Source organism: Achromobacter sp. ACM04, assembly GCF_014851465.1.
Lineage (GTDB): Bacteria > Pseudomonadota > Gammaproteobacteria > Burkholderiales > Burkholderiaceae_B > Achromobacter > Achromobacter aegrifaciens.
Window position 1 is genome coordinate 672,635 of record NZ_JACUZS010000003.1, and the last position, 56,086, is coordinate 728,720.

At 66.4% G+C, this 56,086-nt stretch carries 53 protein-coding genes (2 of these 53 cut by a window edge); 35 read left to right on the plus strand and 18 right to left on the minus strand.

Annotated elements, in window-relative coordinates:
- The 13 genes from fabG to IB259_RS19515 all read left to right on the plus strand — a co-directional run.
- Positions 1 to 381 carry the 3' portion of a 3-oxoacyl-ACP reductase FabG gene (fabG, locus tag IB259_RS19455; protein WP_059374778.1) on the plus strand. Its footprint begins 372 nt before the window's first position, so the window shows 381 of its 753 coding nt (coding positions 373-753); its start codon lies beyond the left edge, outside the window; it ends in the stop codon at positions 379 to 381.
- Positions 382 to 596: 215 nt separating this feature from the next.
- Positions 597 to 836, plus strand: coding sequence for an acyl carrier protein (gene acpP, locus IB259_RS19460; protein ID WP_003813816.1), 240 nt, complete (start codon positions 597 to 599; stop codon positions 834 to 836).
- Between the two features lie 192 nt (positions 837 to 1,028).
- Entirely contained in the window at positions 1,029 to 2,258 is a 1,230-nt protein-coding gene (gene fabF, locus IB259_RS19465; protein ID WP_054450616.1) for a beta-ketoacyl-ACP synthase II, read from the plus strand.
- Between the two features lie 492 nt (positions 2,259 to 2,750).
- The gene (gene rpoE, locus IB259_RS19470) at positions 2,751 to 3,350 is read left to right on the plus strand and encodes an RNA polymerase sigma factor RpoE (protein ID WP_006389292.1); all 600 of its coding nucleotides are present in this window, start codon (positions 2,751 to 2,753) and stop codon (positions 3,348 to 3,350) included.
- 12 nt (positions 3,351 to 3,362) lie between these two features.
- Positions 3,363 to 3,869 carry a sigma-E factor negative regulatory protein gene (locus IB259_RS19475; RefSeq protein ID WP_054450617.1) on the plus strand — a complete coding sequence of 169 codons (507 nt, stop codon included), beginning with the start codon at positions 3,363 to 3,365 and terminating at the stop codon, positions 3,867 to 3,869.
- On the plus strand, positions 3,869 to 4,951 hold the full coding sequence (locus IB259_RS19480; RefSeq protein WP_054450619.1) for a MucB/RseB C-terminal domain-containing protein: 1,083 nt from the start codon (positions 3,869 to 3,871) through the stop codon (positions 4,949 to 4,951). The genes IB259_RS19475 and IB259_RS19480 overlap by 1 nt, the downstream gene beginning before the upstream one ends.
- Positions 4,952 to 4,991: 40 nt before the next feature.
- Complete coding sequence (locus IB259_RS19485; RefSeq protein ID WP_054450621.1) at positions 4,992 to 6,479, plus strand: DegQ family serine endoprotease; 1,488 nt, start codon at positions 4,992 to 4,994, stop codon at positions 6,477 to 6,479.
- A 199-nt stretch (positions 6,480 to 6,678) separates the two neighbouring features.
- Positions 6,679 to 8,472 (plus strand): translation elongation factor 4, encoded by a 1,794-nt coding sequence (lepA, locus tag IB259_RS19490; RefSeq protein WP_054450623.1) that lies wholly within the window; start codon positions 6,679 to 6,681, stop codon positions 8,470 to 8,472.
- Between the two features lie 22 nt (positions 8,473 to 8,494).
- Positions 8,495 to 9,379 (plus strand): signal peptidase I, encoded by an 885-nt coding sequence (gene lepB, locus IB259_RS19495; protein ID WP_054450625.1) that lies wholly within the window; start codon positions 8,495 to 8,497, stop codon positions 9,377 to 9,379.
- Positions 9,380 to 9,381: 2 nt separating this feature from the next.
- Complete coding sequence (gene rnc / locus IB259_RS19500; RefSeq protein ID WP_054450627.1) at positions 9,382 to 10,143, plus strand: ribonuclease III; 762 nt, start codon at positions 9,382 to 9,384, stop codon at positions 10,141 to 10,143.
- Positions 10,140 to 11,030, plus strand: a complete 891-nt coding sequence (gene era, locus IB259_RS19505; protein ID WP_054450629.1) for a GTPase Era — start codon at positions 10,140 to 10,142, stop codon at positions 11,028 to 11,030. The genes rnc and era overlap by 4 nt, the downstream gene beginning before the upstream one ends.
- On the plus strand, positions 11,023 to 11,610 hold the full coding sequence (gene recO / locus IB259_RS19510; RefSeq protein ID WP_054450631.1) for a DNA repair protein RecO: 588 nt from the start codon (positions 11,023 to 11,025) through the stop codon (positions 11,608 to 11,610). Before era ends, recO begins: the two co-directional genes overlap by 8 nt.
- An 18-nt stretch (positions 11,611 to 11,628) precedes the next feature.
- Positions 11,629 to 12,537: a LysR family transcriptional regulator gene (locus tag IB259_RS19515; protein ID WP_054450632.1), complete on the plus strand. Its 909-nt coding sequence runs from the start codon at positions 11,629 to 11,631 to the stop codon at positions 12,535 to 12,537.
- Positions 12,538 to 12,561: 24 nt separating this feature from the next.
- Here IB259_RS19515 and IB259_RS19520 read toward each other — a convergent pair whose 3' ends face one another.
- The 9 genes from IB259_RS19520 to IB259_RS19560 all read right to left on the minus strand — a co-directional run bounded on the left by IB259_RS19520 (position 12,562) and on the right by IB259_RS19560 (position 21,354).
- On the minus strand, positions 12,562 to 13,659 hold the full coding sequence (locus IB259_RS19520) for a pyridoxal-phosphate dependent enzyme (RefSeq protein ID WP_054450634.1): 1,098 nt from the start codon (positions 13,657 to 13,659) through the stop codon (positions 12,562 to 12,564).
- A 3-nt stretch (positions 13,660 to 13,662) separates the two neighbouring features.
- Positions 13,663 to 14,643 (minus strand): succinylglutamate desuccinylase/aspartoacylase family protein, encoded by a 981-nt coding sequence (locus tag IB259_RS19525; RefSeq protein WP_192329933.1) that lies wholly within the window; start codon positions 14,641 to 14,643, stop codon positions 13,663 to 13,665.
- A gap of 31 nt (positions 14,644 to 14,674) precedes the next feature.
- On the minus strand, positions 14,675 to 15,637 hold the full coding sequence (locus tag IB259_RS19530) for a tripartite tricarboxylate transporter substrate binding protein (protein ID WP_192329935.1): 963 nt from the start codon (positions 15,635 to 15,637) through the stop codon (positions 14,675 to 14,677).
- Positions 15,638 to 15,727: 90 nt separating this feature from the next.
- The gene (locus IB259_RS19535) at positions 15,728 to 17,017 is read right to left on the minus strand and encodes an NTP/NDP exchange transporter (RefSeq protein WP_192329937.1); all 1,290 of its coding nucleotides are present in this window, start codon (positions 17,015 to 17,017) and stop codon (positions 15,728 to 15,730) included.
- Positions 17,018 to 17,021: 4 nt separating this feature from the next.
- Positions 17,022 to 17,939, minus strand: a complete 918-nt coding sequence (locus tag IB259_RS19540; protein WP_192329939.1) for an aldo/keto reductase — start codon at positions 17,937 to 17,939, stop codon at positions 17,022 to 17,024.
- A 133-nt stretch (positions 17,940 to 18,072) separates the two neighbouring features.
- A complete protein-coding gene (locus IB259_RS19545; RefSeq protein WP_054450644.1) occupies positions 18,073 to 18,783 on the minus strand; it encodes a Bax inhibitor-1/YccA family protein in 711 nt (236 codons plus the stop codon).
- Between the two features lie 130 nt (positions 18,784 to 18,913).
- Positions 18,914 to 19,312, minus strand: a complete 399-nt coding sequence (locus IB259_RS19550) for a hypothetical protein (RefSeq protein WP_192329941.1) — start codon at positions 19,310 to 19,312, stop codon at positions 18,914 to 18,916.
- Between the two features lie 46 nt (positions 19,313 to 19,358).
- Positions 19,359 to 19,823 carry a DNA polymerase III subunit chi gene (locus IB259_RS19555; RefSeq protein WP_119450966.1) on the minus strand — a complete coding sequence of 155 codons (465 nt, stop codon included), beginning with the start codon at positions 19,821 to 19,823 and terminating at the stop codon, positions 19,359 to 19,361.
- A gap of 22 nt (positions 19,824 to 19,845) precedes the next feature.
- On the minus strand, positions 19,846 to 21,354 hold the full coding sequence (locus IB259_RS19560) for a leucyl aminopeptidase (RefSeq protein WP_054450650.1): 1,509 nt from the start codon (positions 21,352 to 21,354) through the stop codon (positions 19,846 to 19,848).
- 57 nt (positions 21,355 to 21,411) lie between these two features.
- Between IB259_RS19560 and lptF the strand changes: the two genes are divergently transcribed.
- Positions 21,412 to 22,515: an LPS export ABC transporter permease LptF gene (lptF, locus tag IB259_RS19565; protein ID WP_054450652.1), complete on the plus strand. Its 1,104-nt coding sequence runs from the start codon at positions 21,412 to 21,414 to the stop codon at positions 22,513 to 22,515.
- 51 nt (positions 22,516 to 22,566) lie between these two features.
- Here lptF and IB259_RS19570 read toward each other — a convergent pair whose 3' ends face one another.
- Complete coding sequence (locus IB259_RS19570; RefSeq protein WP_054450654.1) at positions 22,567 to 23,487, minus strand: LysR family transcriptional regulator; 921 nt, start codon at positions 23,485 to 23,487, stop codon at positions 22,567 to 22,569.
- 223 nt (positions 23,488 to 23,710) lie between these two features.
- On the opposite strand from IB259_RS19570, the gene IB259_RS19575 reads away from it, so the two are divergent.
- The 4 genes from IB259_RS19575 to IB259_RS19590 all read left to right on the plus strand — a co-directional run bounded on the left by IB259_RS19575 (position 23,711) and on the right by IB259_RS19590 (position 28,073).
- Entirely contained in the window at positions 23,711 to 24,928 is a 1,218-nt protein-coding gene (locus tag IB259_RS19575; protein WP_054450656.1) for an ABC transporter substrate-binding protein, read from the plus strand.
- 93 nt (positions 24,929 to 25,021) lie between these two features.
- Positions 25,022 to 26,515: a CoA-acylating methylmalonate-semialdehyde dehydrogenase gene (locus IB259_RS19580; RefSeq protein WP_054450658.1), complete on the plus strand. Its 1,494-nt coding sequence runs from the start codon at positions 25,022 to 25,024 to the stop codon at positions 26,513 to 26,515.
- A 94-nt stretch (positions 26,516 to 26,609) separates the two neighbouring features.
- Complete coding sequence (locus IB259_RS19585) at positions 26,610 to 27,554, plus strand: CysB family HTH-type transcriptional regulator (RefSeq protein WP_054450660.1); 945 nt, start codon at positions 26,610 to 26,612, stop codon at positions 27,552 to 27,554.
- Positions 27,555 to 27,749: 195 nt separating this feature from the next.
- Positions 27,750 to 28,073, plus strand: a complete 324-nt coding sequence (locus IB259_RS19590) for a DUF2325 domain-containing protein (RefSeq protein ID WP_054451313.1) — start codon at positions 27,750 to 27,752, stop codon at positions 28,071 to 28,073.
- A gap of 156 nt (positions 28,074 to 28,229) precedes the next feature.
- Here the strand turns inward: IB259_RS19590 and IB259_RS19595 are convergent, their stop codons facing one another.
- Positions 28,230 to 28,889 carry a C40 family peptidase gene (locus IB259_RS19595; RefSeq protein ID WP_054450662.1) on the minus strand — a complete coding sequence of 220 codons (660 nt, stop codon included), beginning with the start codon at positions 28,887 to 28,889 and terminating at the stop codon, positions 28,230 to 28,232.
- Positions 28,890 to 29,176: 287 nt separating this feature from the next.
- Here IB259_RS19595 and IB259_RS19600 point away from each other — a divergent pair, with 287 nt between their 5' ends.
- From IB259_RS19600 to ltaE, 6 genes are all read left to right on the plus strand, one after another.
- Positions 29,177 to 31,066 carry a propionate--CoA ligase gene (locus IB259_RS19600; protein ID WP_054450664.1) on the plus strand — a complete coding sequence of 630 codons (1,890 nt, stop codon included), beginning with the start codon at positions 29,177 to 29,179 and terminating at the stop codon, positions 31,064 to 31,066.
- Positions 31,063 to 31,470: a heme-binding protein gene (locus tag IB259_RS19605; protein WP_192329943.1), complete on the plus strand. Its 408-nt coding sequence runs from the start codon at positions 31,063 to 31,065 to the stop codon at positions 31,468 to 31,470. The genes IB259_RS19600 and IB259_RS19605 overlap by 4 nt, the downstream gene beginning before the upstream one ends.
- Positions 31,467 to 32,807: an MFS transporter gene (locus IB259_RS19610; RefSeq protein WP_054450669.1), complete on the plus strand. Its 1,341-nt coding sequence runs from the start codon at positions 31,467 to 31,469 to the stop codon at positions 32,805 to 32,807. Before IB259_RS19605 ends, IB259_RS19610 begins: the two co-directional genes overlap by 4 nt.
- A gap of 217 nt (positions 32,808 to 33,024) precedes the next feature.
- A complete protein-coding gene (gene acs, locus IB259_RS19615) occupies positions 33,025 to 35,004 on the plus strand; it encodes an acetate--CoA ligase (protein ID WP_054450671.1) in 1,980 nt (659 codons plus the stop codon).
- A gap of 153 nt (positions 35,005 to 35,157) precedes the next feature.
- Positions 35,158 to 36,045, plus strand: a complete 888-nt coding sequence (locus IB259_RS19620) for a DMT family transporter (protein WP_119450963.1) — start codon at positions 35,158 to 35,160, stop codon at positions 36,043 to 36,045.
- 38 nt (positions 36,046 to 36,083) lie between these two features.
- A complete protein-coding gene (gene ltaE / locus IB259_RS19625; protein ID WP_119450962.1) occupies positions 36,084 to 37,094 on the plus strand; it encodes a low-specificity L-threonine aldolase in 1,011 nt (336 codons plus the stop codon).
- 13 nt (positions 37,095 to 37,107) lie between these two features.
- Here ltaE and IB259_RS19630 read toward each other — a convergent pair whose 3' ends face one another.
- Entirely contained in the window at positions 37,108 to 38,442 is a 1,335-nt protein-coding gene (locus IB259_RS19630) for an aspartate aminotransferase family protein (protein WP_192329945.1), read from the minus strand.
- A gap of 159 nt (positions 38,443 to 38,601) precedes the next feature.
- Positions 38,602 to 39,483, minus strand: a complete 882-nt coding sequence (locus tag IB259_RS19635) for a GntR family transcriptional regulator (protein ID WP_054450677.1) — start codon at positions 39,481 to 39,483, stop codon at positions 38,602 to 38,604.
- A 157-nt stretch (positions 39,484 to 39,640) separates the two neighbouring features.
- Here IB259_RS19635 and IB259_RS19640 point away from each other — a divergent pair, with 157 nt between their 5' ends.
- The 5 genes from IB259_RS19640 to IB259_RS19660 are packed head-to-tail and all read left to right on the plus strand — an operon-like array spanning position 39,641 to position 45,921.
- Complete coding sequence (locus tag IB259_RS19640; protein ID WP_192329947.1) at positions 39,641 to 40,747, plus strand: C45 family peptidase; 1,107 nt, start codon at positions 39,641 to 39,643, stop codon at positions 40,745 to 40,747.
- A 50-nt stretch (positions 40,748 to 40,797) separates the two neighbouring features.
- Positions 40,798 to 42,369, plus strand: a complete 1,572-nt coding sequence (locus IB259_RS19645) for an ABC transporter substrate-binding protein (protein WP_192329949.1) — start codon at positions 40,798 to 40,800, stop codon at positions 42,367 to 42,369.
- A gap of 6 nt (positions 42,370 to 42,375) precedes the next feature.
- Positions 42,376 to 43,320, plus strand: a complete 945-nt coding sequence (locus tag IB259_RS19650; protein ID WP_013392266.1) for an ABC transporter permease — start codon at positions 42,376 to 42,378, stop codon at positions 43,318 to 43,320.
- Between the two features lie 7 nt (positions 43,321 to 43,327).
- Entirely contained in the window at positions 43,328 to 44,149 is an 822-nt protein-coding gene (locus tag IB259_RS19655) for an ABC transporter permease (protein WP_054450682.1), read from the plus strand.
- Positions 44,146 to 45,921 carry an ABC transporter ATP-binding protein gene (locus IB259_RS19660; protein ID WP_192329951.1) on the plus strand — a complete coding sequence of 592 codons (1,776 nt, stop codon included), beginning with the start codon at positions 44,146 to 44,148 and terminating at the stop codon, positions 45,919 to 45,921. The genes IB259_RS19655 and IB259_RS19660 overlap by 4 nt, the downstream gene beginning before the upstream one ends.
- 10 nt (positions 45,922 to 45,931) lie before the next feature.
- Here IB259_RS19660 and IB259_RS19665 read toward each other — a convergent pair whose 3' ends face one another.
- From IB259_RS19665 to IB259_RS19680, 4 genes are all read right to left on the minus strand, one after another.
- Complete coding sequence (locus IB259_RS19665) at positions 45,932 to 46,276, minus strand: antibiotic biosynthesis monooxygenase (protein ID WP_175213962.1); 345 nt, start codon at positions 46,274 to 46,276, stop codon at positions 45,932 to 45,934.
- Entirely contained in the window at positions 46,273 to 47,376 is a 1,104-nt protein-coding gene (locus IB259_RS19670) for a cytochrome (protein WP_175161941.1), read from the minus strand. The genes IB259_RS19665 and IB259_RS19670 overlap by 4 nt, the downstream gene beginning before the upstream one ends.
- Positions 47,377 to 47,448: 72 nt before the next feature.
- Complete coding sequence (locus IB259_RS19675; protein WP_192329953.1) at positions 47,449 to 48,309, minus strand: NAD-dependent epimerase/dehydratase family protein; 861 nt, start codon at positions 48,307 to 48,309, stop codon at positions 47,449 to 47,451.
- Between the two features lie 74 nt (positions 48,310 to 48,383).
- Complete coding sequence (locus tag IB259_RS19680; protein ID WP_054450691.1) at positions 48,384 to 50,030, minus strand: electron transfer flavoprotein-ubiquinone oxidoreductase; 1,647 nt, start codon at positions 50,028 to 50,030, stop codon at positions 48,384 to 48,386.
- A gap of 112 nt (positions 50,031 to 50,142) precedes the next feature.
- On the opposite strand from IB259_RS19680, the gene IB259_RS19685 reads away from it, so the two are divergent.
- From IB259_RS19685 to IB259_RS19695, 3 genes are all read left to right on the plus strand, one after another.
- The gene (locus IB259_RS19685; protein ID WP_054450693.1) at positions 50,143 to 50,592 is read left to right on the plus strand and encodes a thioesterase family protein; all 450 of its coding nucleotides are present in this window, start codon (positions 50,143 to 50,145) and stop codon (positions 50,590 to 50,592) included.
- A gap of 185 nt (positions 50,593 to 50,777) precedes the next feature.
- Positions 50,778 to 51,476 (plus strand): CoA transferase subunit A, encoded by a 699-nt coding sequence (locus tag IB259_RS19690; protein WP_025137174.1) that lies wholly within the window; start codon positions 50,778 to 50,780, stop codon positions 51,474 to 51,476.
- 11 nt (positions 51,477 to 51,487) lie between these two features.
- On the plus strand, positions 51,488 to 52,141 hold the full coding sequence (locus IB259_RS19695; protein ID WP_054450695.1) for a CoA transferase subunit B: 654 nt from the start codon (positions 51,488 to 51,490) through the stop codon (positions 52,139 to 52,141).
- Between the two features lie 44 nt (positions 52,142 to 52,185).
- Here IB259_RS19695 and IB259_RS19700 read toward each other — a convergent pair whose 3' ends face one another.
- Positions 52,186 to 52,644 (minus strand): GNAT family N-acetyltransferase, encoded by a 459-nt coding sequence (locus tag IB259_RS19700; protein WP_054450697.1) that lies wholly within the window; start codon positions 52,642 to 52,644, stop codon positions 52,186 to 52,188.
- Positions 52,645 to 52,833: 189 nt separating this feature from the next.
- On the opposite strand from IB259_RS19700, the gene IB259_RS19705 reads away from it, so the two are divergent.
- The 3 genes in view from IB259_RS19705 to IB259_RS19715 are tightly spaced (at most 44 nt apart) and all read left to right on the plus strand, a layout consistent with a single transcriptional unit that may run on beyond the window.
- Positions 52,834 to 53,709, plus strand: a complete 876-nt coding sequence (locus IB259_RS19705; RefSeq protein WP_054450699.1) for a MurR/RpiR family transcriptional regulator — start codon at positions 52,834 to 52,836, stop codon at positions 53,707 to 53,709.
- Positions 53,706 to 54,686, plus strand: a complete 981-nt coding sequence (locus tag IB259_RS19710; protein WP_054450701.1) for an isoaspartyl peptidase/L-asparaginase family protein — start codon at positions 53,706 to 53,708, stop codon at positions 54,684 to 54,686. Before IB259_RS19705 ends, IB259_RS19710 begins: the two co-directional genes overlap by 4 nt.
- A 44-nt stretch (positions 54,687 to 54,730) precedes the next feature.
- A protein-coding gene (locus IB259_RS19715) for a dipeptide ABC transporter ATP-binding protein (protein ID WP_054450703.1) crosses the window boundary here: on the plus strand, positions 54,731 to 56,086 show its 5' portion. Its footprint extends 525 nt past the window's final position; 1,356 of the gene's 1,881 nt are visible here — the first part of the coding sequence; the start codon lies at positions 54,731 to 54,733; the stop codon falls past the right edge of the window.

A 56,086-nucleotide genomic window follows, 5' to 3' on the forward strand; every position in this document is an offset into this window, starting at 1 on the left:
CGCGCCGTGCTGCGCAGCATGATGAAGGCCCGCTGGGGACGCATCATCAACGTCACATCCGTGGTGGGTTCCAGCGGCAACCCGGGCCAGGCCAACTACGCCGCGGCCAAGGCCGGCGTGGCAGGCATGTCGCGCGCCCTGGCGCGTGAACTGGGCAGCCGCAACATCACCGTGAACTGCGTCGCGCCCGGTTTCATCGATACCGACATGACGCGCGCGCTGGGCGAAAATCAGACTGCGGCCTTGCTGCAGCAGATTCCGCTGGGCCGCCTGGGTTCGCCTGCCGACATCGCCCACGCCGTGGCGTTTTTGTCCGGGCCGCAGGCGGGTTACATTACCGGCACCACCCTGCACGTCAACGGCGGGATGTACATGCAATAAGTCACGAATCGCGCGTAGGCGGCCAGTTCCGCCATGCCGCCGCCGGACACAAACGGCGAGGCAACGCGAGGTTCAACCGGAAACGCCGCACACCGGTTTCCTGCGCCATTCCCGGCGACAGATCAAGTGCGCGGTGTTATTTTTGTCACGGCCAGGCGTCGCAAAACTCCGCGCTTGGCTATAATTCGCGGGATTTTTCCCAATTGGAGATCTGCATGGAAAGCATCGAACAGCGCGTCAAGAAGATCGTCGCTGAACAACTTGGCGTCAACGAAGCCGAGATCAAGAACGAATCCTCCTTCCTTGACGACCTCGGTGCCGATTCGCTCGACATGGTCGAACTGGTCATGGCGCTCGAAGACGAATTCGAGACCGAGATCCCCGACGAAGAGGCCGAAAAGATCACGACCGTGCAACAAGCGATTGACTACATCAATTCGCACGGCAAGCAGTAAGCTGGGCTTTTACCCTTCTGGTTGCCTCGCGACGTCCGTCGCAGCCAGCCGGAAAATCGGGGCGGTTTCAGGAATTTGCCGTGCGGTCCGCATGCGGGAAGGGCGTAGTAATGCCCGACCCGCTTTCGCGTGGGCCGCACGTGCAGCGCATCCCGAAAACCGCCTTTCTTTTGTCTGTTTGAGGAGTCATCCGTGAAGCGACGTGTCGTCATCACTGGCCTGGGTATCGTTTCTCCCGTCGGGAACGACTTGACCACCGCTTGGGACAATATCGTCAACGGACGTTCTGGCATCAGCCGCATCACCCGTTTCGATCCCTCGGCCATCACCACGCATATTGCCGGCGAAGTCAAAGACTTCGACATCAGCACCTATATCTCGGCCAAGGAAGCCCGCCAGATGGATACCTTCATCCATTACGGCCTGGCCGCCGGGATGCAGGCATGGCGCGACAGCGGCCTGGAAGTCACCGAAGCCAACGCGGAACGCATCGGCGTGATCGTGGGCTCGGGCATCGGCGGTCTGCCGCGCATCGAGGAAACGCAGGTTGAATACCTGGCCAAGGGTCCGCGCCGCATTTCGCCGTTCTTCGTGCCGGGTTCGCTGATCAACCTGATCTCCGGTCATTTGTCCATCGCATATGGCATGAAGGGCCCGAGCTACGCGGTCGTGTCGGCCTGCACCACCGGCCTGCATTGCATCGGCGACGCTGCGCGTCTGATCGAGTACGGCGATGCCGACGTCATGGTTGCCGGCGGCGCCGAGTCCACCGTGTCGCCGCTGGGCATCGGCGGTTTTGCCGCGATGCGCGCCTTGTCGACCCGCAATGACGATCCTCAGACGGCTTCGCGTCCCTGGGACCGCGATCGCGACGGCTTCGTGCTGGGCGAGGGTGCGGGCGTACTGGTGCTGGAAGAGTACGAACACGCCAAGAAGCGCGGCGCGCGCATCTACGGCGAGTTCGTGGGCTACGGCATGAGTTCCGATGCGCACCACATCACGGCTCCAGACAAGGACGGTCCGCGTCGCGGCATCGTGAATGCGCTGCGCAACGGCGGCCTGAACCTCGAAGACGTGCAGTACGTCAACGCGCATGGCACCTCGACGCCCCTGGGCGACAAGAACGAAACCGACGCCTTGAAGCTGGCTTTCGGCGATCACGCCAAGAAGCTGGTGGTCAATTCGACCAAGTCCATGACCGGGCACCTGCTTGGCGCGGCCGGTGGCATCGAGGCGGTGTTCACCACCCTGGCGGTCTACAACCAGGTGTCGCCGCCCACGATCAACATCTTCAATCAAGATCCGGAATGCGATCTGGATTACTGCGCCAATGAGGCGCGGCAGATGAAGATCGATGTCGGCCTGTCCAACTCGTTCGGCTTCGGCGGCACCAACGGCTCGATGGCCGTTCGCCGGGTCTGATTTGGAAGAGGCGCTCGGGGAACGCTGGGCGTTTCGCGTGCCCGTCAGGCGGCCAGGAAGCGCCACGGCGCTTTTTGGCCTGGCGCTGGCCGCGGCTGGCGCCAGCGTGCTGACGGCGGCGTCCTGGCACGGCATGGCATGGGCAGCGGGCGCGGCGATTGCGCTCCTGCTTGTGCTGGCCGGGCTGTTACACTCGGCACGGAGCAGCCTGTCCCCCGTATCCGCGTTGCGCGCGGCAGCCGGGGCAGGGAGCTGGCAGGTACGCCTGCCGCAAGGCTGGCAGGACGCAAGGCTGTTGCGAGAACAGCGTGGTCCCCGCTGGCTGACGCTCACTTTGCAGCCCTTGTCCACCGGGAGTACGGCCTTTACCAACAGCACAATCACCCTCACCGTCTGGCAGCGGACGTTGCGCCCCGAGTCCTGGCGGCGCCTGTGCCTGCTGGCCGGCGCGGCGCGGCCTGCCCGTCCGGCGCCCAGCCTGCGGGAGGCGTCATGAGCGAGCGCGAAGTCGACGCCGAGCTTGTCGCGCGCGTCCAGCGGGGCGACAAGAAGGCTTTCGACCTGCTGGTGCTCAAGTACCAGCGCAAGATTCTCCGTCTGCTGGCCCGCATGATCCGCGACCCCGCGGAAATCGAGGACGTGGCCCAGGAGGCTTTCATCAAGGCCTACCGCGCCTTGCCCCAATTCCGTGGGGAGAGCGCCTTTTACACCTGGTTGTATCGGATCGCCATCAACACGGCGCGCAACTGGCTGGCCTCGCAGGGCCGGCGTCCCAGCGCGCCCAATGCGATAGAAACGGAAGACGGTGAAACTTTTAACGAAACCGACAACCTAACCGATATAAGCACGCCGGAATCCATGGTCGCCAGCCGCGAAATCGCCGAGACGGTGAACGCGGCTATTGAGGAATTGCCGGAAGAATTGCGTACCGCAATTGTCCTGCGTGAAATCGAAGGTATGAGTTACGAAGACATCGCCCAGAGCATGGATTGCCCGATAGGTACGGTGCGTTCCCGCATTTTTCGTGCGCGTGAAGCTATCGCCACCAAGTTGCGTCCGTTGCTAGGCACCGATGCCGAGCGTCGCTGGTAAGGAGTGGCAGTCATGCAAACAGCAGCCAAATCCGTTGTGATCGCCGAGTCCTCCTGGGAGGAGTCGGTTTCCGCCTGGATGGACGGAGAGGAATCCGACGACATCTTTCCCGGCTTGTTGTCCCGCGAGGGGCGCGAGACCTGGGACACCTATCATCTGATCGGTGATTCCCTGCGCAACGCCGATCTGGCGCTGACCCCCAGCGCGGCCTTCCAGGCCCGCCTGGCACGGGCGCTGGACGCGGAATTGCCCATCGTTGCGGCGCCTCGGCGCCGCTCGCCATTGCGGGTCGGCCTGTCCGGCCTGGCGGTGGCCGCTGCCGTGGCGACCGTCGCCTGGGTGGCGCAGCCTTACCTGACCGGCGAACCGGCGACCGAAGTCCGGGTACTGGCCGATGCCAGCTCGCCCGCCGCGGCAGCCGACGATTCGGGCTTGCGCGACTACCTGGAAGCGCATCGCCAGATGGCTGGCCCGAGCGCCGTGCGCCAGGTGTCCTTTGACACCGGGGTGGGGCGCTGATGGCGTTGGTGCTTCCATCGCGCTGGCCGGTGCTGGGCCGGGCCGCCACGCTGCAGGCCCACCGCGCCGGCTGGTTTGCCGCCACGCTTTTGACCGCTTTCCTGGCTGCGCACGAACCCGCGCGCGCGGCCGATGCCGCGCCTGCCGTCACCGATGACGTGGTCCAGCTGCTGACCCGCATCCAACAAGCCGCCCGCAAGCAGGACTACGCGGGCGTCTTCATGTACCAGCAGGGCGAAACGATCCAGTCCTCGCGCCTGGTGCACGTGGTGGACGGCACCGGTGAACGCGAACGCCTGGAAATCCTCGACGGCCAGCCCCGCGAGTACCTGCGTCACAACGAAGACGTGCAGTGTCTGCTGCCCGAGCGCAAGACCGTGTTGCTGGAGCGCCGCCGAGGCGACCGCTTCCCCGGTCTGCTGCTGGGCGACGCGGCCAACCTGTCCGAGCACTACAAGATCCACGCCGAGTCCGCGCTGCACCGCGTGGCCGGGCGCGAATGCCGCCTGATCACGATCGAGCCGCTGGACAAGCTGCGCTACGGCTACCGGCTGTGCGCGGACGTCGAAACCAATCTGCTGCTCAAGGCCCAGACGCTGAACGCCGCCCGCGGCGTGGTCGAGCAGGTGTCCTTCACCTCGCTGCGGCTGGGCTCGGAAGTCGATCCCCAGTTGCTGAGCTCGCGCTGGAGCACGCGCGACTGGAAGGTGCTGGAACCCTCGATGAAACCGGTGGATCTGGCTGCCCAGGGGTGGCGCATCCCGGCGCCCAAGGGCTTCAAGGCCGTCATGCAGGTGGCCCGTTCGATGGGGAAGGGCATTACGGTCAACCAGATGGTATTGTCCGACGGACTGGCGGCCATTTCCGTGTTCATCGAACCCTACGACAGCCAGCGCGGCCACCGTCCTCCCCACGGCGCCGCGCAGCGCGGGGCGATCACGGTCTATGGCACGCGCATCGCTGATTTCTGGCTGACCGCCGTGGGCGAAGTGCCCATCGCGACGCTGGAGCAGCTGGCGCAAGCCACTGAATATGTGCCCGCCGCGCCTGCGGCAGCAGCCCCCGGGGCCGAATCCAAGTGATCGGCCGGGTGTGGCAAGCAGCAATTTCGGAGTAACACTTATGAAAGCAATGACAGTGTCGAATGCTTTTTTCCGGCGCTTTCTGGTGGCGGCCGCGGCCAGCGTCATGTTGGCCGGCGCCTATGTGCCTGCCGCCGTCGCCCAGGCGCCGACGGTGACGCTGCCTGATTTCACTAGCATTGTCGAAAAGGCCGACCCCGCGGTCGTCAACATCCGCACCACGGCCACGGTGCCGGTGCGCGGCATGGGCCCCGGCGGCGGCAACGATCCCTATGAACTGTTCCGCTGGTTCTTCGGCCCCGAATTCCAGCCGCCCGGCGGCGGCGCTCAGCCCGGCCCCTCGCCGCGTCAGCGTCCGCAGCCATCCCAGCCCGAAGAGCGCACCGTGCCGCGCGGCGTGGGTTCCGGCTTCTTCATTTCCGATGACGGCTACATCCTGACCAACAACCACGTGGTGGTGGACGCGACGGACATCTACGTCACGCTGACCGACGGCCGCGAGTTCAAGGCCAAGGTCATCGGCACGGACGAGCGCACCGACGTGGCGCTGATCAAGATCGAAGCCAAGGACATGACCCCGCTGGTGATCGGCGATCCCAAGAAGCTGAAGAAGGGGCAGTGGGTGCTGGCCATCGGTTCGCCGTTCGGCCTGGATTCCACCGTGACCTCCGGCATCGTCAGCGCCATCGGCCGCGATACCGGCGAATACCTGCCGTTCATCCAGACCGACGTGGCGGTCAACCCGGGCAACTCGGGCGGTCCGCTGATCAACCTGCAAGGCGAGGTGGTGGGCATCAATTCCCAGATCATTTCGCGCAGCGGCGGCTTCATGGGCATTTCGCTGGCCATTCCGATCGACGAAGCCATGCGCGTGGTGGACCAGTTGCGCGCTACCGGCAAGGTCACGCGCGGCCGCGTCGGCGTGCAGATCGGCGAAGTGGGCAAGGACGTGGCCGAAGCCATCGGCCTGCCCAAGGCCGAAGGCGCGTTGGTCAGCAGCGTGGAAGCCGATGGTCCTGCCGAGCAGGCAGGCGTGCAGCCGGGCGACGTGATCCTCAAGTTCAACGGCGAACCCATCAAGCGTTGGTCCGACCTGCCCCGCATCGTGGGCGAAACCAAGCCGGGCACGCGCGCCGACATGGAAGTGTGGCGCAAGGGCAAGAACCTGACGCTGACGGTCAAGGTGGGCGAGATCCCGACCGAGAAGGCCGCGGGCGCCAGCAAGAAGGGCGCGCCGCCAGTCCCGGAAGTCACCAATGCGCTGGGTCTGGGCGTGGTCGACGTGCCGGCCGACGTGCAGAAGAAGCTGCGCATCAAGGGCGGCGTCCAGGTCAAGGTGGCCGAAGGCGCTGCGGCCAAGGCCGGCCTGCAGGAAGGCGACATCGTGTTGGCCCTGAACGACACCGACGTCACGGGCGCCAAGCAGTTCGGCGAACTCGTGGCCAAGCTGGACAAGGGCCGCGCCGCAGGGTTGCTGGTGCGCCGCGGCGACCAGACGCAGTGGGTGGCGGTGCCGGCATCGAAGTAATGCCGGGCCCGTCTTCCGAGTCCGCAGAAAAAAGGCGCAAGACCGGCTAAAATGCCTGGTTGCCGCAAGAGGGGGCGCATGGCGCCCCCTTGTTTTGCCCGGGCCAGGCCCGTTGGCACCCTCCTCGTCAGCCGTGCGTATTCCGGCGGCGGTGTCTTCCGGCCCAGTGCCGAGTGTTCCGTCCCTTATAACTTCAAGCATGCAGCATATTCGCAACTTCTCCATCATTGCCCACATCGATCACGGCAAATCGACCCTGGCCGATCGCCTGATCCAGCGCTGCGGCGGATTGGCGGATCGCGAGATGTCGGCGCAGGTCCTCGATTCCATGGAAATCGAACGCGAGCGCGGCATCACCATCAAGGCCCAGACCGCGGCCCTGCACTACAAGGCGCAGGACGGCAAGGTCTACAACCTGAACCTGATCGACACCCCGGGGCACGTGGACTTCTCGTATGAAGTCAGCCGCTCCCTGTCGGCCTGCGAAGGCGCGCTGCTGGTGGTGGACGCTTCGCAGGGCGTGGAAGCGCAGACCGTGGCCAACTGCTACACCGCCATCGAGCTGGGCGTGGAAGTGCTGCCCGTGCTGAACAAGATGGACCTGCCGCAGGCTGATCCCGACAGCGCCCGCCAGGAAGTCGAGGATGTGATCGGCATCGACGCCTCGCAGGCGGTGCTGGCCAGCGCCAAGACCGGCATGGGCATCGATGAGATCCTGGAAATGGTCGTGGCCCGCGTGCCGCCGCCCAAGGGCGATCCCGACGCGCCGCTGCAGGCCCTCATCATCGATTCGTGGTTCGACAACTACGTGGGCGTGGTGATGCTGGTGCGCATCATCAACGGCGTGCTCAAGCCCAAGGACAAGATCCTGCTGATGGCGTCCGGCGCCACCCACCTTTGCGAGCAGACCGGCGTGTTCACGCCGAAGTCGCAACAGCGTCCGCATCTGTCGGCGGGCGAAGTGGGCTTCATCATCGCCGGCATCAAGCAGCTGGAAGACGCCAAGGTGGGCGATACCGTCACGTTGGCCAACAAGCCTGCAGCCGAACCGCTGCCCGGCTTCAAGGAAGTGAAGCCGCAGGTGTTCGCGGGCCTGTACCCCGTGGAAAGCTCCGAATACGACCAGCTGCGCGATTCGCTTGAAAAGCTCAAGCTGAACGACGCCGCGCTGATGTTCGAGCCGGAAGTGTCGCAGGCGCTGGGCTTCGGTTTCCGTTGCGGCTTCCTGGGTCTTTTGCACATGGAAATCGTGCAGGAGCGCCTGGAGCGCGAATTCGACATGGACATCATCACCACCGCGCCGTCGGTGGTGTACGAGGTCGAACAGCGCGACGGTTCCGTGATCACCGTGGAAAGCCCGTCGCGCATGCCGGAAATCGGCAAGATCGCCGACATCCGCGAACCCATCGTGAAGGTCACGCTGTTCATGCCGCAGGACTACGTGGGTCCTGTCATGACGCTGTGCAATAACAAGCGCGGCGTGCAGGTCAACATGAGCTACCACGGCCGCCAGGTGCACCTGGTGTACGAGATCCCGCTGGCCGAGATCGTGCTGGACTTCTTCGACAAGCTGAAGTCGGTGTCGCGCGGCTACGCTTCGATGGACTACGAGTTCCTGGAGTACCGCTCGGCCGACGTGGTGCGCGTGGACCTGCTGATCAACAACGACCGCGTCGACGCGCTGGCCGTGATCGTCCACCGCAGCAACGCGCGCCATCGCGCCCGCGACGTGGTCACGCGCATGCGCGGCCTGATTCCGCGCCAGATGTTCGACGTGGTGATCCAGGCCGCCATCGGCGCCGAAATCATCGCGCGTGAAAACGTCAAGGCGCTGCGCAAGAACGTGCTGGCCAAGTGCTACGGCGGCGACATCTCGCGCAAGAAGAAGCTGCTGGAAAAGCAGAAGGCCGGCAAGAAGCGCATGAAGCAGGTGGGTAGCGTGGAAATTCCGCAGGAGGCGTTCCTGGCCATCCTGCAAGTGGAAGACAAATAGAACCCGAAAAGGCGGTTAGCTGATGAGTTGGAACTTTGCCCTGATTCTTTTTGTTTTGCTGGTGTTGACCGGCATTATCTGGGTGCTTGATCTGGCAGTGCTGCGCAAGGGCCGCGAACGCCGGGCCCAGGCGGCAATGGCGCAATACGATACGGCCCTGGTCGGCGACGCCCAGGAAGCCGAGCGCCTGCGCCGCGAAGCCGGCGACGCCGCGCGCCGCATGCCGTGGTGGATCGAATACGCCGTCAGCTTCTTCCCCGTCATCCTGTTCGTGTTCATGCTGCGCTCGTTCGTGGTCGAGCCGTTCCGCATTCCGTCGGGCTCGATGCTGCCGACCCTGCAATCGGGCGATCTGATCCTGGTGAACAAGTTCAGCTACGGCCTGCGCCTGCCGGTCATCGACAAGAAGATCATCGAGGTGGGCAAGCCCCAGCGCGGCGACGTGTTCGTGTTCCGCTACCCCGTGGATCCGGACGTTGACTACATCAAGCGCGTGGTCGGCCTGCCGGGCGACGAGGTCGCCTACCTGGACAAAAAGCTCTACATCAACGGCGAATTGGTGCCGCATGAGCGCGACGGCGACTACTTCGAGCCGGATCGTGTGTCATATATTGCGCAATATAAAGAGAAGTTGGGCGACGTTGAGCACAAAATCCTGCTGGATGAGGGCAAGCCGCAGGAGTATGGCCCGATGTGGCAATTTCCCAACCGCCAGAACTGCCAATACAGCCGTAATGGGGTACGCTGCAAAGTACCCGAGGGGCAGTTTTTCGCCATGGGCGATAATCGGGATAACAGCGCCGACAGCCGATACTGGGGCTTCGTACCGGAAGCCAATATCGTCGGCCGCGCGTTCTTCATCTGGATGAATTTCAGCGATCTCAGCCGCATCGGCCGGTTCAACTGATTATGTCGCTAGCCACGCTAGAAAACCGCCTGGATCACCACTTCAGTGATTCGGCATTGCTCGAACAGGCGCTGACGCACCGCAGCCACGGTGCGCGCCACAACGAGCGCCTGGAATTCCTTGGGGATTCCGTGCTGAACTTTGTCGTTGCGGCGATGCTGTTCGAGCGTTATTCCAAAATCGACGAAGGCGATCTGTCGCGCCTGCGCGCCAATCTGGTCAAGCAGGCCTCGCTGGCGGATATCGCCCAGCGGCTGGAACTGTCGCAATACCTGCGTCTGGGCGAAGGCGAATTGAAGAGCGGCGGTTTCCGCCGGCCTTCCATCCTGGCGGACACGGTCGAAGCCCTGTTCGGCGCCGTGTTCCTGGACGCGGGTTTCGACGCCGCCCGTCGCGTGATCGTGCGCCAGTACCAGCCGGTGCTGGCTTCGGTCGATCCCAAGACCCTGGGCAAGGACGCCAAGACCTTGCTGCAGGAATTCCTGCAGGGCCGCAAGCTGGCGCTGCCGGTGTACACGGTGGTGGCCACGCATGGCGCGGCCCATAGCCAGCAGTTCGAAGTCGAGTGCGCCATTCCGGCGCTCGAGATCAAGGTGATGGCGCCCGGCGCCAGCCGCCGCGCCGCCGAGCAATCGGCGGCCAAGCTGGCGCTGGAGGCCGCGTTGGCCGTCAGCCCGGCGACCAAGGCTGCCCGCAAGTCGGGCAAGGCGCGCAAAACCGCGCAATTGTCGCTGCCGGTGGCAGTGGCTCAAGAGACTAAATGAGCGATACCCCTTTTCGTACCGGCTTCGTCGCCATCGTGGGCCGCCCCAACGTGGGCAAGTCCACCCTGACGAACGCCCTGATCGGTTCCAAGATTTCCATCGTGTCGCGCAAGGCGCAGACCACGCGCCACCGCATCCACGGTGTGTTGACGCGCGAGCACGAGCAGTTCGTATTCGTCGATACGCCGGGTTTCCAGACCCGCCATGGCGGCGCCATGAACCGCATGATGAACCGCGTGGTCACGCAGGCCCTGGCCGACGTGGACGTGGTGGTGCATGTGGTGGAAGCCGGCAAATGGTCCGAGGGCGACGCCAAGCTGCTGCCGCTTTTGCCCGCGCCGGAACGCACCATCCTGGTCGTCTCCAAGATCGACGCACTGAAGAACCGCGACGACCTGTTCGCCTTCGTGTCCAAGATCATGGCGCTGCATCCGTTCGGCGCCGTGGTGCCCGTCAGCGCCACCAAGAACCAGCAGCTGGATCAGCTGTTGCAAGAAATCGCGTCGCGCCTGCCGGAAGGCGAGCCGATGTTCGAGGAAGACACGCTGACCGACCGCCCCATGCGCTTCATCGCCGCCGAACTGGTGCGCGAGAAGATCTTCCGCCTGGTTGGCGACGAACTGCCTTACGGCTGTACCGTCGTCATCGAGCAATGGGAAGAGACCAGCAAGGGCGCCAGCATCAATGCCTGCGTGGTGGTCGAGCGCGACAGCCACAAGCCCATCCTGTTGGGCGCGGGCGGCATGCACATGAAGCGCATCGCCACGGAGGCGCGGCAGGACATCGCCAAGCTGCTGGACAAGCCGGTGCACCTGGAGGTCTACATCAAGGTGCGCAAGGGCTGGTCCGACCGCGAGGGTGCGCTCCGCGATCTGGGCTATGAGTAGACGGGCGCCTCGCGTCCAGGATCGCCCCGGATACATGTTGCACGCCACCGCGTGGCGTGAAACCTCCCTCATCGTTCAGACTTTCTCACGCGATCACGGTTGTGTGGCCATGGTCGCCAAGGGCGCGAAGCGCCCGTATTCCGTCCTGCGTCCCGTGTTGTCCGCGTTCCAGCCGCTGCTGCTGTCGTGGACCGGCAATGGCGAGGTCAAGACGCTGACGCGCGCCGAGATCGCGGGCATCCGGCCGCTGACCGGCACCGCGCTGATGTCGGCCTGGTATATGAACGAACTGCTGCTGCGGCTGCTACCGCGCGAAGACGCCCATCCGCTGTTGTTCGACGCCTACGACTTCGCCTTGCAGCAGTTGTCCGGCGGCACCCGCGCCGCGGGCGCGCTGCGCCGCTTCGAATGGACGCTGCTGCGCGAAACCGGTTATGGCGTGGACGAGGATCCTCCCGATTTCGACGACCCGGCGATCGAGCCGGCCCTGCGCCGCGACCTGCGCGAACGGCTGGCCGAAATCCTGGCGGGCCGTCCCTTGTCGACCCGCCGCGTGTTGCTGGACCTGCAACGCATCTGAGCGCAGCGCGATCCGGCCATGACCTTCACGCTCAAGCAGGTCGAGACCTTCCGCACCGTCTATGAAACGGAAAGCGTCACCGCCGCTGCCAGACGGCTGGACGTGTCGCCCGCCACCGTCAGCGCGACCCTGGCCGCGCTCGAAGCCAGCATCGAGCTGCGTCTGTTCGAGCGCGTACGCCAGCGCATGCAGCGCACGCCCGAGGCGACCCTGCTGTATGAAGAAATCCGCCGCCTGAACGTCGGGCTGGAAAGCCTGGGCCGCAAGATCCGCGCCATCCGCGGCGCGGCGCAGCCACGGCTGCGCATCGGCTGCATCCATGCCTATAGCGGCGCCATCATCAGCGACACTATTGCTCGCTTTCGCGAGCGCTATCCTGATACCGGCCTGTATCTGCAGATCCGGGATTCCAATACCTTGCGCGACATGGTGGTGTCGGGCGAGCTGGACCTGGCAGCTGTGGCCGACGAATCCGAACTCGAAGGCTTGCGCGGCCACCGGCTGGCCAGTTTGCGCGCCGTGGCGGTTTTTCCCAAGGGGCATCCGCTGGCGCGGCTGGAGCAAGTGGATTTTTCGCACCTGGCCGACGCCGACGTGATCGCGCTGAACGCCGAGGACGGCTCGCGCAAGCGCCTGGACGCGCTGTTGGCGCAAGCGGGGCAGAGCCTGAAGGTGGCCATCGAGACGCCTTATTCCAGCACCGTGTGCCAACTGGCGCTGGCGGGGCATGGCGTGGGCATCGCCAACCCGGCCACGGCAGTCGGCATGGCGGCGGCGGGCCTGTGCTATCGCCCGCTGGCCGCGCCGGTGCATTTCGAATGCCACATGATCCTGCATGGCAGCCGCCCCTTGTCCGAGGCGGGCAAGTTCTGGGCGACCTGCCTGCGCGGCGCGTTGGCGCCGCTGGTGGAAAGCTTTGGCGTCTAGCGCGCCGAAGCCGGCCCCGGGGCGCTAGCCGCGGCGCCCGTCCGAGGTCACGATCAACACCACGGACGACTCCGCATCCAACAAGCCCGAGCGCCGCAGCCGCGACACGGCAGCCAGCGCCGCGGCCGATGACAGCTCGGTCGCCAGGCCAATGCGTTCCAGCCGCTGCTGCGCTTGCGCGGCCGCGGCGTCCGAGATCTCCACCGGCGTGCCGCCGGAACGCGTCAAGGCTTCCAGCGATTGCAGCGTGCTGGTGCTGCCCGCGATCGAATACTGGTCCGTCACGCCGTCCCATTGCTTGCGCGCGTCGCCCGTGGCGCGCGCGCGCGACAGGCGGGCGTACGGCTCCACCGCATGCAGGCGCGGAAGGCGCGCGATGCGGCCGGTTTGCAGCAGATGCTGCCAACCCAGGAAGATGCCCCACAGCAGATCGCCGCGCGCGGTGGGCACCACGATGTCGCTGGGCACGCCGCAGCTTTCCAGGATCTCCTGCGCGATGGGCTTGTAGCCTTCCACGCCGTAGGGGTGGGTGCCCACGGGCGGATTCAGATAGTTCGTGCCGGCGAAGGCGCCGTGGTTGCGACACAGGTCCTCGACATGGGGCCAGCGGCTCAGGCTGTCCTCGAAGGCGGTCAGCCGGGCGCCGAAGCGCTGCATGGCCTCGCGCTGCAAGGGCGGGCAGTTGGTGGTGATGGCGATGTCGGCTTCCAGCCGCGCGGCGGCGCAATAGGCGGCCAGCGAGACGCCGGCATTGCCGCTGGAGGCGGCCGCCACGCGGGTGGCGCCGGCCAGGCGCGCGCGCGACACCAGTTGGGCCGCCATGCGGTCCTTGTGGCTGCCGGTGGGGTTGGCGCTTTCGCATTTCAGCCAGAGCTGGCCCACGCCTTCAGTCTGCGCCAGCGCGGGCGCCGCGAGGCAGGGAGTGGCGCCTTCGCCCAGCGTGACGGCGTCCAGCACCGGCAGGGGCATGGCGCCGTCGGCCGAGGGTTCGTACAGGCATTCCAGGCTGGCGGGGTGGCCGGCTTCCAGGCAGCTGGGGCAGCCTTCGGGGTAATCGGCCGGCGGCCACAGGCTGGCGCAACGGATGCAGCGCAGGCCGGACAAGCTAGGGTTCATCTGCATGGGTCAATACTTCGAGGCAAGGGAATCGAGGGGAAGGGCGGGCGCGACTTGCAGCAGGCAATCGCCGTCGTCGCTGCGGGCGATGGCGCGCAGGCACACGACAGTGCCGGCCTGCGGACTGGTCAGCGCGCGCGGCGCCATGTCGGGTCGGGCGGGTTCCAGCAGTTGGCCGATGCGCTGGCGCGCATTGACCAGTTGTCCCAGTTCGACAGCGGGCACGAACACGCCAGCCTCGCTGGCGCGCAGGGTGGCGGCGGGAGCGTCCAGGTCATAGAGGCGGACCTCGGGGCGGCGCGCGGGCGGGCGGTCGGGCAGGAGACCGAGCTCGCCCAGGCAGCCCAGCAGGCCGTCGCGGCAGCGGTCGACCAGCGCCTGGCTGGTTTCGCGGCCGCCCCCGATCTCGGCGCTCAGGCGCAGCACCTCATGGCGGCTGGCGGCGGCCGGCATGGAGCCGGACTCCGTGCCGCGGAAGTACATGCAATCGGGCAGCCCGAAGGCTCGCGCCAGGGCGGGCAGGCGTTCGTCGTAGGCGTCGTCGCCGTAGCGCGTGATGACCGACGAGGGCAGGTAGCGCAGCGACGCGCCGCCGCTGTGCACGTCCACCAGCGCCTGTATGCGCGGCAGCAGCCGGGCTTCCAGCGCGGCGGCCACGCTTTCCGTGTAGCCGCGCGCGGGGGCGCCCAGGAAAGCGCGGTTGAGGTTGCCGCCGTCGGACGGCGACAGGCGCGTGCCCGCCAGCGAGGCCTCGGCGTTGGCCGCGGGCAGCAGGTAGACCGTGCCGCGTTGCAGGATGCCGGGCAGCAGGCGCCACAGCTCCAGGATGGCGGCCTGGCCTTCCCATTCGTCGCCATGCACGCCCGCCATCAAGGCAACGGCGGGGCCAGGCCCCGCCTCGATCCGCAGCATCGGTATGGTGACGCGCCGGTAGGCCGACGCGTTGGTCGCCGCGGCGCAGGAAAAGTCCTCGCGGCTTACCGTGGCCATGCGGCGGCTCCTGCTGATGTGACGATCCGGTTCAATCCAGCGTCGTGCCGGCGGCCTTGATGATGCCTTCCCATTTGGGCAGCTCCTTGCGTATCTGGTTCTGTACGTCCTGCGGCGTGCCACCCAGCGGTTCCTGGGAGCGGCTGCGCAGTTCCTTGCTGACGCCGTCCGAGCGCAGCGCAGCGTTCATTGCCGCGTTCAGCCGCGCGATGACCTCGGGCGGGGTGCCGGCGGGCGCGACCAGCGCGCTCCAGGCCGATTGCTCGTAGTCGGGATACCCTTGCTCCGCCACCGTCGGCACGTCCGGATTGGAGGCGGCGCGGGTCTTGGTCGTGACCGCCAGCGCGCGCAAGCGGCCATCCTTCAGGTTGCCGATCAGTGGCGGCAGGTTTTCCATCATGGAATCGACATGGCCGCCCAGCAGGTCGGACAACTGCGCGGCCGTGGCCTTGTACGGGATCTGGCGCACGGCGGCGCCGGTCTGGGCGATGAAGAGCTTGACCCCGACCTCGCTGGTGGTGCCCGGGTCGGCGGAGGTCATCGTCAGGCGCTCCGGCTGGGCGCGGCTGGCCTCGATGAACCCCTTCAGGTCGAGATAGGGCGAGGACGCGTTCACCACGATGACGTTGGGCGTTTCGGCCACCAGCCCGATGGCGGCGATGTCGCGGTCCAGGTCGTAGAGCTGCTGCTTGAACAGGAACCGGTGCAGCACCAGCGTGCCGACGTGGGCATAGCCGATGGTGTAGCCGTCGGCCGGCGCGCGCGCCACGGCCTGGGTGCCGATACGGCCGCCCGCGCCGACGCGGTTCTCCACGACCACGGGCTGGCCCAGCTGGCGGCTCATTTCCTGGCCCACCAGGCGCGCGGTGATGTCGGCGTTGCCGCCCGCTGCGGCCGGCACGATCAGGGTGATGGCGCGTTCCGGATAGGCGGCCAGCGCGGCGGGCGCGGCCAGGCTTAGCAACACGGCGGCAAGACAGGCGGTGCGTTTCATGACGTTTCCCCAGGCATTGAGAGCTGCGCCATTGTGCGGTCGCGGCCTGGGGAATACGTTTGGTTCAATGAGATGGATGTTCAATAAAACCTAAGACCTGTCCGCATTGCGCCGGTCGGCGGTCCGTCCCAGCCCGTGGCCCACGGCGGCGGCCGCCAGCGCGCACAGGGCGCCCAGCGCGGCGATCAGCGCCGGGCCGTAGCCCAGCATGTCCACGCCCGCCTTGACCCAGCCGCTGGCCGCATCGCCCGCGCGGTAGACCACGGTGTCGATGACGTTCTTGGTCTTGTACTTGTCTTCGGGCGAGACTGCGGTGAACAGCATTTCGCGCCCCGGCCGGATCAGCGCGTACTCGCCGACCCGGCGCACGATCATGGCCGCGGCCAGCACGCCGAAGACGGGAAAGGCCGCCAGCGCCAGGAAAGCGGCCGTCATCGTCAGCGGCACGGCGGTCAGCAGGAAGCGCAGCCCCAGACGCGTGGCCACGCGTCCGGTGATGAAGAGCTGCGACAGCAGCGACAGCGCCTGCACCGTGAAGTCCAGCGCGCTGAAGACCCGGATGCGCTGGGCCGTGTCGGTAAAGGCATGCGCCACCAGCCGCGCCTGCTCCATGTAGAGAAACGTGTTGAGCGTGGCCAGCAGGATCACCAGCAGCGAAATCCCCAGCAGGTAAGGTGACTGGAAGATGCGCGAGAGGCCGGCCAGGATCGAACCTTCCAGCGGTCGGCGCATGTCGTCCGAGGCCGCATCATCGCGGTGGGCCGCGCGCCAGCGCAGCAGCCAGCGCTTGAGGGGCAGGGTGGCGGTCAACAGCAGCGCCGACAGCAGCAACAGGCCGGCCGGACCGAGCGCGCCGGCCAGCAGGCCGCCCAACAGCGGGCCTGCCAGCCCGCCGGCGCTGGCGCCCGCGGCAATCAGCGCGAACAGGCGTTTGGCGGACTCCATGCGGAATACGTCGGCCATCAGGCTCCAGGCGATGGAGACCACGAACAGGTTGAAGACCGACAGCCAGACGTAGAAGCTGCGCGCCGCCCAGACGCTGCCGGGGCGCAGATGGAGCAGGGCGGCGAAGCCGGCCATGCTGAGCGCGAAGGCGGCATAGACCCAGGTCACCAGCATGGCGCGCGGCACGCGCGCCGACAGCCAGCCGAACAGCGGCACCACGGCCAGCATGGCGATGAAGGTCGCGGTGAACAGCCATTGCAGATGGTCGACGCCCGCCTGGATGCCCATGGTCTCGCGTATCGGCCGCAGCATGAAATAGCCGCAGAACAGAAAGAAGAAAAACGCGAAGCCGCAGGCTGCCGGCGCCAGTTCTTCCTGCGGAATGCCCAAGGCCTGCGCGGCGCGGCCTGGCAAGCTGCCGGGGGCGGACGCCATGGCGTCAGGCCAGCAACGCGGCGATGCGTTCCCGCATGGCGGCGTCCGGCAGCGGCCCGAAGCCGGCCTGCGCGTTGTCCGCCATGTTGGCCGGCTTGGAAGTGGCGGGAATGACGGCGGTGACCGCGGGATGGCCGATGATGAACTTCAGGAAGATCTGCGCCCAGGATCCGCAATCGATCTCGGCGGCCAGCTCGGGCAGCGCCATCCCCTTGACCCGGCGGAACAGCGCGCCGTCCTGGAACGGGCGGTTGATCAGCACCGCGACGCCGTGGGCCTGGCAGGCGGGCAACAGGCGTTTTTCGGCGCTGCGGTCGGCTACGGACAGGTTGATCTGCAGGAAATCGGGCTTTTCGCGTTCGACCAGTTCGGTCAGTTCGTCGTGGGCATGGTCGGTGTAGTGCGTGATGCCCAGATAGCGGATCACGCCTTGCTGCTTCAGTTCGCGCAGCAGCGCCAGCTGGTTGGCGGTGTCGATCAGGTTGTGCACCTGGACCAGGTCGAGCTTGTCGCTGCCCAGCGCCTGTTGCGATTGGCGCACCTGGCGCATGGCTGACTCGTGGCCCTGCGTGCTGATCTTGGTCGCCAGGAAGGTCCTGGCCCGCACGCCGCCGTCGCGCGCCAGCAGCGCGCCGGTGACCGCTTCCGCCTGCCCGTAGCTGGGCGCGGTGTCGATCAGCTTGCCGCCCTTCTGCAGCAGCGTATCCAGCACCTGCGCCAGCGGCGCCATGGCGGCCTTGTCGGCGGGGGACACGTTGAAGGTGTCGGCGGTGCCCAGGCCGATCACAGGCAGCGCCTCGCCGGAGGCGGGTATGTTCCGCCTGTGCATGGGAGTTACCACGCTGAGGGCGCGGGCCGTCCAGGCCGGCCCGGTCAGGGCGGCGGCGGCAGCGGTCTGGAGGAAGCGGCGGCGGTCGGGCATGGCGTGGCTCCAGCGGGAAAGGGCGCCCGGGAGGGGCAAAGAAAAGGGCCTACACGTGAATGCAGGCCCAAGGTAAAAAAAAAGAGCCCACACGTGAATGTAGGCTCTTTGTGCCGGTTTGGCAGCGTTGCGATTACTCGCGGTTGCCGCCGAAGATGCCCAGCAGCATCAGCAGGTTCGAGAAGACGTTGTAGACGTCCAGGTAGATGGCCAGCGTGGCGGACACGTAGTTGGTTTCGCCGCCGTTGACCACGCGCTGCAGGTCGACCAGCATGAAGGCCGAGAAGATGACGATGGCCAGGACCGAGATGGTCAGCATCAGCGCGGGCAGTTGCAGGAAGATGTTGGCCAGGGCCGCCACCAGGATCACGACCGCGCCGATGAACAGGAATTTCTGCAATCCCGACAGGTCGCGCTTGATGGTGGTGGCCAGCGTGGCCATCGTGCCGAACACGATCGCGGTGCCGCCGAAGGCCGTCATGACCAGCTGCGAGCCGTTGCTCATGCCCATGACGAAGCCCAGCAGGCGCGACAGCATCACGCCCATGAAGAACGTGAAGGCCAGCAGCAGGACCACGCCCAGCGAGCTGTTCTTGTTCTTTTCGATCGCGAACATCAGGCCGAACGCGCCCACCAGGAACACGATGGCGGACAGGCCGGGGCTTGCGCCCATGATGCGGTTGATGCCGGTGTACATGCCGACGGCCGCGCCCAGCACGGTCGGGATCAGCGAGAGCGCCAAGAGCCAATAGGTGTTGCGCAGCACCTGGTTGCGCGCGACCTCGCCCGGCGCGCCGGCTACGGCGCCGGAACGGTTAAAAGGGGACGGACGATATTCGTTCATTGAGAACTCCTGTGTGCGGCAGAGTAATGGTTGCCTAGAAGGCTTAGATGGGAAGGATACCTTACAGTTCCCTGAAGAATCCAGTTCTGCCTAGGATTAGACCAGAGGCGCGAAATAGGTTCCAGACGGGTCAACCCGGCCTGACGTCCTGCAGCACCCTGGCGACGATGCGCGGCAATTCCGCGTCCATGCGGGCCTGGATCTGTTCGATGGCCTCGGCCAGGGCTTCGCGCATCAGCTGCTCGACCTCGGCCTGAAGGCGGGCGCTCAGGACCGTGGCGTCCGGCGCCGCGGGGGGCGTAGCCAGGACGGCGGCTGCCGGCGGAATGATATCAGGGGACGCATCTGCGTCGTCCGCCACTTCCGTCAGTAGCGGAAAGGCGTCGTCGTCATCACCCTGCGCGCCATCGTCGGCCAGGTCGGTCAACACGGGCATGTCCGCGTCGTGCGGGGACGCCGGCGGGTAGAGCGCGGGCTCGGCCCGCTGGGTCAGGGTAGGGATGCCGGGGTCGGCGTGGCGAGAGGGCATGATGGCTCCCGGGTGATCGAGGTGGCGCGCCGCAAGGCCGGCGCGTTCAGCCGTCCGGCTGCTGGCGGCTGAGGTCGTGGCTTTGCGGCGTGTGGCCCGCGGCCAGGTAGGTCCGCCAGCGCTGGCGGGCGGCCTGCTTGTCGTCGGGGTCGTCCGAGACGATTTCAAGCAGGCGCTCGAAGGCTTCGAAACCCGGAGGGCAGTCGAGGTCCAGGTTCAGCAGCCAGGACGGCTGGGGCTGTCCGCCCTGGCCCGCCGCGGCCGCGGCCTGTTGCGGATCGCCGGCAGTGAGAATTACAGGAGTCTCGCCCGCCAGCGGATCGTTGGCCAGCACGTGCGGCACGAAAGAAGTGTCGTCGAAGGCCCAGAGCATGCGGTCGAACGCGGCCAGCCGGGAGCCATCCCTACAGTACACCACCAACCGCTGCCCTGCCAGGTAGCGCTTGCGCACCACCTGGCAGGCGGTGCGCAAGCGGTCGGGCGCGCCGAAGGCGAAGTCGATGCGCGTCATGCCGGGTTCCGTTGCTGCCGTTTCAAGCCTGGTCCAGCAGGTACTGCATCAGGAGCGGCACGGGGCGGCCGGTGGCGCCCTTGTCCTTGCCACCGCGCCAGGCGGTGCCGGCGATGTCCAGGTGGGCCCAGCGGTACGACGTGGCGAAGCGCGACAGGAAGCAGGCCGCCGTGACCGCGCCCGCCGGAGGACCGCCGATGTTGGCGAGGTCGGCGAAGTTGGACTTGAGCTGTTCCTGGTAGGCGTCGTCCATCGGCATGCGCCATGCGGTGTCCAGCGACTGGCGGCCGGCCGCGGCCAGCGCATCGGCCAGCGCGTCGTCCTTGGAGAACAGGCCGCTATTGACGTTGCCCAGGGCCACCACGCAAGCGCCGGTCAGGGTGGCGATGTCGATCACCGCGGACGGCTTGAAGCGTTCCGCGTAGGTCAGTGCGTCGCACAGCACCAGGCGGCCTTCGGCGTCGGTGTTCAGGATTTCGATGGTCAGGCCAGCCATGCTGGTGACGACGTCGCCCGGCTTGTTGGCCTTGCCGCTGGGCAGGTTTTCGCAAGCCGGGATCAGGCCCACCACGTCCAGCGGCAGCTCCAGTTCGGCCAGGGCGCGGAACGAACCCAGCACGCTGGCGGCGCCGCACATGTCGTACTTCATTTCGTCCATGGTGGCGGCGGGCTTGAGCGAGATGCCGCCGGCATCGAAGGTGATGCCCTTGCCGACCAGCACGATGGGGCCTTGCGCGCCCTTGGCGGTCTTTTTGGCGGCCTTGTTGCCGGCATGGCGCAGGACGATGAAGCGCAGCGCTTCCTCGGAGCCGCGCGCGACCGACAGGAACGAGCCCATGCCCAGCGCTTCGACCTGCTTGCGGTCCAGCACTTCCACCTTCAGCGACTTGAACTCGCGGGCCAGGCGCTTGGCCGTCTCGCCCAGGTAGGTCGGCGTGCAGATATTGCCGGGCAGGTTGCCCAGCGTGCGGGTCAGGTCCATGCCGTTGGCGATGGCGCCGCCTTCGCGCAGGCCCTTCTGGGCCTGGGCCGCGTCAGCGCGCTCGACGACCTGGACGATCTTCTTGAGCTTGGGACGGGCGTCGCGGTCGGGCTTGCCGAAGCTGGCGTCGTAATGATAGGTGGCGTTGCCGGCTGCGATGGCGGCGCTGCGGGCGCGCGCGATGACAGCCACGTCGGCGATCGGATTGGCGACCAGCGTGGACACGCCTTCAGCCAGCTGCGCCGATACGCAAGCCGCGGCGAAGGCCTGCTCGGCCGAGGCGTGGGCGCGGGCAGAATATTCTTCCTGCTTGCCCAGGCCCACCAGCACCACACGCTGCGCGGACACGCCGGGCAGGTTGCGCAGGGTCAGCGTGGAGCCGGCGCGGCCGCGGAACTCGGCCTTGACCACCGAACGCACCGCGCCATTGGAAGCGCGGTCGATGAGATCGGCGGCGGGGCTCAACACGCCTTCCGCATAGACCCCGACGGCCAGGGCGGCGGTCTTGACTTGGTGCAGGGAAGCAGTGGTCTGTGTGCTAAATTCCATGAGGGTTTCCCGTGTACGTCTGTGTAGAATGCGGTCGATTATCCCGCATATTCTCCCATGTCTCTATTCAAACGCTCTGTCGTCAGCGAGATCACCAGTCACGCTGGCGTTGTCTTTTCCACGTTGCTCATCGTATGGCTCAGCGTGTTGCTCGTGCGCCTGCTCGGTGAAGCAGCGGGCGGCAACATCGGGGCGGACGTCGTGGTGGTGCTGGCCGCGCTGTCGACCATCACCGCATTGCCGACCATTCTCGCGGTCTCCGTCTTCATTGCGGTCCTCACCACCGTCACGCGCAATTACCGTGAATCGGAAATGGTGGTGTGGTTCGCCAGCGGCCTCTCGCTGGCCGACTGGTTCCGGCCGGTGCTGCGCGTCGCCATCCCCGTGGCGCTGGCGGTGGCGGGGTTGACGCTGGTGGCGGCGCCTTGGGCGTACCGCCAGATCGGCGAATACCACGAACGCTTCGAGCAGCGCTCCGACCTGTCCAAGGTCACGGCCGGCCAGTTCGCGGAATCGTCCGGCGGCAACCGCGTGTTCTTCGCCGAAGATCCGCTGGAGCCCAGCGATGAACTGGGCAACGTATTCGCGCGCGAAAATGGTCCCGAATGGCTCAGCGTGCTGACCGCCAGCAAGGCCCATAGCGAAACCATGCCCAACGGCGACCGCTTCCTGGTGCTGGGCGAAGGCCATCGCTATGACCTGAAGCCGGGCACGCCCGAGATCCGGCTGGTGCACTTCGACAAGTACGGCCTGCGCCTCGAAAGCAAGTCGGGCGGCGATCCCGTGGCCGAAGCGCGCGCCAACGCGGAGCGTTCCGCCAAGGCGCGCACGACCTCGCAATTGATTGCGGACAACACCAATAGCAGCTGGTCGCAAGTGATGTGGCGGGTCTCGTTGCCGCTGGCCGCGCTGAACCTGGCGTTGCTGGCGATTCCGCTGGGCGCCGTCAACCCGCGCCTGGGACGTTCGGGCGACCTGCTCATCGCCGGCCTGGTGGGCCTGCTCTACATGAACCTGATGAACCTGTCGCGCGCCTGGATCTCCAACGGCAAGCTCAGCTTTGGCGTGGGCGTGTGGGCGATCCATGCCTTGGTGGCGATGCTGACGGTCTTTCTGCTGATGCGGCGCTTGCGCGTGAAAGCGCCCAAGAACAGCGCCTGACGCCGGCACATCCAACGCCTTGCGGCCCGCCCAGCGCGGGCCGCGGCTTTTTCAGGGCAGGTACTTCATCGTGCCGCCCTTGCCGGCCAGCAGGTCGGCGTTCTTCAGCACTGACTTGCGAATGAATTCCCACAGGGCCGTCACGCGTTTGAGCTTGCGCAGGTCTTCATGGCAATACATCCAGAACGAGCGCGTGATCTCGACCTCGTCCGCCAGCACGGGCGTGAGCCGCGGGTCCTGCGCGGCGATGAAGCAGGGCAGGATCGCTAGCGACTGGCCCTGCAGCGCGGCGTGGTATTGCGCCACCACGCTGGTGCTGCGCAATACCACCTTGCTGGCGGGCAGCAGATCTTCCAGATAGCGCAGCCGCTCGCTGAACAGCAGTTCGTCGACGTAGCCGATGAAGGTGTGGTCGGCCAGGTCCGCGCGCTCGCGGATTGGCGGATGGCTGGCCAGATAGCCGGGCGTGCCGTACAGGCGCAGCGTGTAGTCGCACAGCTTGCTGCACACATAGGGGCCGCGCTGGGGGCGCTCGATGGTGATGGCCAGGTCGGCTTCGCGCTTGGACAGGCTGACAAAGCGCGGCACCGGCAGGATGTCCAGCGTGATGTGCGGATAGCGCCGCTGGAAGTCCGCCGCCAACGGCGTCAGCACATAGCTGCCGAAGCCCTCGGTGGCGCCGATGCGCAAGTGCCCCGACAGCGCCTGGCCGATGCCCGACAGGTTTTCGCGGGCGGAATGCACCGTGCTCTCCATCTGTTCGGCATGGACGAACAGGCGCTGGCCGTCTTCGGTCAGCACGAAGCCCGCGCCGCGCGACTTTTCGAATAGCAGGGTGTCCAGCTCAGCTTCCAGCGCGCGGATGCGCCGCGACACGGTCGTGTGCTCGACCCCGAGCTTGCGCGCCGCGGCGCTCACCCGCTGGGTGCGGGCCACTTCCAGGAAATATCTCAGGCTGTCCCAATCAAGCACTTTCCGGCTCTCCAGGCCCGGCTGCGCGCTGCGCCGCCGGGCAAATTTTGCTTGTGCATGAATGCACAAGGAATGTGCATTTCTAGTGTTGCTTGTTGATTTTCACACATCTACACTGGGTCGGCGGGCTTGGGGCCTGTCGCCAGGCTCTCCGGGGTCTGAACCCCGGGACCGCAGGCCGCGTAGACGGCGCCATAACGAATAAAACTCAGGAGACAAATCCATGAAATTGCACGCACGCGGGCTGGCCGTAGGCTTGTGTCTGGGCGCCGCATTGGTCGGCCAGGCGCAGGCGGCGGATAAGCCGCCAGTGAAGATCGGCATTCTGACGGACATGTCTGGCACCTACGCCGGCATGGGTGGGCCTGGTTCGGTGGCGGCGGCGCAGTTGGCCATCGACGACTGCCTGGCCGCGGAATGCAAGGGCATGAAGATCGAGCTGGTGTCCGCGGACAACCAGAACAAGGCCGACGTGGGCGCGGCCAAGGCGCGCGAATGGTTCGACCGCGACGGCGTCACCGCCATCGCCGACCTGACCAACTCCGCGGTGGCGCTGGCGGTGCAGGGCATTGCGCGAGAAAAGAACAAGGTGGTGATGTTCTCCGGTCCCGCCACCACGGCGCTGACCAACAAGGAATGCTCGCCGGTGGGATTCCACTGGATGTTCGATACCTACTCGCAGTCCGCGGGCGGCGCCAAGGCCACGGTAAAGGCAGGCGGCAAATCCTGGTACTTCATCACCGTGGACTACGCCTTCGGCCACTCGCTGGAAGCCGACACGGCCAAGGCCGTGCAAGCGCTGGGCGGCACCGTCGCCGGCAGCGTGCGCCATCCCCTGAACGCGCCGGACTTCGCGTCCTACCTGCTGCAGGCGCAGGCCTCCAAGGCCCAGGTCGTGGCGCTGGCCAACGGCGGCCAGGACACGGTCAACGCGGTCAAGCAAGCGCGCGAATTCGGCATCGTGGCCGGCGGCCAGCGCCTGGTCTCGTTGCTGATTTTCCTGTCGGACCTGCGCGCGCTGGGCCTGGAAAGCGCCCAGGGCCTGTCGTACGTGGACGGCTTCTACTGGGATTACGACGACGCCACGCGCCAGTGGTCCGGGCGCTTCGAGAAAGCGTTCCGCGGCCTGAAACCCACCATGACGCAGGCCGGCGTGTACTCCAGCGTGCGGCACTACCTGCGCTCGGTCGCCGCTTCCGGCAGCACCGACGGCAAGGTGGTGGCCGACAAGATGCGCGCGCTGCCCATCGAGGATCCGATCATGCGCAACGCGTCCATCCGTCCCGACGGCCGCGTGATCCACGACATGTACCTGTATGAAGTGAAAAAGCCGTCCGAGTCCAAGGGCGGTTGGGACTATTCCAAGCTGGTGGCCACCATTCCGGCCGCCGAAGCCTTCCAGCCGCTGGCGGATTCGAGCTGCCCGCTGGTCAAGAAGTAAACCCGGGGCGCCGGCAGGCCCTTGCCGCCGGCGCCTCACCATCCATGTATGCGGATTCCATCCGCATCGACCATGCAGTGTGAGGAGCATCAAATGAGTGAAGTCCCCCGCGTTCCGCTATTGATCGGCGGCAAGCTCGTGCAGTCCAAAACCACCGAATGGCGGGACGTGATCAATCCCGCTACCCAGGAGGTCGTTGCCAAGGTGCCCTTCGCCACGCGCGAAGAACTGGACCTGGCCGTCTCCAACGCCAAGGAGGCTTTCAAGACCTGGCGCAACAGCGGGCAGGGCGCTCGCATGCGCGTCATGCTGAAGTTCCAGGAACTGCTGCGCGCCAATACCGGCAAGCTGGCCGAAATGATTACCCGCGAGCACGGCAAGACCCTGCCGGACGCCGAGGGCGAAGTCGGCCGCGGCCTGGAAGTGGTGGAGCACGCATGCTCCATCGCCAACCTGCAACTGGGCGAGTACGCCGAGAATGCCGCTTCCGGCATCGACGTCTATACGCTGATCCAGCCGCTGGGCGTGTGCGCGGGCATCACCGCGTTCAACTTCCCGGTCATGCTGCCTTGCTTCATGTTCCCGATCGCCGTGGCCTGCGGCAACACCTTCATCCTCAAGCCTTCCGAGCAGGATCCGACGTCCTCGCTGTTCCTGGCGCAACTGGCGCTGGAAGCCGGCCTGCCGCCGGGCGTGCTGAACGTGGTGCACGGCGGCCCGGAAACCGCCAACGGCCTGTGCGAACACCCCGACATCAAGGCGGTCTCGTTCATCGGTTCGACCCGCGTCGGCACCGAGATCTACAACCGTGCCTCCGCCGCCGGCAAGCGCTGCCAGTCCATGATGGGCGCCAAGAACCACTGCGTGATCCTGCCGGACGCCGATCCCGAGGTCGCGCTGAACCAGCTGGTGGGCGCCGCCTTCGGCGCGGCCGGCCAACGCTGCATGGCCTCGTCCGTGGCCGTGCTGGTGGGCGAAGCCCGCAACTGGCTGCCTGACTTCGTCGAACGCTCGAAGAAGCTCAAGGTCAATTCCGGCATGGACCGCGAAGCGGATCTCGGCCCTCTCGTTTCGCCCAACGCCAAGAAGCGCGTCGAAAGCCTGATCCAGAAGGGCGTGGACGAAGGCGCCAAGCTGCTGCTGGACGGCCGCAGCCTGAAGGTCGCCGGCTTTGAGCAGGGCAACTTCGTGGGCCCGACGATTTTCGACGGCGTCACCGAAAACATGACCATCTACACCGAGGAAATCTTCGGGCCGGTCCTGTGCGTGGTGGGCGTGGAAACGCTGGAGGACGCGGTTGCGTTCATCAACCGCAATCCCAACGGCAACGGCGTGGCGCTGTTCACCCAGGATGGCGGCGCGGCGCGCTACTTCCAGAACAACATCGACGTCGGCCAGGTCGGCATCAACGTGCCGATCCCGGTGCCGGTGGCCTGGTTCAGCTTCACCGGCTCGCGCGGCTCCAAACTGGGCGACCTGGGCCCCAATGGCAAGCAGGCCGTGCAGTTCTGGACGCAGACCAAGACCGTCACGGCGCGTTGGTCGGCCCATGCCAAGAGCGTGAACACCACGATCTCGATGCGCTGAACTGGGGACGCCTTGCATGTAAGCTTATATAAATAAGTTATATAACAATGCGTCCTTATTACTTATAATTGGCCCGTCTAACAGGGGCCAATTCATGAACCTGCAGCAATTTCGTTTTGTCCGCGAAACCATCCGGCGCGACTTCAACCTGACCGAAGCCGCCCGGATGCTCTATACCTCGCAGCCCGGCGTCTCCAAGGCGATCATCGAGTTCGAGGACGAACTGGGCATCAAGATCTTCGAACGGCACGGCAAGCGCATTAAGGGGCTGACCAAGCCCGGCCTGGCGGTGTCGCAGGTCATCGACCGCATCATGCGCGAAGTGGACAACCTGAAGAAGGTCAGCGACGAGTTCGCGCGCCGCGACGAAGGCGGCCTTGTCATCGCTTGCACCCACACTCAGGCGCGCTATCTGCTGCCGCGCGTGATTCCCGCGTTCCGCAAGCAATTCCCCAAGGTGCACCTGTCGCTGGCCGAAGGCAGCCCGGCGCAACTGGCCGAAATGGTGCTGCATGAGCAGGCCGACCTGGCCCTGGCGACGGAATCGCTGGCCTTGACGCCGGGCCTGGCGACCTTGCCGGTCTATGCCTGGGAACACACCGTGGTGGTGCGCCCGGACCATCCCCTGGCCGAACTGACCTCCAGCGCCGCCAAGCGCCTGTCGCTGGCGCAGCTGGCCGAGTATCCCATCGTGACCTACGACCGCGCCTTCACCGGCCGCAGCACCATCGATGAGATCTTCGCCAACCAGGGTATCCACCCCGACATCGTGCTGGAAGCCATCGACGCCGACGTCATCAAGACCTATGTCGATGTGGGCCTGGGCATTGGCATCATCGCCGGCGTAGCCTACGATCCGCGCCGCGACAGCAACCTGGTGGGCCTGCCGGTGGGCCATCTGTTCGGCACGCATACGACCCGCGTCGGCGTGAAGGCAGGCGTGTTCCTGCGTGACTACGTCTACACCTTCCTGGAGATGCTGGCGCCTTCGCTGACCCGCGCGGTGGTGACCGAAGCGGTGCAGGGCACGCCCAAGTAGGCATCCGTTTCACGGGGGGCGAGAGGCGCGGCGTCATTGGGCGGCGCGCCTTTTTTCTTGATGCGTCGCGGTCCGCGCTATCCCCTTTCATGGGCTCATAAAAATAATTAAATAAGAACTGATCTCATTTGAGTTGACTAAAAAATAGGAATCATTATCATTACATCCAGTCTCAACGACCCAGTGAGGTTCATCATGACGGCAGGATTAAGTGCAGTGGTAGTGGGCGCCGACCGCCTTGGCAACATCCCGGATCTGCTCAAAGGACACAATATTTCGATCACGCACCACATCAGCGGGCGTGATCCCTCGCATCAAAAGAAGACGTTGCAACTGCCCTCGGGCACCCAGCTGGTCATCCTGCTGACCGACTTCCTGGGCCACAACGTCATGAAAACCTTCCGCAACGCCGCGCAACGTGGCGGCATCCGGGTCGTCGCTTGTCGGCGTTCGGTATGCAGCATGCAGCAGGCCCTGCAGCAATGCGGCCTGTGCCAGCGGGCTGGCTCTGTGCACTGAAGACACGGTCTGCCGCCGCCAAACAAAAAACTGGGGAGGCCGAAACGGCCTGCGGCCCAAAGCGCCGCGAAGAGATGGAAAAACGCCGCCGGACTGGAAAGTCCGGCGGCGTTTTGCTTGTAGCGGGGAGAGCCTGGCGGCTATCCTGGGAATGTGTCAGTTGGAGGCGCGGGCGGACGCCATCAGGCTGTTGTCCAGGCGGCGCGCGCCGTTGTAGCGCTTGGACCAGTAGGCCATGGTCATGTTTTCGACGCGGACCACGCCGCCAGCGCTGGGCGAGTGCACGAAGCGGTCGTCGCCCAGGTAGATGCCCACGTGCGAGTAGCGTCGGCCCAGCGTATTGAAGAAGACCAGGTCGCCGGCCTTCAGTTCGTTCTTGGCGACCGAGACGCCTTGCTGCGCCATCTCGGCGGCGTTGCGGGGCAGCTTCAGGCCCAGCGAACGTTCGGCGGTGTAGGTCACCAGGCCGCTGCAGTCGAATCCGGTATCGGGGGAATTGCCGCCGAAGCGGTAGCGGATGCCCAGATGGTTCAGGGCTTCGCTGACCAGGGCGTTGTCGCTGCTGACGCCCGAGTGGGTCTTCTGGCGTTCGCGCTTGAATTTCTGGCTTACCAGTACGCCGATGGGATCATCGGAGGTGGCGACCCATTCCGTCTCGTAGGGGTCAATCTCGGACGTATGGGCGGTTGACTTTTGATTTGTAGCGGCACAACCTGCCAGACCCACCACGCATGCAACCAACGCCAGCAAGCGCAGACCGCGAGTTGCTTGGCCGGAGGATGAATTCAGTCTCGCGTGGTTGGAGTGTCGATGCATGCGCCTGGGGGTGATTTGCAGATAACGGCAAAAAACACGGAATTCGCCGTGAATGTGGCCGAGATGTCAGCAAAATCAACATTGTTCTACAACTTCGCGGGGATTCTACCAAACTTTTAAGACCAGTTAGTTACGAAACCGGCGTTAATGTCCATGCAGCGTGGACATTTGGTAGAACATTTTGACTTGCGGCAAGCCTCGTGCAAGGTTTGCCTACCAGAATGACCGAAGGATCAGAGAAGAAATCAATCAGCCTTAAGGCCTAAGAAAGATAACAGGAGACATAAATGCAAAAAACCCGGGATTTCCATTACCGCTCGATACATGACCGCGACGCGTTCTGGCGGGAAGAGGCCGGCCGCATCCACTGGGAGACGCCGTTCGAGTCCGTGCTGGACTTCTCCCGGCCGCCGTTCGCCAAGTGGTTCACGGGCGGGCGCACCAATCTCTGTTACAACGCCGTCGACCGCTGGCTGCCGACCCAGGCCGAAACGCCGGCCCTGATCTGGGTGTCCACCGAGGTCGACCGCGAGCGCGTCTACACGCGCCAGGAAATGTACGAAGAGGTCAACGCCGCCGCTGCCATGCTCAAGGAGCTTGGGGTGGGGCGCGGCGACCGGGTGCTGCTGTACATGCCCATGGTGCCGGAAGCCGTGTTCACCATGCTGGCGTGCGCGCGGATCGGCGCGGTGCATTCGGTGGTGTTCGGCGGCTTCGCCTCGGTCAACCTGGCCCAGCGCATCGACGACGCGGCGCCCAAAGTGGTGGTCTGCACCGACGGCGGTTCGCGCGGCGGCAAGGTCGTGCCCTACAAACCGCTGCTGGACCGTGCCTTGGCGCTGGCCAAGACGCCGCCGGCCTCGGTGGTGGTGTTCGACCGCGGCCTGGCGCCGTTCGAACCCGTCGCAGGACGCGACCTGGATTACGAGACGCTGCGCCAGCGCCACCTGGGCGCGCGGGTGCCGGTGGAATGGCTGGAGTCCTCGGAGCCCAGCTATATCCTCTATACCTCCGGCACCACCGGCAAGCCCAAGGGCGTGCAGCGCGATACCGGCGGCTATGCCGTGGCGCTGGCCTCGTCCATGGAATACCTGTTCGACGGCCGCGCCGGCGACACCTTCTTCTGCACCAGCGACATCGGCTGGGTGGTGGGCCATTCGTACATCATCTACGGCCCCCTGATCGGCGGGCAGGCGACGGTGCTGTATGAAGGCACCCCGGTGCGTCCGGACGGCGCCATCCTGTGGAAGCTGGTGGAGCAGTTCGGCGTCAACACCCTGTTCTCGGCGCCGACCGCGGTGCGCGTGCTCAAGCGCCAGGATCCGGAGCTGCTCAAGCGCCACGACCTGTCCTCGTTGCGTGCGGTCTATCTGGCGGGCGAACCGCTGGACGAGCCGACCGCGCAATGGATCTCGGGCGGCCTGGGCAAGCCCATCATCGACAACTACTGGCAGACGGAATCGGGCTGGCCGATCCTGTCGGCCCAGCCTGGCGTGGAAAAGGTCCCGACGCGTTTCGGCAGCCCGTCGTTCCCGGTATATGGCTTTGACGCGCGCATCGTCAGCGAGTCCACGGGCGAGGATCTGGGCCCCGACCAGAAAGGCGTGGTGGCCATCGTGCCGCCGCTGCCGCCGGGCGCCATGTCCACCATCTGGGGCGACGACGAGCGCTTCGTGCAGACCTACTTCACCTCCATTCCCGGCCGCCAGGTGTATTCGACCTTCGACTGGGGCCTGGTGGACGCCGATGGCTACTGGTTCATCCTGGGGCGCACGGATGATGTGATCAATGTGGCGGGCCACCGGCTGGGCACGCGCGAGATCGAGGAATCCGTCAATAGCCACAACGCGATTGCCGAATGCGCGGTCGTGGGCGTGGCGGACTCGCTCAAGGGCCAGGTTGCGATGGCGTTCGCCGTGCTCAAGAATCCCGCCGGAGCCGAAACCGAGGAAGGGGCAAAGCGCCTGGAAGGCGATATCATGCGGCTGGTGGAAGAGCAGCTGGGAGCGGTGGCTAGGCCCGCCAGGATCCGGTTCGTGGGCGCATTGCCCAAGACCCGTTCCGGCAAGGTCCTGCGCCGCGCGATCGTCGCGGTATGCGAAGGACGCGATCCCGGCGATCTGACCACCATAGAAGATCCCACCGCCCTGGAACAAATAAAGGAGTCGCTGCAATGAATACCAAGCCCGTGCTGAGCGCCGAAGACGTCAAGAAGATTTTGGCTGCGGCCGAAGCACACGCCCTGCAGAACAAGTGGGCCGTCACGATCTCCGTGGTCGATGACGGCGGCCATCTGCTGGGCATGCTGCGCCTGGACGGCGCGGCTCCGATTTCGGCGCACATCGCGCCGGCCAAGGCCAAGACCGCGGCGCTCGGCCGCCGCGAATCGCGCGTCTACGAGGAAATGATCAACAATGGCCGCGTTTCGTTCCTGTCGGCCCCCTTGATCGACGGCCTGCTGGAAGGCGGCGTGCCGGTCGTGGCCGATGGCCATGTGGTCGGCGCGGTCGGCGTGTCGGGCGTGAAGTCGAGCGAAGACGTGCTGATCGCTCAAGCTGGCATCGCCGCCGTGGGCCTATGAGCCACGGCGAGCCGTCGGATGCGCCGGCCGGCGCATCCGCGCAGAACGCTGGAGCAGGGGGCGACGGCCCCCTGAATCCCGGCGTGGCCAAACGCGAGGTCTGGGCCTGGGCCATGTACGACTTCGCCAATTCCGGCTACACCACCGTGATCCTCACGGCGGTGTTCAGCACCTATTTCGTCGGTGTGGTCGGCGGGCGCGCGCCCTGGGCCACGCTGGCCTGGACCGCGGCGCTGTCGCTGTCCTACCTCCTCATCATGCTGACCATGCCCACGCTGGGCGCCCGCGCCGATGCGCGCGCCAGCAAGCGCCGCCTGCTGTTTTCGAGCACGGTGGGTTGCGTGGCCGCTACGCTGGTGCTGACGCAGGCCGGGCCCGGGGACGTCTGGCTGGCGCTGGCCGCCATCGTCATTTCCAACTACTGCTATTGCGTCGGCGAATCCGTGGTCGCGGCCTTCCTGCCGGAACTCGCGCGGCCCTCTGCGCTGGGCCGCGTTTCGGGCTGGGGCTGGAGCTTCGGCTATTGCGGCGGCATGCTCACGCTGGGCTTGTCGCTGGTGGTCGTGACGCTGGCCGAGGGGCGTGGCGAGACGGCCGAGCATTTCGTGCCGTGGGTCATCGTGGTCACGTGCGCGGTGTTCGCGCTGGCGGCGCTGCCGTCCTTCTTCCTGCTGCGCGAACGCGCGAAGCCGCAGGCCGGCAAGCAGGAGGCGCTGCACATGCTCAAGCGCCTGGCCTATGCCTGGCGCGAAACCGGGCAGCATTTTCCGGAGTTCCGCCGCCTGCTCATGTGCATCGCCTGCTACCAGGCGGGCATTTCGGTGGTGATCACGCTGGCCGCGGTCTATGCCTCGGAGGTCATGGGCTTCACCACGCCGCAGATCATGCTGCTGGTGTTCACCGTAAACATCGGCGCGGCGGCCGGCGCGTTTTCGTTCGGCTACGTGCAGGACCGCATCGGCCACAAGCCGGCGCTGGCCCTGACGCTGTGCGGCTGGATCGTGATGGTGCTGGTGGCCTACGCCGCCGTGACCGCGCCCGTGTTCTGGGTCGCGGCCACGTTGGCCGGGCTGTGCATGGGCACCACGCAGAGCGCGGGCCGCGCCATGACCGGCGCGCTGGCGCCCGCCGGCCGGCTGGCAGAGTTCTACTCGCTGTGGACCTTCGCGGTGCAACTGGCCGCGGTGATCGGTCCGCTGACCTACGGCCTGGTGACCTGGGCCACGCACGGCAACCACCGGCTTGCGATCCTGGTGACCGGCCTGTTCTTCGTGGGCGGCCTCATCCTTTTGTCGCGCGTGGACGTGAAGCGCGGGCTGGAACGGCGCGCCGCCTGAGGCGCGCCGTTCGCGCAGGCTGCTATCCTTATGGACTGTCCGGTGCCGCCGCGTCGAGAGCGCGGCGGCACGCCTTGATTACCCGGCGCCGGCCTTGCGCCGCGGGCTCCGGCCCGCATTTTGCGTAAGGTGCCCGTAAGAGCGCGGCGATACGGTTGCGGTTGGGTAATGAACAAGCGGCACAAACAAACAGAATTACCGATTGGAGACAAAGATCATGTCGAACGCTATTGAGTCCGTACTGGTGGAAACCCGGGTGTTCCCGCCGCCCGAGCGCGCAGCAGAAGGCGCCGCGATTCCCAGCATGGAGGCCTACAACGCGCTGTGCGCGCAGGTCGAAAACGATTTCGACGGATTCTGGGCCGGGCAGGCGCGCGACAACCTGCAGTGGACCAAGCCGTTCACGCAGGTCCTGGACGAATCGGACGCGCCGTTCTACCGCTGGTTCGGCGATGGCGAATTGAACGTGTCGGCCAACTGTCTGGACGTGCACCTGACCAACGGCAATGCCGACAAGACCGCCATCATCTTTGAAACCGACGACGGCAAGGTCAACAAGGTCAGCTACCGTGAACTGCTGGCGCGCGTCTGCCGCTTCGCCAACGGCATGAAGGCGCTGGGCTACAAGAAGGGCGACCGCGCCATCATCTACATGCCCATGTCGATCGAAGCCGTGGTGGCCATGCAGGCCTGCGCGCGCCTGGGCGTGACGCACTCGGTGGTGTTCGGCGGCTTCTCGGCCAAGAGCCTGCAGGAACGCATCATGGACGTGGGCGCGTCGCTGGTCATCACCGCCGACGAGCAGGTGCGCGGCGGCAAGACCATCCCGCTCAAGCCCGCGGTCGAAGAAGCCTTCACCATGGGCGGCTGCGAGGCCGTGAGCAAGGTCATCGTGTACCGCCGCACCGGCGGCAAGGTGCAATGGAACGAAGGCCGCGACCTCTGGATGCACGACGTCGAAGCCGGGCAGCCCGACACCTGCGAACCCGTGCCGGTCAACGCCGAGCATCCGCTCTTCATCCTCTATACCTCCGGCTCCACCGGCAAGCCCAAGGGCGTGCAGCATTCCTCGGCGGGCTACCTGCTGTGGGCGCTGCTGACGGTGAAGTGGACCTTCGACGCCCGCAAGGACGACGTGTACTGGTGCACGGCCGACGTGGGCTGGGTCACCGGCCACACCTACATCACCTACGGTCCGCTGGCCGCCGGCCTGACGCAGGTGGTGTTCGAAGGCGTGCCGACCTATCCCAACGCCGGCCGCTTCTGGGACATGATCGCGCGCCACAAGGTCACCACCTTCTACACCGCGCCCACCGCGATCCGCTCGCTGATCAAGGCCGCCGAGGCCGCGCCCGAAGCGCATCCGCAGAACTACGACCTGGACAGCCTGCGCATCATCGGCACGGTGGGCGAGCCCATCAATCCCGAAGCCTGGATGTGGTACCACAAGAACATCGGCCGCGAACGTTGCCCCATCGTGGACACGTGGTGGCAGACCGAGACCGGCGGCCACATGATCACGCCGCTGCCTGGCGCCACGCCGACCAAGCCTGGTTCCTGCACCTTGCCGCTGCCGGGCATTGCCGCCGCCATCGTCGACGAGACCGGCGGCGACGTGGAGCAGGGCAATGGCGGCTTCCTGGTCATCAAGCGTCCGTGGCCCGCCATGATCCGCAACATCTGGGGCGACCCGGAGCGTTTCAAGAAGAGCTACTTTCCCTCGGAACTGCGCGGCTACTACCTGGCCGGCGACGGCGCGCAGCGCGATGCCGACGGCTATTTCTGGATCATGGGCCGCATCGACGACGTGCTGAACGTGTCCGGCCACCGCCTGGGCACGATGGAAGTCGAGTCCGCGCTGGTGGCGCACGAACTGGTGGCGGAAGCCGCGGTGGTGGGCCGTCCGGACGACACGACGGGCGAAGCCGTGGTGGCCTTCGTGGTGCTCAAGCGTTCGCGTCCGGAAGGCGAAGAGGCGCAAGCCATCGCCAAGGTGCTGCGCGACTGGGTGGCCAAGGAAATCGGCCCCATCGCCAAGCCCAAGGACATCCGCTTCGGCGACAACCTGCCCAAGACCCGCTCGGGCAAGATCATGCGCCGCCTGTTGCGCGTGGTCGCCAAGGGCGAGGAAATCACGCAGGACGTTTCCACGCTGGAGAATCCGGCCATCCTGGATCAGTTGGCCAAGTCGCTGTGATCCTTCCCGTCCGCTTGATGGACGGGAACGGCCCGCCTGCAGCCTCCGCGGGAGGCAAGGCAGGCGCATAATGTCATACGCCCGTATCGGAACCGCCGGTACGGGCGTATTTGCTTTTTCGCGCCCAGAATTTTTTCCCACGGAGCCGTGCCAGTGAGCCGCAGCAGTTTCGATCGAGCAGGGCTAGCCCTGATGTTCAGCACCATCCTGGTCTGGGCGGGCAGCTGGATCGCGATGAAACTGATCGTTCCCTACATCGGTCCCTTCGACTTCGTGGCGCTGCGCTACGTTTCGGGCGGCCTGGTGCTGTTCGCGCTGGCCATCGCGATGCGGCGGCCGCTGGCGATGCCGCCCTGGAAGCTGACATTGCTGATCGGCCTGACGCAGACGGCCGGATTCCAGGGGTTTGTACAGACGGCGCTGGTGTCGGGCGGCGTGGGCAAGGTCTCGCTCATGGCGTACACGATGCCGTTCTGGGTGATCCTCTTCGCGTGGTGGCTGCTGGGCGAACGTCCCACGGCGCGGCATGGGGTGGGCATTGCGCTGGCCGCCATCGGGCTGGTCTGCTTCGTCGAACCCTGGAACGGCCTGGGCGATATCCGGCCCGTGTTGCTGGGGCTGGGCAGCGGCCTGTGCTGGGGCGTGGGCACCGTGCTGTCCAAGCGCATGTTCGAGCGGCACGCGCCCGATGTGATGACATTCACCGCCTGGCAGATGCTGCTGGGCGGACTGGTCATGACGCCGGTCGCCTTTCTGGTGCCGCAGATGCCGGCCCAGTGGGGCTGGCAGCTCTGGGCCGGCATGGCCTACATCGTGCTGATCGCGACCGCCGCGGGCTGGTTGTTGTGGCTGCTGGTGGTGCGACTGGTGCCGGCGTCGATCGCAGGCCTGTCCAGCCTGGGCGTGCCAGTCGTGGCCATGCTGTTCGCCTGGGCGCTGCTGTCCGAGCAGCCTACCGCGGCTGAGCTGGGCGGCATGGCGCTGATACTGGCCGGCATCTGGGTAGTGAGCCGCGCGGCGCCGGCGGCGCGCGCCGAATAAGCGCTTTCCATATTCCTTTTCCTATCCTGGGATTTTCCATGATCGATCTGCGTAGCGACACAGTCACCCGGCCATCCGCAGCCATGTTGCAGGCCATGGTCTGCGCGCCCCTGGGCGATGACGTGATGGGCGATGACCCGACCGTGATCCGCCTGCAGGAGGCGGTTGCCGAGCGCACGGGCAAGGCGGCCGGGTTGTTTTTCCCCTCCGGCACGCAAAGCAATCTGGGGGCTCTGATGGCCCATTGCGAGCGCGGCGACGAGTACCTGGTGGGCCAGCTTGCGCACACCTATAAGTACGAAGGGGGCGGGGCGGCCGTGCTGGGCAGCATCCAGCCGCAGCCCATAGAACATGCGGCGGACGGCTCCTTGCCGCTGGACAAGTTGACCGCGGCGCTCAAGCCCGAGGGCGACGCGCATTTCGCCCGCACCCGCTTGCTGGCGCTGGAGAATACTTTCCACGGAAAGCTGATTCCGGCCAGCTACGTGCAGGCCGCGACCGACTGGGCGCGCCAGCATGGCCTGGCGACGCATCTGGACGGCGCCCGCGTGTTCAACGCGGCCGTCGCCAGCGGCAAGCCGGTGGCGGACCTGTGCGCGCCTTTCGACACGGTGTCCATCTGTTTTTCCAAGGGCCTGGGCGCGCCCGTGGGGTCGGTGCTGGTCGGCAGCGTCGAACTCATCGCCCGCGCCCGCCGCTGGCGCAAGATGCTGGGCGGCGGTTTGCGCCAGGCTGGCGTGCTGGCCGCGGCCTGCCTGTATGCGCTGGAGCACAACGTGGAGCGCCTGGCCGAAGACCACGAGAACGCCCGGCTGCTGGCAGAAGGGCTGCGCGCCATTCCGGGCGTAAAGGTATTGAGCCAGGACACCAACATGGTGTTCGCGGAATTCGAGCCCGCGCGCTGCGATGAACTCACCGCCAAGCTGGCGGCTGACGGTATCCAGATGCGGGCTGTGTATGGCGGCCCGACCCGCCTGGTCACGCACCTGGACGTGTCCGCCGCGGACGTGCGGCAGGTGGTCCAGGCGGTGACCCGGCACCTGGCATAAGCGGGGCGGGCGCTCAGGCGTCCGCGCGCAGCACGTCCGACAAGACCGAGAACAATTCGTCGATCTGCGCGCGCTCGATGATGAGCGGGGGCGACAACAGCATGGTGTCGCCCGCCGAACGGATCAGGCAGCCGCGTTCCAGGCAGGCCTGGTGCACGGCGTACGCCCGCTGGCCGGGCTTGCCTTCCAGCGGTTCGAGTTCGATGGCGGCCAGGAGGCCGATGTTGCGGATGTCCACTACGTGCGGCAGTCCCTTCAGGCTGTGCGCCGCGTCTTCCCAATAGCGCCAGAGTTCGCGGCTGCGCTGGAACAGGCCTTCGCGGCGGCAGATGTCCAGGGTCGCGAGGCCGGCGGCGCAGGCCACGGGATGGCCGGAATAAGTGTAGCCATGCGACAGCTCGATGGCGCTGTCCGGCCCCTGCATGAACGCATCGTAGACATGCTGCTGCACCAGCGTGGCGCCCATGGGGATGGCGCCGTTGGTCAGCCCCTTGGCGCTGGTGATGATGTCGGGCGTGACGCCGAAGTGCGTTGAGGCGAACGCGCCATCGATGCGGCCGAAGGCGCAGATCACTTCGTCGAAGATCAGCAGGATGCCGTGCGCGTCGCAGATCTGCCGCAGCTTCTGCAGATAGCCCTTGGGCGGCACCAGCACGCCGGTCGAACCCGCCACGGGTTCCACGATGACGGCCGCGATGGTGGAGGCGTCATGCAGCGCGACGATGCGCTCCAGCGTATCGGCCAGGTGGGCGCCCCAGTCCGGCTGGCCGCGCGTGTAGGCCATCTGGCTGCGGTCATAGGTGTGCGGCAGGTGGTCCACGTAGGGCAGCAGATTGCCGAAAGGCTTGCGGTGGCCGGCGATGCCCGACACCGACAGGCCGCCGAACCCCACCCCGTGGTACGAGCGCTCGCGCCCGATCAGGCGCACGCGCTGGCCCTGTCCGCGCGCGCGGTGATAGCCCAGCGCGATCTTCAGCGCGGTGTCCACCGCTTCGGATCCGGAGTTCGAGAAAAACACGTTGGAGAACCCGGCGGGCGCTTCCTGGCGCAAGGACTCGGCCAGCTCGAAGGCCAGGGGATGGCTCATCTGGAACGACGGCGCGTAGTCCAGTTCATGGGCGGTGCGGGCGATGGCCTCGACGATTTCCGGGCGGCGGTGTCCGGCGTTCACGCACCACAGGCCCGCAATGCCGTCCAGCACGCGGCGTCCGTCCGGCCGGATGTAGTGCATGCCCTCGGCGGCGCTGAACAGCACGGGCGCGCGCTTGTAGCGGCGGTTCGCGGTGAAGGGCATCCAATAGGCTTCGGCGTTGATGGCGGGAGTGGGATGAGGCGCTGACGATGGCATGGGTGTTCCGGCGTGAAGAGATATTCGGGCTTTCTATTTTGTATTAATCAATTGATAAATACAATACAAGAAGACCCGAAGGTACGCCGCAACGCGGACGCCATGCGTGCCGAGGGCCCGCGACGGCGGGCTGGCGGATGAATGAAAGCGGAGAGGGTGTCAGGACACTTGCAGCGAGGTCTTCAAGTGGCGCCGCATGAGCTGCGAAGCCCACTCCTGGTCGCCGGCCTCGAGCGCGTCGATGATCTGCAGGTGTTCGCTGCTGGAGTTGATGAAGCGCGCGTCGCGGTAGAACGCGGCATGCTCTTCCAGTCGGCGCAATTGGTTCTGCTGCTGCACCGCCTGCAGGATGTAGCGGTTGCCCGAGAAGCGGGCCAGCATTTCGTGGAACGAGGCGTTGAGATTGAAGAACTCGGTGGCCGAGATGTCGGCGTCGCTGCGCGCGGCCAGCGCTTCATGCGCGGCGCGCATGCGGGCCAGCGCCTCGCGGTCCAGGCGGAACGTGGGTTCCAGCAGGCCGGCGCATTCGATCGTCATGCGGAAGCGGTAGCTCTCGTTGAGCGCGTCGCGGTTTTCCAGCGACGGCGCGAATTGCCAGCCATGGCCCTTGCGCTTCTCGATCAGGCCGTCCGCGGAGAGCTGCAACAAGGTCTTGGTCAGCACGCTGCGCGGCGCTGGATAGCGCTGTTGCAGGTCGCGCTCGGTAAAGGTTTCCGGCAGCTCGCGCGAGGCGCGGTCATCGATCAGGCGCCGGTATAGCTCGTCCTGGGTGGGGCCGGCGCCCTCGATGGCGGGGGGCGCGGCCGCCGCATGCGCCGCTACCGTGTAGCCGCTGTTGGGGCGGTGCGTGATGAGGCCCTGCGCGGCCAGCAGCTTCAGCGCGCCGCGCACGGGCGTGCGCGACACCTCGTAGCTCGCGGCCAACGTTTCCTCGGACAGGTGGTCGCCGGGCGCATGGCGCCGGGCCACGATGTCTTCCGCGATAAGGCGCGCCAGGTCGACTTGCAGCGGAGTGGGGCGGGCGGGAGCAGCGTTGGACATGAAGGATGGGCGCGAAGGGCGACGGAGTCGGAATGGTACCGGAGAGCTACGCGCGCAACGTTCGCGATAGTGGCCCCGGGGAAACCCTTGTATTGAACTTTTTCTTATATTAGTACAAAATTTGCCCGTCTTGAACCTTGCTCCGGAGCCTTGAGCCGTGACTTTGCCCACCCCCTTCCCCCTGGTCGATGTACAGGGCAGCCCATACGAGCGAGGCCGCCAGCATGGCGCCGCCGTCCCCGAGCGCGTGGCGCGCAGCGTGGCCCTCTACCGCGGGCAGCTGGAGCGGCGCGGCGTTGCCGCGGACCGCTTGAAGGAACTGGCCGCCGCCATGGTGCCGGTGGTGGGCGACTATGACGCGGCCTACCTGGAAGAGCTGCGCGGCATCGCCGACGGATCGGGCCAGGCGCTGGAGGATGTGGTGGTCATCAACTGCCGCACCGAAATGATGTTCGGCCATACCGAGCTGGGCCGCGCCCGCAAGGGGCTGGACGATGGCTGCACCGGCCTGGTCGTGCTGCCCGAGGCCGCCGCCGGCGGCAAGCTCATGCATGCCCATAACTGGGACTGGCGCGAGGAATGCGTGGACACCGGCATCGTGCTGCGCATGCGCCGCGAAGACGGCCCCGACCTGCTGGTGTTCACGGAAGCCGGCAGCCTCGCGCGCCACGGTTTCAACAGCGCGGGCGTTTCCCTGTCCGGCAATTTCCTGTCTTGCGAACACGACTATCAGCGCCCCGCCGAGGTGCCGCTGGTGCTGGTGCGGCGCAAGATGCTGGAAGCCAGCAACATCTGCAACGCCATGAAGGTGCTGTGGGCCTCGCGCCGCTTTTGCTCCAACAACCTGATGCTGGCGCAGGCGCAGGGCGAGGCGGTCGACCTGGAGTGCTCGCCCGACGAAATCTTCTGGATCACCCCCGAGGACGGCCTGCTGGTACATGCCAACCACTGGATCAGCCCGCCCGCGCGCGCCAAGCTGTTCGACAAAGGGCTGGCGGCCAATCCGGATTCGATCTACCGCCAGCGCCGTGTGCAGGACATGCTGGCGCGCGCCACGGGCGGCATCGACTGGGACACGGTCAAGCGCATCCTGGCCGACGACTTCGCCGCGCCCGACGGCGTGCTGCGTTCGCCCAAGCCGGCCAGTTTCGACAGCATCTCGGCCACGGTGGCCACCACCTTGATGGAGCCGGCCAGCGGCGTGATGTGGATCGCGCGCAAGCCCTACGAAGGACGCAACTTCGCGGAGTACCGGCTCTTCTGAGCCGGCCCCCAGACCCGTATGCGGCGAGCGCCGCGCCTGGAGTGATCCCTATGAATTCGCATGCTACGCGCGCCAAGAACGCGCTGCTGTTGTCCGCCGCGCTGGCCGCCGCCGTGGCCGCTCTGCCCGCCGCCGTGCGGGCGCAGGCCGCCGCGCCAGAAATCCGCTACGCCGAAGGGTCGGGCACGCCGACCACGCTGCCCGGCGGGCGGTCCCGCAACACTTCCACCGACAACGTGCTGGCGCACGTGGTGGAGTCCCTGGTGGCGCTACGCGCCGACATGAGCGTGGCCCCCATGCTGGCCGACAGCTGGACGCTGTCCGACGACAAGCGCGCCTATACCTTCAAGCTGCGCCAGGGCGTTACCTTCCATGACGGCACGCCCATGACCTCGGCCGACGTCAAATGGACCTACGACTACCTCAACGGCGCCCAGTCCGAGTACTCCTGCAAGAACCTCTACGACGGCAGCAAGGGCGCCAAGGTCGTGGCGGTGGAGACGCCCGATCCGGCCACCGTGGTGTTCAGGCTGGAGCAGCCCTACGCGCTGTTCCTGGACCAGATGGCCAGCGTGCAGTGCCCGATGCCGGTGCTGAGCGCCAGGAGCGTCGACGCCGACGGAAAGTGGGCCAGGCCCATCGGCACCGGTCCTTACGTGTTGGCGGAATGGAAGAAGGAACAGTACCTGCTGCTGACGCCGTACGCCGCCTACAAGCCGCGCGAGGAAGCGCCCAGCGGCATGGCCGGCAAGAAAGTGGCGCGGGCCAATGTGCGCTTCGTGGTGATTCCGGATGCGGCCGCGCAGAAGGCGGCGCTCATGGCGGGGCAGGTCGACGCCTACAACGCGGACGAAGACAATCTGCCGGCCAAGGACCCGCGCTGGAACATCGTTACCGAGCAGGGCCTGGACACCGTCAACCTGTTGATGCAGACGCGCGCGCCCTTGCTGTCGGATGTGAACATGCGTCGCGCCATCGCGCTGGCGCTGGACTTTCCCGGCATCGCCAAGGCTTTGAATAACGGCCAGGCGGCCTATAACCCTTCCCTGGTGCCCGCGGCCAGCGTCTACTACTCCGAGGCCGACCGCGCCGGCTACGAGAAGAACCTGAAAGAGGTCAAGCGCCTGCTCGATGCCGCCGGCTACCGCGGCGAGCCCCTGAAGCTGCAGGCCAACAAGCGCTATCCCTACCTGTACCGCGTCGCGGTGGTGACGCAGCAGCTGTTGGGCAAGGCCGGCATCAAGGCCGAGCTGGACATGCTGGAATGGGGCACCCAGGTGACCAACTTCCGCGAAGGCAAGTTCCAGCTGATGGCATTCGCGTATTCCGCGCGCACGGAGCCGGCGCTGATGTTCCGCGACGTGATCGGCGATAAGTCCAAAACGCCCATGGCCCAGTGGGAAAGTCCGGAGGCCGCGGCCATCCTGGAAGGCATAGAAGCCGAATCCGATCCTGCCGTGCGTAAGCAGGCCTTCGACAAGCTGCATGCCCTGATGCTGCGCGACACGCCGCTGCTGATGTACTACAACAAGCCCGGCTATGTGGTCGTCTCCAGCAAGCTGCAGGGCTTTACCGGCTGGCCGCTGCGCAAGCCGCGTTTCTTCAACGTGACCAAGAACTGAGGCGCCGTGCTGGGCTATCTACTCAAGCGCATCGCGGCGTCGGTGCCCACCGTGATCGTCGTCACGGTGCTCGTGTTCGCGCTGATACGCGCGATCCCCGGGGACCCGGCCTCGCTGATGCTGGGCGATATCGACAACCCGGCGCTGCTGGCGGAAATGCGCCACGCGCTGGGACTGGACCGTCCTGTAGGCGAGCAGTTCCTGATCTGGGTGGGCAACGCGCTGCAGGGCGACCTGGGCATGTCCATCGCGCGGCGCGAACCCGTGATGCATCTGGTGCTGACGCATTTTGCGGTGACGGCCCAGGTGGTGCTGACCGCCACGCTGCTGGCCTGCCTGGTGGCGGTGCCCGCCGGCATGGTGGCCGCCTGGCGCCAGAACCGCCGCGCCGACACCGCCATCGTGTCGACCTCGATCCTGTTCGTGTCCATGCCCAGCTTCTGGGTCGGCATCCTGCTGATCTGGCTGTTTGGCGTGAAGCTGAACTGGCTGCCGGTGTATGGCTTCGAATCCATCGCCCAGGGCGGACTGGGCGCGGCGCGGTATCTGGTGCTGCCGGTCTGCGCCATCGTGCTGACGGAAATCGCGGCCATCACGCGCATGATGCGCGCCAGCACCATCGAGACGCTGCGGCTGGAATACGTGGCGCATGCACGCGCCAAGGGCCTGCCGGAAAAGCGCGTCATGCTGCGCCATGTGCTGCCCAATTCGTTCGGCCCCACCTTGACGGTGATCGGCCTGATGCTGGGCCATCTGCTGTCGGGCGCCGCGGTGATCGAGACCGTGTTCACGCTGCCGGGCATCGGGCGGCTGCTGGTGGAAAGCATCTATGCGCGGGACTACCCCGTGGTGCAGGGCTGCCTGCTGTTCATCGCGCTCTTGTACGTGGCGGTCAACCTGGTGGTGGATCTGCTGTATCCGCTGTTCGACCCGCGCGTGAAGCTTCAATAGGATCATCATGGGCTTTAAACATACCAATGCCGTCCTGGGCGGCGCGCTGGTCGGGGGCGTCGTGCTGCTGGCCCTGGTCGGGCTGGTGTACACGCCGCACGATCCGCTGGAAGGCGATCTGCTGGCGCGCTTTTCGCCGCCGTCGGCGGAGTACTGGCTGGGCACCGATGAATTCGGCCGCGACGTGCTGTCGCGGCTGATGGCGGGCGCCGGGGTCAGCGTGGCGGTCAGCGTGTTTTCCGTGCTGCTGGCGCTGCTCTTGGGCACGACGATAGGCGTCACGGCCGGCTATGCGGGCGGCTGGGTCGATCGCGGCATCACCGTGCTGGTGGAATCGCTGATGGCGTTTCCGGGCCTCCTGCTCGCGCTCGGGATCATGACCGTGCTGGGGCCGTCCAAATGGGGCGTGGTGCTGGCGCTGGGCCTGGCGTATTCGCCGTCGGTGTCGCGCATCGCGCGCGGCGCGGCGCTGTCCCTGCGCCAGCGCGATTTCGTCATTGCCTCGCGCGCCACCGGCCATGGGGGCCTATGGACCGTGTTCCGCCACGTACTGCCCAACTGCCTGCCGCCGTTGCTGATCTTCGCGACCTCGATCTTCGGTTCCGCCCTGCTGGCGGAAAGCGCGCTGAGCTTCCTGGGCCTGGGCGTGCCGCCGCCGCTGGCCACCTGGGGCGGCATGCTGTCCGAAAGCCGCAACGCCATGGACCAGGCCATCTGGCTGGCGGTGTTTCCGGGCGCCATGATTTCGTTGAGCCTGCTGGGCATCAATCTGCTGGGCGATGCGGTGCGCGATCTGCTGGATCCGCGCATGCGGGGGGTGATGGCATGAGCGCTGCACAACCCTTGCTGTCCGTGCGCGACCTGGAGATCCGCTTTCCGGGCAAGCGCGACGCCGCGCCGGTGGTGAACCGGGTGTCATTCGATCTGCTCGCAGGCGAATCGCTGTCCATCGTCGGTGAGTCCGGCAGCGGCAAGACGCTGATCGGCAAGACGCTGCTGGGCCTGTTGCCCGATTCGGCGCGCATCACCGGCGGACAGGCGCTGTTCGAAGGCCAGGACCTGTTGCAGCAGGCGCCGCGCGACTGGCTGGCGAAGCGCGGCACCGGCATCGGCATGGTGTTCCAGGAGCCGATGGTGTCGCTCAACCCGGCGTTCCGCGTGGGCGAACAACTGATCGAGGCGCTGGTTCTGCGCCGTGGCATGGCGCGCCGCGAGGCCTGGGACGAAGCCGTCCGGATGCTGGAGCGGGTGCGCGTGCGCGACGCGCAGGATTGCATGAAGCGCTATCCGCATGAATTCTCCGGCGGCATGCGCCAGCGCATTCTGCTGGCGGGCGTGATGCTGCTCAAGCCGCGCCTCCTGATCGCGGACGAACCCACCACCGCGCTGGACTGCGTGGTGCAGAAGGAAGTGCTGGACCTGATGTGCGAACTGACGCGCGAGCAGGGCACGGCGCTGATCTTCATCAGCCACAACCTGGCGCTGGTGGCCGCGTACACGCAGCGCGTGCTGGTGATGTGCCGCGGCCGGGCGGTCGAGACCGGGCCGGTGGCCGAGGTGCTGTCGCGGCCGGCGGATCCGTACACGCTCAGCCTGCTGGACGCGTTGCCCAAGCGCGGTCCGGCCCGGCCTGCCGTCGAAGCGGCGCCCATCCTGCAGGTGGACGGATTGGCGATCGACTACTCGGTCCGCGAGAGCTGGTTCCGCAAGCGCGCGGTGCGCGCCGTGCACCGCGCGACGTTCGCGGTGGCGCCGGGGGAAACGCTGGCCATCGTCGGCGAATCGGGCAGCGGCAAGACCACGGTCATGATGTCCATCCTGGGACTGGTGCCGCAGGCCCAGGGGCGCATCGAACTGGACGGCCAGGCCTTGCCCGCGGGCGGTTCGGGGCAGTCGTGGCAGGCGGCGCGCCGGCGGGTGCAGATGGTGTTCCAGGATCCCTATTCATCGCTGGATCCGCGCATGACCATCGGCGACCTGGTGGGGGAGGGCCTGCGGCTGGAAGCCGGCATGACGGCGGACATCCGCCGCAAGCGCGTGGCCGACGCGTTGCGGGACGTGGGCCTGGGCGAGGACTACGCCGAGCGCTATGCGCACGAGCTGTCCGGCGGCCAGCGCCAGCGCGTGGCCATCGCGCGGGCGCTGGTGCTGCGGCCCGAGGTCATCATCGCGGACGAGCCAGTGTCGGCGCTGGACGTCACCGTGCAGAAGCAGGTGCTGGAGACTCTAATGTCGCTGCAGCGTTCACACGGCTTTGCCTGCCTGCTGATCTCGCATGACCTGGGCGTGGTCGAGCAGATCGCCGACCGCGTGGTGGTGATGCTGCGCGGCCATATCGTCGAAGAAGGCACGCGTGACGAAGTGTTCGACCGGCCCACGCATCCCTACACGCGCCGCTTGTTGCAGGCGGTGCCGGAACTGCGCGGCAACCGGACCGAGGGCTTTCGCGTGGAAGTGCGCGACCTGCCGGCGGGCCCGGGGCGCGACGAGGCCGATTACTTCGACCCCTCGTCCGCGCCGGGCCTGCCCGCAATGACGGCGGTACTCGAATCAGGCGCGACCCACCGGGTGGCGCTGGCGGCAGCCGCGGCCGGGGCCTGAGGCGGGGGCCTCAGCCGTGCCGCTCGCGGCTGTCGACGGGCGCCGCGTCGCGCTGGTTCATGCCGTAGTCGCGCAGCACCTGCGCCACGCGCAGGCGGTAATTGGCGAAGACGCCGCCGCGCCCGGCTTCCTGGGCCCGGCGGTGCGACTCCAGCGTGCGCCAGCGCTGGACCGCCGCTTCATCGCGCCAGAACGACAGCGACAGCAGCTTGCCCGGATCGCTCAGGCTCTGGAAGCGTTCGACCGAGACGAAGCCGTCAATGGCCTTCAGCTCGTCGATCAGGCTGGCGGCGATGTGCAGATAGGGATCGGGGTTGCCGTGGGCGGGTTCGACTTCGAATATCACTGCGATCATGGTGCTTGTTCCTCGGAAAAATCAAACTGCGGCACGCGCGCGTTGGGCAGCGGCCGGTAACGGAAACGGGCCGCCAGCGCGGCGGCATCCAGGCCTGCGCGCAGCAGGCGAGTGAGCGCGCCCGCCGCATGCAGGCGGGCCGGAAGGCGGCCCGGGCAGGCATGCCCGAAAGCGCCGAAAGTCCAGTGCGCCTCGGGTTGCACCGTGGCAGCCGCGGCCAGCACCAGCAGCACGGTCTGGCCGGCTTCGATGCGCAAGCCGCAGACGTCCATGCCCGCGGCGAGAAAGCGCCGCGTGTTGTGCAACGGCGGGTCGCTGCGTTCCACGTCGTCCACCAGGGCCAGCGCCGCAGCGTCCGTGAGATCCGCGCGCAGGCCGCGCCGTCCGGCCAGGACGATGGCGTTGCCCAGCAGGCCGGCGCCCGCCTCGCAGGACTGGAACAGCAGGCCGGCCAGGTTGGCGGCCAGCACCGCGGGCGCTATCTCCGCCCGCGCGCCGTCTTCGCGCAGCCGGCGCAGGGCCGGCGCGGCGTCGGGGGCTTGCAGATGCGATTCCAGGCGTGTCTGCAGGCGCTGCGCTGCGGCGTGTCCCGCTTCGATGCGATCCGCCGCTGCGGCGGCGGGCAGCGCGGACAGGAACGCCGCAATATCGGCGGCGCAATCTGCATACAGGTCAGGCGGCAGCCCCAGGAAGGCGGCTTGCGCATGCACCGGCGCGGCGCTCAGGTAACGGTCGACGGCGGCGGCGTCCAGGGGGCCGGGATCGGGACACGCGGGCGTACAGGGCCGCGCCGATTGTTCGCGGAGGTAGGCGCTCAGCAGGGCCTTCACCTGCGTGTGCGTTGCGCTGTCGTTCATGCGCACGAAGCGGCCGAAGAGTTCGCCCGCCGGGCCTGGACACAGCGCCTTGGGCACGGGCTCCGCGGCCGGGCGCACGCGCGCGGCCGGATGCTGCATGATGGCCGCTATCGCGTCCGGATGGCTGGCCACCCACAGGTCCAGCGCCGCCTCGCGATACAGCGGCCGCTCGCGCGCCAGCGCGGCGTAGTACGGGTAGGGGTCGGGGTGAGTGACCGCCTGCAGGGGATGGGCAGGATGCATGGCGATGGCCGGTAATGGATACGGCCGCCAGTATCCGCCAGCCTTGACGGCCACGATTCGATGCGCGGCGAACTATGCCTGCGGCGCGTCCGGGTTGCCTGCCGCCGCCAGCAGCGCGGCATAGCCGAGCCGCGAGTCCGGCCATTGCAGGGTGAAGCCGCTGGCGCGCAGGCGAGCGTTGCTCAGCTTCTTGCTGCCGACGTTGGCCGGCGCCGGCGCCTCGCGCGGCGCGGGGGCGCCGATCAGCCTGGCGAGGTCGGCATAGAGCTCGTGCAGGGGCAGCGACGTATCGTCGCAGCCTATGTAGACAGGCGCGACGTCGGGCAGCAGCGCCAGATGGACCACGGCCCCCGCCGCGTCGTCGATGTGGATGCGGTTGGCCCAGTGTTCGGGAGCGGTCGGCGCGCCTGCCGCGCCTTGGCGCAGGCGTTCGATCAAGTGCAGGCGTCCGGGGCCGTAGAGGCCCGCCAGGCGCAAGGCGGTCGAGGGCAGGCCGCGGGCCGCCAGCGCGGCTTCGGCCTCGAGCAGGATGCGGCCATTGACGCCCAGCGGCGCGGGCGGCGTGTCTTCGTCGACCCAGCCGCCTTCGTGTTCGCCGTAGACCGCGCTGGACGAGATGAACACGATGCGCTTGAGCTGTGTGGCGTCCAGCGCGTCCAGCACGTGTTTCAGGCCATCGACGAACACCGCGCGGTAGGCGGCGGCTTCGCGCGCGCCGGGCGCGGGCAGGTGGATGAGCCGCGTGACACCCGGGGGCAGGGCGGGCAGCCCGTCGGCGCGGGAGATGTCGCCCCGCAGCCAGTGGATGCCGTCCGCATCCCCTACCGGTGGATTGCGGCGCAGCGCGTAGACTTCGTCGCCGCGCGCCAGGAAACGCCGGGCCGCGCGCTGACCCAGGTCGCCGCAGCCGATAAGGAGTACGCGTTCGGTCATGGAGAGTTCTGTCTGTCGAAAAAAAAGCGCCCCGGGGGGCGCCTTCGGTGGCCGGGCGCGGGCGTCCGGTAGCGTTACATGCCGCTGTACACGGGCCCTTCGCCGCCTTGCGGGGCCACCCAGACGATGTTCTGGGTCGGGTCCTTGATGTCGCAGGTCTTGCAGTGCACGCAGTTCTGCGCGTTGATCTGCAGGCGGTCCTCGCCGTGGTCGTCCTTGACGAATTCGTACACGCCCGCCGGGCAGTAGCGCGATTCCGGGCCGCCATACTTGGCCAGGTTGACCTGCACTGGCACGGACGGATCCTTCAGCGTCAGGTGGACGGGTTCGTTCTCGTCATGGTTGGTGTTCGAGATGAACACCGAGCTGAGCTTGTCGAAGGTCAGTTTGCCGTCGGGCTTGGGGTAGTCGATGCGCGCGCATTGCGATGCGGGTTGCAGACAGGCGTGGTCGGGCTTGTTGTGGCGCAGGGTCCAGGGCATCTTGCCCTTGAGCAGCAGCTGTTCGACGCCGGTCATCACGGTGGCGATGGTGCGGCCCTTCTTGAACCACTGCTTGAAGTTGCGCGCCTTGTTTAGTTCCGCATGCAGCCAGGAAGACTCGAAGGCCGCGGGGTAGGCGGCCAACTCGTCCTGGCGGCGGTCAGCGACCAGCGCGTCGAACGCGGCTTCGGCGGCCAGCTTGCCGGACTTGATGGCGGCGTGGCTGCCCTTGATGCGCGAGGCGTTGAGGAAACCGGCTTCGCAGCCGACCAGCACGCCGCCCGGGAAAGTCAGCTTGGGCAGGGCCAGCAGGCCGCCCGCGGTGATGGCGCGCGCGCCGTAGGCGATGCGCTTGCCGCCTTCAAAGGTGCCGCGGATGGCGGGGTGCGTCTTGTAGCGCTGGAATTCGTCGAACGGCGACAACCAGGGGTTGGCGTAGTCCAGGCCCACGATCATGCCCACCGCCACCAGGTTGTTGTCCAGGTGATAGAGGAAGGAGCCGCCGTAGGTGTCGGCGTCCAGCGGCCAGCCGGCGGTGTGGATCACCAGGCCGGGCTTGGATTGGGCCGGATCGACTTCCCACATTTCCTTGATGCCGATGCCGTAGGACTGAGGATTGCGGCCGTCGTCCAGCTTATAGCGTTCGATCAGCTGGCGGCCCAACTGGCCGCGCGCGCCTTCGGCGAACACGGTGTAGCGGGCGTGCAGCTCCATGCCGGGCTGGTAATGGTCGGTGTGCGAACCGTCGCGGGCCACGCCCATGTCGCCGGTGGCCACGCCGCGGACCGCGCCGTTTTCGTCGTACAGCACTTCCACGGCTGCGAAGCCCGGGAAGATGTCCACGCCCAGGGCCTCGGCCTGCTCGCCCATCCACTTCACGACATCGCCCAGACGGACGATGTAGTTGCCTTCGTTGTGGAAACAGGGCGGCAGCAGCCAGTTGGGCGTGGTGCGCGCGCCGGTCTCGGACAGGAACATGAACTTGTCATGCGTGACGGGCACGTTCAGGGGCGCGCCTTTTTCCTTCCAGTCGGGGATGAGCTCGGTCAGCGCCAGCGGGTCCATGACGGCGCCGGACAGGATGTGTGCACCCAGTTCCGCGCCCTTTTCAAGTACGCAGACGCCGATTTCCTGATTCTTCTCAGCGGCCAACTGCTTAAGACGGATAGCAGTGGCCAGGCCGGCGGGTCCACCGCCAACCACGACCACGTCATATTCCATCGACTCGCGTTCAGACATTGCAAAGCTCCCCGTATGTATTCCATATATGGCTGGAAGTATTATCGGCGATTGTATTGCAGGCGGAGGCCATGGTTGCCTTCGTATTTCTTTTAGCCATCAGGAGTAATTGGTGAACGCGGACAAAACCTCAGCGCGGATCCTGGCCGTGGGAGATATCCATCAAGTCGAACTGCCTTTGCGGTGGGGCGACTCGGACGCTCTGAATCATCTGAACAATGCGATGTATTTCCGCCTCATGGAAGAGGCCCGGATACAGATACTCTATGGCGCGGGTTTCGCGCTCCCCGCAGATCAGGGGCTCATCCTGGCGCATGCGTCCTGCGATTTTCTGCGGCCGCTGACCTATCCCGCCAATGTGCTCGTGACGCACAAGCTCATGCGCATAGGCCGATCCAGCGCCGAATTCGAATTGCTGCTGGAGAAGGCGGGCGACGAAGGCGGTCCGTATGCCCGCGCGCGCAACGTGCTAGTCTGGATGGACTATGTGGTCAATGCGTCCGCCCCGTGGCCGCAAGAGGTGCTGTCCAAGCTGGGCGCCATGTTCAAGCCCGGGGCTTGAATCGGCGCCGGCCAAAATAGCGCGTGCGTTGGCCGGCCATGCCGGTAAAATCAGCGCAAAATCAAAAAAGCAATAAGGGCGCGCCACCCTAGGCGCCAGCCGCACAGGACTCCGTACGGTGTTGCTGGGACCGGCGCCGGCAGCCGCGCCCTCTTCAAGTTCGACCTTAACTAGGAGTTGGAGCGATGGACAAGGTTTTTGCAAGCGCCCAGGAGGCGCTGGCAGGCATCGTCAAGGACGGCCAGATGATTGCCGTGGGCGGTTTCGGCCTTTGCGGCATTCCCGAGGCACTGATTGCCGCGCTGCGCGATTCGGGCGTGAAGGATCTCACTTGCATCAGCAATAACGCGGGCGTCGACGGCTTCGGCCTGGGCCAGCTGCTCAATACGCGCCAGGTCCGCAAGATGATTGCGTCCTACGTGGGCGAGAACAAGGAATTCGAGCGCCAGTACCTGTCCGGCGAACTCGAGCTGGAGTTCACTCCCCAGGGCACGCTGGCCGAGAAGCTGCGCGCCGGGGGCGCCGGCATCCCGGCCTTCTTCACCCGCACCGGCGTGGGCACCATCGTCGCCGACGGCAAGGAAATCCGCGAGTTCGACGGCCAGCAGTACGTGATGGAGCGTTCGCTGGTGCCGGACGTGTCGCTGGTCAAGGCGCACATCGCCGACCGCAGCGGCAACCTGGTGTTCCGCAAGACCGCCCGCAACTTCAATCCGAACGTCGCCATGGCGGGCAAGTTCACGGTGGTCGAAGTCGAGGAAATCGTTGACACCGGCAGCCTGGATCCCGATCAGATCCATCTGCCCGGCATCTATGTGCATCGGATCGTGCTGAATGCAACGCCCGAAAAGCGCATCGAACAACGCACCACTCGCCCGGCCTAAGGAGAACAGACATGGCATGGTCCCGCGATGAAATGGCGGCACGCGCCGCGCGCGAGCTGCAAGACGGCTTTTATGTGAACCTGGGCATCGGCTTGCCGACCCTGGTGGCCAACCACGTGCCCAAGGGCATGGAAGTGTGGCTGCAATCCGAGAACGGCCTGTTGGGCATCGGCCCGTTCCCCACCGACGATGAAGTCGACGCCGACCTCATCAACGCAGGCAAGCAGACGGTCACGACCTTGCCCGGCTCCTCGATCTTCTCGTCGGCGGATTCGTTCGCGATGATCCGCGGCGGCAAGATCAACCTGGCCATTCTTGGCGCCATGCAGGTGTCCGAAAAGGGCGACCTGGCCAACTGGATGATTCCGGGCAAGATGGTCAAGGGCATGGGCGGCGCCATGGACCTGGTGGCGGGCGTGGGCCGCGTCGTGGTCCTGATGGAGCACGTGGCCAAGAAAAAGGACGGCACCGAGGACATCAAGCTGCTGTCCGAATGCAACCTGCCGCTGACGGGCGTGGGGGTGGTCGACCTGATCATCACCGACCTGGGCGTGATGGAAGTCACCGAAAACGGCCTCAAGCTGCTGGAAACGGCGCCGGGCGTGACGGTGGACGAGATCAAGTCCAAGACCCAGGCCAAGCTGGACGTGTCGGCAGTCAAGTAATCCTTGCGCCGCACCCATGAAAAACGCCCCTCCGGGGCGTTTTTTTATGCCGTTTCGTCGAGCCGCATCCCCACATGCGGGATGCCGTCCTCGATGTACTCCTCGGTGACCTGCACGAAGCCGTGGCCGCCGTAGTAGTTGCGCAGGCGGGCCTGCGCGCCCAGGTACATGGCGCGGCCGGGCCAGCGCAGGCGTACTTCCTGCATCGCGTGGCGGATCAGCTCGTGGCCCAGGCCCTGGCCGCGGGTCCAGGGGGCGGTGATGACGCGTCCGATCTCGATCTGGCCGTCCTTCAGCGACGGATCCAGGATGCGGCAATAGGCGGCGAGCTTGCCGTCCTGCCAGGCCATCAGGTGCGAGGTCTGCCCGATCAGATCCTTGCCATCCATGTCCTGGAAGATGCAATTCTGTTCAATGACAAAGACTTCCGTGCGCAACCGCAGGATCGCGTAGATCTCGGTCACGGTCAGTTCCTGGTGCGGCTTGCAGATCCAATCGGGCATAGCGTCAATCCGGTGTGGCGGGGTGGGGGCCATTAGGGCGGGCCTTAGCGTACCTCAAACCGACCCCGTTTTATTCGATGCACTGTTACATGTTTTCACGGGTATACCCTTAGTATGAAAATCTATTTTCTTCTCTAAAATTTGTTTGTAAACAGATTTACATAAACTCCCGCTACATCTCCCCCCTCGATGACCAAGGCCGCACTCACGATTGCTGACCGGATCGCCCGGGCCCAGCCCGCGCTGAGCCGTACTCAGCACAAGATGGCCGAGTACGTGCTGGCGCACCAGTTCCGCGCCGCCACCATGACCATCGATGAGTTCGCCGCGGCGGTGGGAGTGTCGGTGGCGACGGCCAACCGCTTCGCGCGCGCCCTGGACCTGCCGGGCTATCCGCAGTTCCGCGCCGAACTCGCGCGCGGCTTCGAGGCGGCGCTGGAGCCGGTGGAAAAGCTGCGCACAGAGCTGGCGCATTCCGCCAGCGCCGTGCAGATCTTCGCCGCTACGCTGGAAGAAGACATCCGCAATGCCCAGCGCAACCTGCAGTCGCTGGACGCCGCCGCCTGCGAGCAGGCAGTGGAGGCCATCCTGGCCGCCGACCGCGTTTTCATCATCGGTTTCGGCGCCAGCGGCTTCCTGGCCGGCCTCCTGCAGCGCGGCCTGTGCATGCATCTGCATTCCGTCGAATCTCTGGCCGGTCCCGGCGGCGTGTCGCACGCGGCGCGCCAGATGGCGCGCATGACGTCCAAGGACCTGGTGATCGCCATCGGCTTTCCCCGCTACCTGGCCGACACGGTGACGTTGGCCGGCGCCGCCAAGCAGGCCGGCGTGCCGGTGCTGGTGCTGACCGACAAGCCCACCTCGCCGCTGGCGCCCACGGCTTCCGTGTTGCTGTATGCGTATTCCGCGCGCCAGCTGATTCCCAATTCCGAAACCGCTGCGCTGGGGCTGATCGAAGCCCTGTCGGCCGCGGTGGCCTATCGGGCCAAGAATTCCGTCGCGGCCGCCGCTGGGGTGACCCAGTCCGTGATGCCGTGGCTCATCCATGGAGTAGGTAAACGATGATTCAACCCGTGATTGCGATTCACGGTGGCGCCGGCGCGATGTCCCGCGCGGCCATGTCGCCCGAGAAAGAACAGGAGTACCTGAGCGCGCTGGAATCCATCCTGACCGCCGGCCAGGCCGTGCTGGCCCGTGGCGGCAGCGCCCTGGACGCCGTGACCGAAGCCGTCCGCCTGCTGGAAGACTGTCCGCTGTTCAACGCCGGCCATGGCGCCGTGTTCACCAGCGCCGCCACCCACGAACTGGACGCCGCCATCATGGACGGCGCCACGCTGCGCTCGGGCGCGATCGCCGGCGTGCACCGCGTGCGCAACCCGATCTTCGCCGCGCGCAAGGTCATGGAAAACAGCAAGCACGTGTTCTTCGTGGGCGAGGGCGCCGAAGCCTTCGCCAAGGAAGAAGGCGTGGAACTGGTCGATCCCTCCTACTTCTCCACCGAAGCCCGCCGCGAACAGCTGCTGCGCGTGCAGCGCGAAACGCCGGAAGCGGCGGTGCTGGACCATGACGGCCAGGCGCTGGTCGCGCGCGGCCAGCCCGCACCGGCCGATCCGCTGGACTCGGACAAGAAGTTCGGCACGGTGGGCGCGGTGGCGGTGGACGCCCAGGGCAACCTGGCCGCGGCCACTTCGACCGGCGGCATCACCAACAAGCAGGTCGGCCGCGTGGGCGACGCGCCGCTGATCGGCGCCGGCACCTATGCCAGCAACAAGACCTGCGCGGTGTCCACCACGGGCACCGGCGAAATGTTCATCCGCATGGTCGCCGCCTATGACGTGGCGGCCCAGATGGAATATTGCGGCGCGTCGCTGGAAGCGGCCGCCGACCGCGTCGTGCATGAAAAGCTGCCCACCATCGATGGCAAGGGCGGCCTGGTGGCCGTCGACGCCCAGGGCAATGTGGCCTTGCCGTTCAACACGGAAGGCATGTATCGGGGTTACGCCCGCGTCGGCGAGAAGCCGGTCACCGCTATCTACCGATAAGCGGCGGCGGGTTCGTTTTTTCAGTATTTGGGGAATCAAAAGAGATGGTTGATCGCGCAAACAGCCTGGCGCTGCCGGAAAACCGCGTGGTCCAGGTCGACGACCTGACGGTGCGCTTCGTGGGATCGGAGCGCACGGTCGAAGCCGTGCGCAATCTGTCGTTCCATGTGGACCGGGGCGAGACCCTGGCCATCGTGGGCGAATCGGGTTCGGGCAAATCGGTGACGTCCCTGGCGCTCATGCGTCTGGTGGAGCACGGCGGCGGGCGCATCGCCCAGGGCAGCATGGCCCTGCGGCGGCGCAACGGTTCCGTGATCGACCTGGTCGGATCCAGCCAACGCGAAATGCGCAGTGTGCGCGGCGCGGACATGGCCATGATCTTCCAGGAGCCGATGACCTCCCTGAATCCGGTCTTCACCGCCGGCGACCAGATCGCGGAATCGATCCGCCAGCACCAGGGCAAGGACGCCGCGGCCGCGCGCGCCGAGGCGCTGCGCATGCTGGAGCAGGTCCGTATTCCGGAAGCCAAGTCGGTGCTGGACCGCTACCCGCACCAACTGTCGGGCGGCATGCGCCAGCGCGTGATGATCGCCATGGCGCTGGCCTGCAAGCCGGCGCTGCTGATCGCCGACGAACCCACCACCGCGCTGGACGTCACCATCCAGGCGCAGATCCTGCAACTGATCCGCCAGCTGCAGGAAGAAATGCACATGGGCGTGGTGTTCATCACCCACGACATGGGCGTGGTCGCGGAAGTGGCCGACCGCGTGCTGGTCATGTACCGCGGCGACAAGGTCGAGGAAGGCCCGTCCGAGCAGGTATTCGCCTCGCCGCAGCACCGCTACACCAAGGCGCTGCTGTCGGCCGTGCCGAAGCTGGGCGCCATGCAGGGCACGGACCTGCCCGCGCGCTTCCCGCTGCTGCAGGCCGAAGGCCAGGCCCAGCCCGAGGCCGCTCCGGTCAGCGCGCCCGCCGCGCCGGACGCCAAGCGCGAGCCTATCCTGAGCGTGCGCAAGCTGGTCACCCGCTTCGATCTGCGCGGCGGCATCATGAGCCGCGTGCAGCGCCGCGTGCATGCGGTGGAGCAGGTCAGCTTCGACCTGTTCCCCGGCGAAACGCTGTCGCTGGTGGGCGAGTCCGGTTGCGGCAAGTCCACCACCGGCCGCTCGCTGTTGCGCCTGGTCGACAGCCAGGGCGGCGAGATCCGCTTCGGCGGCCGCGACATCGTGCGCCTGAAGAACACCGAACTGCAATCCCTGCGCCGCGACATCCAGTTCGTGTTCCAGGACCCGTTCGCCTCGCTGGATCCGCGCGTGACGGTCGGCTTTTCCATCATGGAGCCGCTGCTGGTGCACGGCGTGGCCCGTGGCCGCGATGCCGAGCGCCGCGTGGCCGAACTG

What these genes read in the sequence shown, in the direction of transcription:
- acpP (WP_003813816.1), top strand. Translation starts at nt 597, where the DNA reads ATGGAAAGCATCGAACAGCGCGTCAAGAAGATCGTCGCTGAACAACTT.
- rpoE (WP_006389292.1), top strand. Translation starts at nt 2,751, where the DNA reads ATGAGCGAGCGCGAAGTCGACGCCGAGCTTGTCGCGCGCGTCCAGCGG.
- IB259_RS19475 (WP_054450617.1), top strand. Translation starts at nt 3,363, where the DNA reads ATGCAAACAGCAGCCAAATCCGTTGTGATCGCCGAGTCCTCCTGGGAG.
- IB259_RS19480 (WP_054450619.1), top strand. Translation starts at nt 3,869, where the DNA reads ATGGCGTTGGTGCTTCCATCGCGCTGGCCGGTGCTGGGCCGGGCCGCC.
- IB259_RS19485 (WP_054450621.1), top strand. Translation starts at nt 4,992, where the DNA reads ATGAAAGCAATGACAGTGTCGAATGCTTTTTTCCGGCGCTTTCTGGTG.
- lepA (WP_054450623.1), top strand. Translation starts at nt 6,679, where the DNA reads ATGCAGCATATTCGCAACTTCTCCATCATTGCCCACATCGATCACGGC.
- lepB (WP_054450625.1), top strand. Translation starts at nt 8,495, where the DNA reads ATGAGTTGGAACTTTGCCCTGATTCTTTTTGTTTTGCTGGTGTTGACC.
- rnc (WP_054450627.1), top strand. Translation starts at nt 9,382, where the DNA reads ATGTCGCTAGCCACGCTAGAAAACCGCCTGGATCACCACTTCAGTGAT.
- era (WP_054450629.1), top strand. Translation starts at nt 10,140, where the DNA reads ATGAGCGATACCCCTTTTCGTACCGGCTTCGTCGCCATCGTGGGCCGC.
- recO (WP_054450631.1), top strand. Translation starts at nt 11,023, where the DNA reads ATGAGTAGACGGGCGCCTCGCGTCCAGGATCGCCCCGGATACATGTTG.
- IB259_RS19515 (WP_054450632.1), top strand. Translation starts at nt 11,629, where the DNA reads ATGACCTTCACGCTCAAGCAGGTCGAGACCTTCCGCACCGTCTATGAA.
- IB259_RS19520 (WP_054450634.1), bottom strand. Translation starts at nt 13,659, where the DNA reads ATGCAGATGAACCCTAGCTTGTCCGGCCTGCGCTGCATCCGTTGCGCC.
- IB259_RS19525 (WP_192329933.1), bottom strand. Translation starts at nt 14,643, where the DNA reads ATGGCCACGGTAAGCCGCGAGGACTTTTCCTGCGCCGCGGCGACCAAC.
- IB259_RS19530 (WP_192329935.1), bottom strand. Translation starts at nt 15,637, where the DNA reads ATGAAACGCACCGCCTGTCTTGCCGCCGTGTTGCTAAGCCTGGCCGCG.
- IB259_RS19535 (WP_192329937.1), bottom strand. Translation starts at nt 17,017, where the DNA reads ATGGCGTCCGCCCCCGGCAGCTTGCCAGGCCGCGCCGCGCAGGCCTTG.
- IB259_RS19540 (WP_192329939.1), bottom strand. Translation starts at nt 17,939, where the DNA reads ATGCCCGACCGCCGCCGCTTCCTCCAGACCGCTGCCGCCGCCGCCCTG.
- IB259_RS19545 (WP_054450644.1), bottom strand. Translation starts at nt 18,783, where the DNA reads ATGAACGAATATCGTCCGTCCCCTTTTAACCGTTCCGGCGCCGTAGCC.
- IB259_RS19550 (WP_192329941.1), bottom strand. Translation starts at nt 19,312, where the DNA reads ATGCCCTCTCGCCACGCCGACCCCGGCATCCCTACCCTGACCCAGCGG.
- IB259_RS19555 (WP_119450966.1), bottom strand. Translation starts at nt 19,823, where the DNA reads ATGACGCGCATCGACTTCGCCTTCGGCGCGCCCGACCGCTTGCGCACC.
- IB259_RS19560 (WP_054450650.1), bottom strand. Translation starts at nt 21,354, where the DNA reads ATGGAATTTAGCACACAGACCACTGCTTCCCTGCACCAAGTCAAGACC.
- lptF (WP_054450652.1), top strand. Translation starts at nt 21,412, where the DNA reads ATGTCTCTATTCAAACGCTCTGTCGTCAGCGAGATCACCAGTCACGCT.
- IB259_RS19575 (WP_054450656.1), top strand. Translation starts at nt 23,711, where the DNA reads ATGAAATTGCACGCACGCGGGCTGGCCGTAGGCTTGTGTCTGGGCGCC.
- IB259_RS19580 (WP_054450658.1), top strand. Translation starts at nt 25,022, where the DNA reads ATGAGTGAAGTCCCCCGCGTTCCGCTATTGATCGGCGGCAAGCTCGTG.
- IB259_RS19585 (WP_054450660.1), top strand. Translation starts at nt 26,610, where the DNA reads ATGAACCTGCAGCAATTTCGTTTTGTCCGCGAAACCATCCGGCGCGAC.
- IB259_RS19590 (WP_054451313.1), top strand. Translation starts at nt 27,750, where the DNA reads ATGACGGCAGGATTAAGTGCAGTGGTAGTGGGCGCCGACCGCCTTGGC.
- IB259_RS19595 (WP_054450662.1), bottom strand. Translation starts at nt 28,889, where the DNA reads ATGCATCGACACTCCAACCACGCGAGACTGAATTCATCCTCCGGCCAA.
- IB259_RS19600 (WP_054450664.1), top strand. Translation starts at nt 29,177, where the DNA reads ATGCAAAAAACCCGGGATTTCCATTACCGCTCGATACATGACCGCGAC.
- IB259_RS19605 (WP_192329943.1), top strand. Translation starts at nt 31,063, where the DNA reads ATGAATACCAAGCCCGTGCTGAGCGCCGAAGACGTCAAGAAGATTTTG.
- IB259_RS19610 (WP_054450669.1), top strand. Translation starts at nt 31,467, where the DNA reads ATGAGCCACGGCGAGCCGTCGGATGCGCCGGCCGGCGCATCCGCGCAG.
- acs (WP_054450671.1), top strand. Translation starts at nt 33,025, where the DNA reads ATGTCGAACGCTATTGAGTCCGTACTGGTGGAAACCCGGGTGTTCCCG.
- ltaE (WP_119450962.1), top strand. Translation starts at nt 36,084, where the DNA reads ATGATCGATCTGCGTAGCGACACAGTCACCCGGCCATCCGCAGCCATG.
- IB259_RS19630 (WP_192329945.1), bottom strand. Translation starts at nt 38,442, where the DNA reads ATGCCATCGTCAGCGCCTCATCCCACTCCCGCCATCAACGCCGAAGCC.
- IB259_RS19635 (WP_054450677.1), bottom strand. Translation starts at nt 39,483, where the DNA reads ATGTCCAACGCTGCTCCCGCCCGCCCCACTCCGCTGCAAGTCGACCTG.
- IB259_RS19645 (WP_192329949.1), top strand. Translation starts at nt 40,798, where the DNA reads ATGAATTCGCATGCTACGCGCGCCAAGAACGCGCTGCTGTTGTCCGCC.
- IB259_RS19655 (WP_054450682.1), top strand. Translation starts at nt 43,328, where the DNA reads ATGGGCTTTAAACATACCAATGCCGTCCTGGGCGGCGCGCTGGTCGGG.
- IB259_RS19660 (WP_192329951.1), top strand. Translation starts at nt 44,146, where the DNA reads ATGAGCGCTGCACAACCCTTGCTGTCCGTGCGCGACCTGGAGATCCGC.
- IB259_RS19665 (WP_175213962.1), bottom strand. Translation starts at nt 46,276, where the DNA reads ATGATCGCAGTGATATTCGAAGTCGAACCCGCCCACGGCAACCCCGAT.
- IB259_RS19670 (WP_175161941.1), bottom strand. Translation starts at nt 47,376, where the DNA reads ATGCATCCTGCCCATCCCCTGCAGGCGGTCACTCACCCCGACCCCTAC.
- IB259_RS19675 (WP_192329953.1), bottom strand. Translation starts at nt 48,309, where the DNA reads ATGACCGAACGCGTACTCCTTATCGGCTGCGGCGACCTGGGTCAGCGC.
- IB259_RS19680 (WP_054450691.1), bottom strand. Translation starts at nt 50,030, where the DNA reads ATGTCTGAACGCGAGTCGATGGAATATGACGTGGTCGTGGTTGGCGGT.
- IB259_RS19690 (WP_025137174.1), top strand. Translation starts at nt 50,778, where the DNA reads ATGGACAAGGTTTTTGCAAGCGCCCAGGAGGCGCTGGCAGGCATCGTC.
- IB259_RS19695 (WP_054450695.1), top strand. Translation starts at nt 51,488, where the DNA reads ATGGCATGGTCCCGCGATGAAATGGCGGCACGCGCCGCGCGCGAGCTG.
- IB259_RS19700 (WP_054450697.1), bottom strand. Translation starts at nt 52,644, where the DNA reads ATGCCCGATTGGATCTGCAAGCCGCACCAGGAACTGACCGTGACCGAG.
- IB259_RS19705 (WP_054450699.1), top strand. Translation starts at nt 52,834, where the DNA reads ATGACCAAGGCCGCACTCACGATTGCTGACCGGATCGCCCGGGCCCAG.
- IB259_RS19710 (WP_054450701.1), top strand. Translation starts at nt 53,706, where the DNA reads ATGATTCAACCCGTGATTGCGATTCACGGTGGCGCCGGCGCGATGTCC.